Genomic DNA, 57671 nt, shown 5'->3' on the forward strand with positions numbered 1-57671 from the left:
GATGTCCCAGCCAAATAGCTTACCCAGCCCCAGGGCGATCAGCATGGCGCTGCCGACCATCACCAGAGCAAGCATTAGATAATTTTTCCCATCGCGAAAAAAAATCGAAAAAAAGTTGGGACCGGCTTCGACGCCGACACAAAAAATAAACAGCATAAAGCCGAGATTTAATGCATCGGTGTTAATACTAAAGTGCTGTTGACCTAATAATAGGGACACCACTAAAACGCCAATGGAATTACCGAGTTGGACTGAACCCAGACGTAATTTACCCAGACACAGGCCCAGTGCCAGGACCACAAATAATAACAGGATGTAATTCCCATTTAACAAATCTGCGACGTTTATATTCACGGAGACTAACTTCTTGTTTACTAGTAAGCTATTGAAAGAAATGGCAATTTACGCTAATGTTTTTGCCAGAAATTAAGGGGCGACAGCTTCGTACACAGCCCCAAATAATGCAGCATAACAATATATGCGGTTAGTTTAATCTCATTACGTATCAACGGCTATAAGAATCGTGTGAGTGTGTTTTTGGCATGGAATGCCTGGTTACTTTATCTGACTGGACGCCTGCGGGCGAAAAGAGTGTTCGATAGAGAATGTGTCAGGAGGAACAATTGAAACATAAGCAAAGTTGGGCGGGTGCGGTCTGCTGCTTTGTGCTCTTTATTGTGGTGTGTCTTTCATTAACGCTGAACGTGAAAGGGGCATTCAGAGCGGCAGGGCATCCTGAGGTCGGATTGTTGTTTTTTATCCTGCCTGGTGCTGCAGCAAGCTTTTTCTCCCATCGTCGGGAGGTGCTCAAACCCCTTCTTGGTGCCATGTTGGCGGCGCCGTGCTGTCTGTTACTGATGCGGTTCGTTTTTATGCCGACGCGTTCGTTGTGGCAAGAGCTGGCGTGGTTGTTTAGTGCGGTGTTTTGGTGCGCGCTTGGCGCATTGTGTTTTTTGTTTATCAGCAACTTGTTCAATCAGCATCATCGACGGAAAAAGAACTGAAGACGCCCTCCAGCGGAGGGCGTAGAAACGGCGATCAGGCGAACAGATTCATGTTCTCTTTTGCCCACGCTTCAAAATCCGTGCAGCCGCCGATGTGTTTTTGATCAACAAAAATCTGCGGAACGGTTTCAACTGGCTTACCTACCGTCTTTTCCAGATCGGCTTTCGTAATACCTTCGGCATGGATATCAATGTAGCGGAAGTTAAAATCGTCATGCTCATTGCTTAATTTTTCTGCTAATTCTTTTGCGCGCACGCAATACGGGCACCCTGGACGACCAAAAATAACGGCAAACATCTCTCTCTCCTCGAACTTATCAGGCCGGATGGCAATACTTGTTATGATGCCGCGATTTGTGACAGATGAAAAGCAGGTTCAGCCTGTTGCTTTGATATCCTCAAGCTATAACTGTTAAACACGACAAGCCGGAACGTTTTATAATGAAAGCCATTTCGCCGGGAGGCCGCTTATGCGCGCAATTGGTGCATTACCCAAAAGCGTATTGATGCTGGAAATAATCGGGATGGTTTTGTTATCGCTGGCGCTGCTATCGCTTAACGATTACCTCACTTTACCCGCACCGCTTGGCAGTCCGTTAGCCTGCGTGGTGATGATATTTCTGGGTGTGCTGCTGATGCTTCCCGCCGCGGTGGTATTAACGTGGCGTATTGCTCAACTGGTTGCGCCGCAGCTGATGTCACGAACCCCCGGTGATTCTTCACGTTCAGACAGAGAAAAAAGAGATGACGCCAACCATTGATTTACTTCGTAGCCACCGTTCCATTCGCCATTTCACCGATGATGCCATTTCGGATGCGCAGCGGGAGGCGATTATTGCCGCCGCTCAGGGGACCTCAAGCTCCAGTTTTTTACAATGCACAACCATCGTTCGCATAACGGATAACGCCTTGCGTGAATCACTGGCTACTTTATCCGGCGGACAAAAACATGTAGCGCAGGCTGCCGAGTTCTGGGTGTTTTGCGCTGACTTTAATCGCCATTTGCAGATTTGCCCTGACGCGCAACTCGGGCTGGCGGAACAGCTGCTACTGGGCGTTGTTGATACCGCGATGATGGCGCAAAATGCGCTGACGGCGGCAGAGTCTTTGGGACTTGGCGGCGTGTTTATTGGCGGTCTGCGAAATAACATTGAGCCGGTCACTGAACTGCTGAAGCTTCCGCAACATGTTCTGCCGTTGTTTGGGCTATGCCTCGGCTGGCCTGCTGATAACCCGGATATCAAGCCGCGACTGCCAGCGTCGCTTGTGGTGCACGAAAATCAGTATCAGCCACTCAACAAAGACGTTTTGTCGCAATATGATGAGCAGCTCGCGCAGTACTATCTGACCCGCGGGAGCAATACGCGTCGTGACACCTGGAGCGACCATATTCGCCGCACCATCATTAAAGAAAGTCGTCCCTTTATCCTGGAATATTTGCATAAACAGGGATGGGCTACGCGCTAAAGATTTTAACGCAGTGTATGATACGCCAGCTTTTACCAGGTCATTCAGAGAGGTGCAGGGTGAAAATTGCCATTTTGTCCCGGGACGGAACGCTCTATTCTTGTAAGCGCCTGCGTGAAGCGGCGATGCAGCGTGGTCACCTGGTTGAAATTATCGATCCCCTTTCTTGCTATATGAACATCAGCCCGGCGGCGTCCTCTATTCATTACAAGGGCCGCCAGCTTCCTCATTTCGATGCAGTGATCCCAAGGATTGGTTCAGCGATTACCTTTTACGGTACCGCGGCGTTGCGCCAGTTTGAGATGCTGGGTAGCTATCCGCTGAATGAGTCGGTAGCGATTACGCGTGCGCGCGATAAGCTGCGTTCGCTGCAGTTGCTGGCGCGTCAGGGAATCGATTTACCCATCACCGGGATTGCTCACTCTCCGGACGATACCAGCGACATGATTGACATGGTTGGCGGCGCGCCGCTGGTGGTGAAACTGGTTGAAGGTACGCAGGGGATCGGCGTGGTACTGGCGGAAACGCGCCAGGCCGCAGAAAGCGTGGTGGATGCCTTTCGTGGGTTGAATGCCCATATTCTGGTTCAGGAATATATCAAAGAAGCGAAAGGGCGAGATATTCGCTGTTTCGTGGTGGGGGACGAGGTGGTGGCCGCCATTGAGCGCCGGGCCAAAGAAGGTGATTTTCGTTCTAACCTCCATCGCGGTGGGGTTGCCACTATTGCGAATATCACGCCGCGCGAAAGGGAAATTGCGCTCAAAGCCGCTCAGACAATGGGTCTGGACGTTGCTGGCGTTGATATTCTGCGTGCTGAACGTGGGCCGCTGGTCATGGAGGTCAACGCTTCTCCTGGCCTGGAGGGGGTGGAGAAAACCACCGGAATAGACATTGCCGGCAAGATGATCCAGTGGATTGAGCGTCACGCTACGCCTGAATTTTGCCTTAAAATCGGCGGCTAAGCACAATATCGATTGCGATCGTAGTATGACACGCTCTTTTTGCGTAAGCTGTGCCGGTATTTTTTTCATCAATAGAGGTCGCACATTATTATGACATCACTGGTCGTTCCCACTCTGGATACGTTGCGTCAATGGCTCGACGACCTGGGCATGAGTTTTTTTGAATGCGATACCTGTCAGGCGCTGCATTTGCCGCACATGCAGAATTTTGACGGCATCTTTGATGCAAAAGTTGATTTGGTCGATAACGTCATTCTGTTTTCCGCGATGGCAGAAGTCAGACCTTCTGCACTACTGCCGCTGGCCGCCGATCTGTCTGCGATTAACGCCAGTTCACTGACGGTGAAAGCCTTTCTGGATATGCAGGATGATAATCTGCCAAAGCTGGTGGTCTGCCAGTCTTTATCCGTTATCCCGGGCGTGACGTTTGAGCAGTTCGAATATTTTGTTCGCCAGAGTGAAGAGCAAATATCGATGGTGATCCTCGAGGCCGGTGCGCATCAGCTGTTATTTAACGCTGAAGAAGATGCGCAAAACAGCAACGCCGAAGTTCATTTCCTCCATTAATTCTTCCTGAATCTGGACATATATTGCGCAGCCGCTGCCAAAGCGGTTGCGTATTGCCTGTTTTTATTCTGCATTTAACCGTTCATTAAAGAATTATTCACCTCCATTCAGCGCCTTCCACTGTATGTCATAGACAATTCATGCATAAAAAATTGATAAAAGACGTTTTTTAATCTGGGCTATATCCACAAATCCTGGCTAAAGTTATTCTTGCGAAGCTGATCAACGTCATCATTCAAACAGCCCCTTGTGGCCTGACCTGTGGCCACAATGCATATTGAATGCATGGGCGGATAACAGCGCGCAATAGCGGCGTGAGGAGAGTCCTCTCTTTTCATGGGTGCCGCTTGAAAGAATATGCACGTTTCTTGCATATCATTAGAGTGTGACATTTTTGTTCGTTTGTTAACGAACTTTCAGAAGGAAAGAGATTATGACCGCCTTAAATAAACGATGGTTACCAGGCCTGGTTGCGGGTGCTCTGATGGCCATCTCTGCTGGCACGCTCGCTGCTGAACAAAAAACGCTGCATATTTATAACTGGTCTGATTATATTGCCCCGGATACGGTGGCTAATTTTGAAAAAGAGACCGGAATTAAAGTTATCTATGACGTATTTGATTCCAATGAAGTGCTGGAAGGTAAGCTCATGGCTGGCAGTACCGGCTTTGACCTTGTCGTTCCATCCGCCAGTTTCCTTGAGCGTCAACTGACCGCGGGCGTCTTCCAGCCGCTGGATAAGAGCAAATTGCCTGGCTGGAAAAACCTCGATCCTGAATTGCTGAAGCTGGTGGGTAAACACGATCCGGACAACAAGTTTGCGATGCCGTATATGTGGGCAACAACCGGTATTGGCTATAACGTGGATAAAGTGAAAGCGGTACTGGGGCCGGATGCGCCGGTTAATAGCTGGGATCTGATCCTCAAGCCAGAAAATCTGGAAAAACTCAAAAGCTGCGGCGTCTCTTTCCTCGATGCGCCCGAAGAAGTGTTTGCCACCGTGCTGAATTATTTGGGTAAAGATCCAAACAGTACCAAAGCGGATGATTACACCGGACCGGCAACCGATCTGCTGTTGAAACTGCGCCCAAATATTCGCTACTTCCACTCCTCGCAGTACATTAACGACCTGGCAAACGGTGATACCTGCGTGGCGATTGGCTGGGCCGGGGATGTATGGCAGGCGGCAAACCGGGCGAAAGAAGCGAAAAATGGCGTCAATATTTCCTTCTCAATTCCTAAGGAAGGTGCGATGGCCTTCTTTGATGTGTTCGCGATGCCAGCCGATGCGAAAAACAAAGACGAAGCCTATCAGTTCCTCAACTACCTGCTGCGCCCTGATGTAATTGCGCATATTTCTGACCACGTGTTCTATGCCAATGCCAACAAAGAAGCGACAGCACTGGTCAGCCAGGACGTGCGCGACAACCCGGGCATTTACCCGCCTGCCGATGTTCGCGCCAAGCTGTTCACGCTGAAAGTACAGGATCCGAAGATCGACCGTGTACGTACTCGCGCCTGGACGAAGGTAAAAAGCGGGAAATAACCCGATGTACGGGACATGACCCGGCAGGATTTACGCCTGCCGGGCAGTGTTGATCCCGGACACACATAACCCGGCAATACGCACCACCGTGGTGCGTTATTTGCACCGTTTCTTTGTTTTATGCCGGAGAGCGCCTAATTGAATGATGCAACCCCACGCCCACAAGCGAAAATCCGCAAGGCGCTGACCCCGCTGCTTGAAATTCGCAACCTGACCAAGTCCTTTGACGGTCAGCACGCCGTTGATGACGTCAATCTTACTATCTATAAAGGCGAAATATTTGCTCTGCTCGGGGTGTCCGGCTGCGGTAAATCGACCCTGTTGCGGATGCTGGCGGGATTTGAACAGCCAACAACCGGGCAAATTATGCTTGATGGCGTCGATTTAGCGCATGTCCCGCCTTATCTGCGTCCGATTAATATGATGTTTCAGTCCTATGCACTGTTTCCGCACATGACGGTAGAGCAGAACATTGCCTTTGGCCTCAAGCAGGACAAGCTGCCAAAGACTGAAATCGCCAGCCGGGTGAGTGAGATGCTGGGACTCGTGCATATGCAGGAGTTCGCCAAACGTAAGCCGCATCAGCTTTCTGGCGGTCAGCGTCAGCGCGTGGCGTTGGCGCGTAGCCTGGCGAAACGCCCGAAGCTGCTGCTGCTGGATGAGCCGATGGGGGCGCTGGATAAAAAGCTCCGTGACCGCATGCAACTGGAAGTGGTGGATATCCTTGAACGTGTCGGCGTGACCTGCGTGATGGTGACGCACGATCAGGAAGAAGCCATGACGATGGCGGGCCGCATTGCGATCATGAACCGTGGAAAATTTGTCCAGATCGGCGAGCCTGAAGAGATCTACGAGCATCCGACTACGCGTTACAGTGCAGAATTTATCGGTTCGGTTAACGTCTTTGAGGGGCTGCTGAAAGAACGTCAGGAAGATGGTCTGGTTATTGAGTCTCCAGGACTGGTACATCCGCTGAAAGTGGACGCAGACGCTTCCGTTGTCGATAACGTCCCGGTGTATGTTGCGCTGCGCCCGGAAAAAATCATGCTCTGCGAAGCCCCTCCGCCAGAGGGATATAACTTCGCGGCAGGCGAAGTGGTGCACATTGCCTATCTGGGTGATTTGTCGGTGTACCACGTACGCTTGAAAAGTGGCCAGATGCTGAGCGCTCAGTTACAAAATGAACATCGTTATCGCAAGGGATTACCAACCTGGGGTGACGAAGTCCGTTTATGTTGGGATGCGGACAGCTGTGTGGTGTTGACGGTTTAAGGAGCAAAGATGAGTACACTTGAACCTCCGGCGCGCGTGGATAACGTGGGGCGTTTCACGCTGTTTATGTCGCGGCTGCAAATGAAGCACGGGCGCAAGCTGGTCATCGCGCTGCCGTATGTGTGGCTGATGCTCCTGTTTCTGCTGCCGTTTCTGATCGTCTTCAAAATCAGTTTGGCTGAAATGGCGCGGGCTATTCCGCCGTATACCGACCTCATTTCATGGGCTGACGATCAGTTATCCATCACCCTCAATTTAGGCAATTTCCTGCAACTGACGGACGATCCGCTCTATTTTGATGCGTATCTGCAATCTTTGCAGGTAGCGGGGATTTCGACTGTCTGTTGCCTGCTGTTGGGATATCCGCTGGCATGGGCGGTCGCGCACAGCAAACCCTCGACACGCAATATTCTGTTGCTGCTGGTGATCCTGCCGTCCTGGACGTCATTTTTGATTCGCGTATACGCCTGGATGGGGATCCTGAAAAATAACGGTGTCCTGAACAACGTTCTGATGTGGCTGGGCGTTATCGACCAACCGTTGACGATTCTGCACACCAATCTGGCGGTCTATATCGGTATTGTTTACGCCTATTTGCCCTTTATGGTGCTGCCGATTTATACCGCGCTGACGCGTATTGATTACTCGCTGGTGGAAGCTGCACTGGATTTAGGCGCCCGACCATTGAAAACCTTCTTTAGCGTGATCGTGCCGTTGACCAAGGGCGGGATTATTGCCGGGTCAATGCTGGTGTTTATCCCGGCGGTTGGGGAGTTTGTGATCCCGGAACTGCTGGGCGGCCCGGACAGCATCATGATTGGGCGTGTGCTTTGGCAGGAGTTTTTCAATAACCGTGACTGGCCGGTGGCTTCTGCCGTCGCCATTATTATGCTGCTGTTACTGATTGTGCCGATCATGTGGTTCCATAAATATCAGCAAAAAAGCGTGGGGGAACACGGATGAATAACTTACCGGTCGTTCGCTCACCGTGGCGTATTTTTATCCTGGTACTGGGTTTTACCTTCCTGTACGCGCCGATGCTGATGTTGGTTATCTATTCGTTTAACAGCTCCAAGCTGGTGACGGTCTGGGCGGGGTGGTCAACGCGTTGGTATGGTGAGCTTTTCCACGATAGCGCGATGATAAGCGCCGTGGGCATGAGCTTAACGATTGCCGCCTGCGCTGCGACGATGGCGGCAATTCTCGGTACCATCGCCGCCGTGGTGATGGTGCGCTTTGGTCGTTTTCGTGGATCAAATGGTTTCGCCTTTATGATCACCGCACCGCTGGTGATGCCGGATGTCATTACCGGTTTGTCGCTGCTGCTGCTGTTTGTGGCTTTGGCGCACGCCATCGGCTGGCCAGCGGATCGCGGTATGTTGACCATCTGGCTGGCGCACGTCACATTCTGTACAGCGTACGTGGCGGTAGTGATTTCCTCGCGTTTACGCGAACTGGATCACTCCATTGAGGAAGCGGCGATGGATCTTGGTGCCACGCCGCTGAAGGTTTTTTTCGTCATCACGCTGCCGATGATTATGCCGGCGGTGATCTCAGGGTGGTTACTGGCCTTTACGCTGTCGCTCGATGACCTGGTCATTGCCAGTTTTGTCTCTGGTCCTGGTGCCACAACGTTACCCATGCTGGTGTTCTCCAGCGTACGTATGGGGGTCAATCCGGAGATCAACGCGCTGGCGACGTTGATACTTGGCGTGGTAGGAATTATCGGATTTATCGCGTGGTATCTGATGGCGCGAACAGAAAAACAACGGATTCGCGATATCCAACGTGCAAGACGCGGCTGAAAAAACTAAAATCTGCCAACCTGTCTATACGGCGCAGCTGCGGTGGCTGCGCCGTTTTCATGGAAGACGACGCGTTGGGATTTTTTAAGAAATCATCCACATCACATGCCCGTTTAAACGTCCCTACTTTAGTGCAGGTGGCGGCGCTGGCTATTATCATGATCCGCTGTCTCGATCTGTTGATGATTTTTAATACGCTCGGGTTTCGCGGAACCAGCGAGTTTATTCATCGCAGCGTCCAGACCTGGAATTTGACGCTGGTGTTTCTGGGTAGCCTGGTGCTGCTGTTTATCGAAATTTACTGCGCATTTTCGCTGGTTAAAGGTCGGAACTGGGCACGCTGGGTCTATCTACTGACCCAGATTATCGCCAGCGTCTATCTGTGGGCGGCCTCATTGGGCTATGGATATCCGGAACTGTTCAGTATTGCGGGAGAGTCCAGACGTGAAATCCTGCATACGCTGGTGATGCAAAAATTGCCGGATATGCTGGTGTTGCTACTGCTGTTTGTTCCTGCGTCCAGCAGGCGGTTCTTCCGCTTGCAATAACGTGTATAATCTTCGCCCCCTGTTAATTTGTAGGTTTTTGTATGCAGTGCGCACTTTATGAGGCCGAACGCTGCCGCTCTTGTCAGTGGATAACGCAGCCTGTCGCCGATCAACTCTTCGCCAAAACAGCCGATCTGCAGAATCTGCTGGCCGATTATCCGGTCGGAGAATGGTGCGCGCCGGTCAGCGGCCCGGAGAGCGCTTTTCGTAATAAAGCCAAAATGGTGGTCAGCGGCAGCGTGGAAAAACCGCTGCTGGGGATGCTGCATCGTGACGGTACGCCGGAGGATTTGTGCGAGTGTCCGCTCTATCCTGAGTCTTTTGCGCCGGTGTTTGCCGCACTTAAACCGTTTATCGCCCGTGCGGGGTTGACGCCCTATAACGTGGCGCGCAAACGCGGGGAGCTGAAATATCTGCTGTTAACGGAAAGCCGGTTTGATGGCGGTATGATGCTGCGTTTTGTTCTGCGCTCCGATGCGAAACTAGCACAACTGCGTACGGCGCTGCCATGGTTACAGGCCCAGCTTCCGCAGTTAAAAGTGATCACCGCCAATATTCAACCTGTGCATATGGCGATTATGGAAGGGGAGAGCGAAATCTTCCTGACGGAACGACAGGCGCTGGCTGAACGCTTTAACGATGTGCCATTGTGGATACGCCCACAGAGCTTCTTCCAGACCAATCCTGTGGTGGCTGGGCATTTATATGCCACGGCGCGCGACTGGGTGCGACAGCTTCCGGTTAATCACATGTGGGATCTGTTTTGCGGCGTCGGGGGTTTTGGTTTGCACTGCGCCACGCCGCAGATGAAACTGACGGGTATTGAAATTGCGCCAGAGGCCATTACCTGCGCGAAACAGTCGGCGCAGGAGCTTGGGTTGCAGAATCTGCATTTTCAGGCGCTGGATTCAACCCAGTTTGCTACCGCACAGGGAGAAGTGCCGGACCTGGTGCTGGTGAATCCGCCTCGTCGGGGGATTGGGAAGCCGCTGTGCGATTTTCTTTCCCGCATGGCGCCGCGTTTTATCGTTTACTCCAGCTGTAATGCACAAACCATGGCGAAGGATATCCGCGAGTTGCCTGGGTATCGCATTGAACGCGTCCAACTTTTTGATATGTTCCCACATACCGCGCATTACGAAGTGTTAACTCTGCTCAGCCGACAATAACCGACATGCCTGATGGCGCTACGCTTATCAGGCAAATGCAACATGCGAAAAAAAAGCCCGTACTTGCGTACGAGCTCTTTCTCGAATATGGCGGTGAGGGGGGGATTCGAACCCCCGATACGTTGCCGTATACACACTTTCCAGGCGTGCTCCTTCAGCCACTCGGACACCTCACCATATTGTATTGCTGCCTGACCGCTTGGGGGGCAACGGGGCGCTACTATAGGGAGTTGCGCTAAAACGGTCAAGCAGAATTTACGTGTTAACTCTCGTTTGGTTACGCAATGTACATATTCCTCCGCCCGGACAGGCGCGGAGAATATGATTAGCGCTGCGAGTCCAGTTTTTCGCCGTTGGTCACGACTTCCTGGGCCTTGCTATAGCTCTCAATCAGCAACTGATAAGCCGGGAAGATTTTGGTATACACTTCCGCCCATTCAGCGGCGTCTTCACGGTTCCATGTCCCCTGAATTTCAGAAGCGACGGCGGCGGTATCCATCGGTATCACGCCAGCCTGAACAACACGTGCCAGGGTGATTTCCTGCGCCATTTTGCTGTAAGTACCGGAAGCGTCGATCACTGCGAAGACCTTGTAGCCCTCCGCAACCGCGCTGATGGCCGGGAAAGCCATGCACACGCTGGTGATCGTACCGGCAATAATCAGCGTCTTACGACCCGTTGCTTTGACCGCTTTCACGAAGTCTTCGTTATCCCAGGCGTTGATTTCGCCTTTACGTGCTACGTATTGGGCATGTGGCGCATTGGCATGGATCTCTGGGATCAACGGGCCGTTAGGCCCCTGCGGTACCGACGCCGTGGTAATTACCGGCATCTTCGCCAGGGTTGCGATTTTAGCCAGCGCGGCGGCACGCGCACGCAGTTCCGGCATTGGCATATCGCCGACGGTCTGGAACAGCCCACTCTGATGATCGATAAGCAGCATGACGGAATCATTCACATCGATGACCGGACGTGAACCATTAAAGTTTGCAGGACTGGACATATTCTTCTCCTTCGATTCAGATTTGGCCAAAGCGGCCGGAGTTAAAATCGCGGACGGCTTCAGCGATTTCTTGTTTCGTATTCATCACAAACGGACCGTAACCTACAATCGGCTCGTTCAATGGTTCGCCAGACAGCAGCAGCACGCTGGCGTCGCTGGTGGCTTCAATGTGTAGCGTTTTTCCCTGCTGGCTTAGCACTACCAGTTGTGCTTCGCTGGCAGGCGTGGTGCCGTTTACGGTGATATTCCCTTTTAATACCACCAGAGCGGTGCTCCACCCTTCAGACTGGGACAACGTCAGCGGATGATTACGTTGCAGGCGCATATCCCAGACGTTCAGCGGTGAAAAGGTGTGTGCCGGGCCTTTCGTATCCTGATAGCTGCCCGCAATCACGCGAACGCTGCCTGCATCATCGGGCAAGGCGACGGTGGGAATAACATCGCTGCTGATGCCCTGATAACCCGGTACGGCCATTTTGTCTTTTGCCGGCAGATTGACCCACAGTTGCACCATTTCCAGTTCACCACCCTGACGGGTAAATTCCGGGGAGTGAAACTCTTCGTGTAATATTCCTGCACCAGCGGTCATCCACTGCACATCGCCAGGGCCGATAATGCCGCCGCGACCGGTTGAATCACGGTGTTCAACTTCGCCGCTGTAAACGATAGTCACCGTCTCAAAACCGCGGTGAGGGTGTTCACCTACGCCGCGTTTTTCGTTACCCGGCGTGAACGTATGCGGACCCGCGTAATCAAGCAGCAGGAACGGGCTTAATTGCTCAGCATGAGACTGGTAAGAGAACATCGAGCGAACCGGAAATCCATCGCCAACCCAGTGTGGGCGAGGTGCGGTGTAGACGCCTGTTACTTGTTTCATATGTGTCTCCTCAGTGGCGTTGTTTTGATGTGAATAAGCTTATATTCATGACAGCGAGCTGGGTAGTAGCTAAAATAGCTCTCACTGTCTCAAAAATAGGACAATGAAATGACAAGGCCGGATCTCAATGATTTTGCATGGTTTGTGCATGTTGTAGAGGAAGGGGGATTCGCGGCGGCGGGTCGGGCGCTTGATGAACCAAAATCAAAACTGAGCCGACGAATAGCGCAACTCGAAGAGAGGCTGGGGGTACGACTGATTCAGCGAACCACCCGGCAATTTAACGTGACTGAAGTCGGGCAAACCTTTTACGAACACTGTAAGGCGATGCTGGTGGAGGCGCAGGCGGCGCAGGATGCCATTGCCGCGTTACAGGTTGAACCGCGTGGCGTTGTGAAGCTGACTTGTCCTGTTACGTTGCTGCATGTGCATATCGGGCCAATGCTTGCCCGTTTTATGGCACGTTATCCTGACGTATCAGTACAACTGGAGGCCACTAACCGTCGTGTTGACGTCGTTGGAGAAGGTCTGGATGTGGCGATTCGCGTCAGACCTCGGCCATTTGAGGATAGCGACCTGGTGATGCGCGTCCTGGCGGACAGAGGACATCGCTTGTATGCCAGCCCGCAGTTAATTGAGCAGATGGGGGCGCTACACTCTCCGGCAGAGCTGACCCGTTGGCCAGGTTTGAGTCTGGCCTCTGGTAAACATGTGCATCGTTGGGAGTTATTCGGCCCGCAGGGCGCGCGGGCGGAGGTGCATTTCACGCCGCGTATGATCACCACCGATATGCTGGCGTTACGCGAAGCCGCAGTCGCCGGCGTAGGTGTTGTTCAACTTCCACAGTTGATGGTAAAAGATCAATTAGCTGCGGGTGAGTTGGTGGCGTTGCTCGACGGTTGGGAACCTAAGCGAGAAATTATTCACGCAGTCTTTCCATCACGCAGGGGATTATTACCGTCAGTGCGCGCATTAGTGGATTTCTTAACGGAAGAATATGCGCGGATGATTGAGGATTAAATACCAGGCTTCAGCCCACAAAAAAGGCCGGTTAAACCGACCTTTTATTATCTGGACGCCATTCGGGCGTTAAAAACAATCAGCGACTACGGAAGACAATGCGGCCTTTGCTCAGGTCGTACGGGGTCAGCTCAACAGTCACTTTGTCGCCCGTCAGGATGCGGATATAGTTTTTACGCATTTTACCGGAGATGTGTGCAGTAACCACGTGACCGTTTTCTAACTCTACGCGGAACATGGTATTAGGTAACGTATCGAGAACGGTACCCTGCATTTCAATATTGTCTTCTTTGGCCATCTAATCCTCTGGGGTATCACTACCGTAATTTGAACCGGCAAGATAATGCCGAAGTTCTTTTAATAAGTAAAGATTTGTGCGTTTAAAACACAGCAAATCGGGTTTGGCGCATTACTCTATCCACACACGGCAAAGCCGCACTTAAAGCGCAACGTGTAAGGGAACGAGGAGATAAACGATAGGCGTTGCCTGACGCGAACTGTTCCTTAACGGCGGCGGGGTAATGGGCTAAACCAACTCTGCGCGACAATTATAACACCCCGACAAAAAATGTGCCGAAAACATTCACTCCTGAGGTGAAAATAACATCCTGGGAATCCAGAAATGGCTCGGTAGCCGCTGCTGGCGCAGTCTGCTCAGGTGCTCAAGGTACTCCCGACGCGGTGTTTCGACGGCGCCCAGCGAGGCTGTGTGGCTATTTAATACCTGGCAGTCGATTAATTTTCCGCCCTGACGGATAAATTCAGCGCAAAAAACAAGCAGTGCGGTTTTCGACGCATTTTCCTGACGGCTGAACATCGATTCGCCACAAAACAGCGTACCTTGCGCCACGCCATACATACCGCCCACTAATTCATTTTGTCGCCACACCTCAATTGAGTGGGCATGCCCCAGTTCGTGCAGGCGATGGTAAGCATCCACCACATCATGCGTTATCCAGGTGCCTTCTTCCCGGTCATTCGCGCAGCCTTCAATCACCTGACCAAACGCGTAATTGAGCGTCACGCGATAAGGCGAATTTTTATGAAAGCGTTTCATGCTGCGGCTGAGGTGAAATTTCTCGGGCCAAAGAATGGCGCGCGGATCGGGCGACCACCAAAGGATGGGGTCGCCAGGTGAAAACCATGGGAAAATACCGCGCTGATAGGCCATCAGCAGGCGGGCAGGGCTGAGATCGCCGCCAAGCGCCAATAAACCGTTAGGCTCGCGTAAAGCGCCTTCCGGTGACGGGAAGGCTATGGAATGGCGGGACAGTTGCACCAGGCGCATGACAGCGAAACTCCACTACGCGAGTTTGATCGTTCAATAATAGCTTACAGACGTTGCTTAAACTGGTAATAACGCCCCTGCCTGGCTAACAGATCTGCGTGATTACCTTGCTCAATAATTTGTCCGTTGTCCATTACTATTATTTGATCAAAACGTGACAGCCCACGCAGACGATGTGTAACCATTAATACGGTTTTGTTGCGCATGACATCGCTAATTAATTCAAGCATTTGACTTTCCGTTGTGGCATCCAACCCTTCGGTGGGTTCATCCAGCAGCATCAGCGGAGCATCGTGCAATAAGGCGCGGGCGATAGCCAGACGACGGAGCTCGCCGCCAGAAAGCTGACGACCGCCTTCGCCAAGCCAGGCGTTGAGTCCATCATCCTCAAGCAGTTTGTCCAGACCGACGCGGCACAACATCGCGGTTAAGGCGTCATCGCCGGCGTGCGGTGCCGCCAGCAACAGGTTATCGCGAAGCGTAGCGCTGAACAGATGCACGCGCTGTGGCACGACGCTGATACTCTGGCGCAATGTGGCTTCACTAAGGGTCGCAATCGGCTGTTCGTTAATCAGGAGCTCGCCACTCTGCGGATCCCATGCGCGGGTTAGCAATTGCAATAATGTTGACTTACCACAGCCGGTGCGACCGAGAATCGCAATGTGTTCACCGGGGTTGGCCTGCAGGGAAAGTGTATCGAGCGCCTTTTGCGCCTGTCCTGGATAGCTGAATGATACATCGCGTAGCGTAAGGGTTACCTGCTCTGAAACCGAGGAACCCGCATCCGGGAAGGTCACTTCTGGCTGCTGTTCGGTCAGTTCGGTGATGCGCAGCGCAGAGGCAATAACCTGGCCGAGATGTTGAAATGCGCCGGTGACAGGCGCTAACGCTTCGAACGCGGCTAGTGCACAGAAGACAAACAGCGCGATCAGTGCGCCTGGCTGGGTGTTACCGCCCACGCCGCCTGAGGCCATCCATAGCATCATAATCACTGCCAGCGCGCCGACTAACAGCATGACCGCCTGCGACAACGCCGTTAATTCAGACTGGCGTCTCTGGGCTTCGTGCCACTGCAGCTCGGTGGCTTCCATTTGAGCGCGGTAGCGTTCACTGGCGCCAAAAATGGTCAATTCAGCCTGGCCCTGTAGCCAGGAGGTTAACTGCTGACGATATTGCCCACGCAGATGCGTCAGACTTTGTCCGGTGCTTTTGCCTGCCTGATAAAAGAGTGGGGGCAGAATAAATAAGGTCAGCAGCATAATACCGCCGAGGGTGATAGCCAGCGTGAAATCGAGAACGCTTAGCCCCAGCGTGACCACCATGATGACGACAAAAGCCCCCACCAGCGGGGAGATCACGCGCAAGTACAGATGATCGAGCGTGTCGACATCAGCCACCACGCGGTTAAGTAATTCACCCTGTCCATAACGGGACAGGCCCGCAGGAGAGAGCGGCAGTAGTTTGCTGAAGGTATAAATACGCAAATGCTGCAGCACACGGAACGTTGCGTCATGGCTGACCAGTCGTTCGAAATAACGCCCCGCGGTGCGGGTGATCGCTGCGCCGCGTACGCCTGCGGCAGGGAGCATATAGTTAAAGCTGTAAATCCCGGTGACGCCAACCACCGCAGAAGCCGACAGGAACCCCCCTGAAAGCGTCAGCAAACCAATACTTGCCAGCAGCGTGACGATCGCCAGAACGATCCCCAGCGTTAACATCCATTTGTGACGTTTATACAGCGTCAGATAAGGTAGCAAAGCGCGCATTTAGATGTCCTCCTGACGATGAGCCAGTAATGTCGCAAAAGCCCCGTTGGCTGAGCTAAGTTCGGTCCAGGTACCTTGTTCAACGATCTGTCCGTCCTGCATCACCCAGATAGCGTCCCAGTCGGCAAGATCTTCTAACTGGTGCGTCACCATCAGCGTGGTCTGGCGGCGAGATGCCGCGTTCAACGCCTGCATCACGCGTTGTTCGCTGTGCGCATCAAGGCTGGCGGCGGGTTCGTCCAGCAGCAGTAACTGACAGGGATTGAGTAAGGCGCGAGCGACGGCAACGCGCTGCGCTTGCCCGACGGAAAGTCGGGCCGCCTGATCGCCGACTGGCGTATCCACGCCCTGCGGCAGCAGCGGTAAAAACTCGCTGACCCAGGCGCTGTCGAGTGCGGCTTGTAGCTGTTCTTCGCTGGCATCGGGGCGAGCCAGCAGAACGTTTTCGCGTAACGTGGCGGCAGGAAGCTGCGGATTTTGCCCGACCCATGACAGCTGTTTACGCCAGGAATCAGGTGACAGGTCGCGAAGTTCAAAGCCGTTAATGCGCAGCGATCCCCGATAAGAGAGGAAACCGGACAGGACATTAAGCAGCGAACTTTTACCGGAACCGCTACGTCCAACCAGCACCGCGCGTTGACCGGCTGCCAGGGTAAAGTTGAGCGGGCCGGCCAGCACTTTACCTTCCGGCGAAGTGATAATCAGATCGTGTGCCTCAAGTGAAACGGCGTCTTTCGTCGCCAGCTCAATGTCGCCACGCTCTGGATGAGCCAGCGGGGTTTCCATGAAGTTTTTCAGACTATCAGCTGCACCCACGGCTTGCGCTTTGGCGTGATAAAACGTGCCCAGATCGCGCAGGGGCTGGAAAAACTCCGGCGCCAGAATGAGCGCGAGGAAGCCTGCTGCCAGCGTGACGCCTGTCCCGTAGTGGCCGAAATCGAGTTCTCCGAGGTAGGAAAAACCGAAGTAAACCGCCACCAGCGCAATAGACAGAGAGGTAAAGAACTCAAGGACACCGGATGACAGGAACGCCAGGCGCAGGACTTCCATGGTGCGCTGGCGGAAATCTTGCGACGCAGCGCGGATGCTTTCCGTTTCGGCTTCACCGCGACCAAATATTCTTAGCGTTTCCATGCCCCGCAGACGATCGAGGAAATGACCGCTGAGGCGGGCAAGAGCCTGAAAATTGCGGCGGTTAGCATCGGCAGCGCCCATACCGACCATTGCCATAAATAACGGGATCAGCGGGGCTGTTCCGAGCAGAATAAGGGCGGCTACCCAGTTTGACGGGAATACCGCCGCCACAATCAATAATGGGACGCATACGGCCAGCGCCATTTGCGGCAGATAACGTGCATAGTAATCATGCATATCGTCAATCTGTTCCAGGATCAGCGTGGCCCAGCTCCCGGCCGGTTTGCCCTGTATCCAGGCCGGACCAGCCTGTTGCAGACGGTCAAGCACCTGGCGGCGAATTTCGAAGCGAATATGTTGCCCTGCGTGAAACCCGACCCGTTCGCGTAACCAGACGACCCATGCCCGCAGGATGAAAATCAATACCAGCACGATGAACGGAAGCAGCAGCGCCTCTCGGGGAATATTGGCCATGATCATATGGTCCAGAATGCGGGCCATGAGCCAGGCCTGAGCGACGATTAACAGACCACTCACGAACCCCAACAGGCGTGAAATGTTCAGCCATCGTTGGGAAATTACACTTTGCTGTTTTAACCAGCGGGTCAGCTCTTTTTGACGGGTTTTATTCATTGCACGCTTAGCAGGTGAGTTATTGGAATTTTTGGGCAGGGCAATGTTACAACGAGGCAAAAATAAAGGCGACTTATAGTCGCCTTTTTTACTTTTGTTACTGATTTGTAAAACTTATTTGCAAGCGTCCGCCAGACCGTCGAGATAACGTTCTGCATCGAGTGCGGCCATACAGCCCGTGCCCGCAGAGGTGATCGCCTGGCGATAAATATGATCCATCACGTCACCGGCTGCGAAGACCCCCGGAATGCTGGTTTGTGTGGCATTACCGTGAATACCGGACTGAACTTTGATGTAGCCGTTTTCCAGTTCAAGCTGACCGTCGAAAATGGCGGTATTCGGGCTGTGACCGATAGCGACAAACAATCCGGCAACGTCAAGTGACTCCACATTGTCAGTGTTTTGCGTATCGCGCAGGCGCAGCCCGGTTACGCCCATTTGATCGCCGGTTACTTCTTCCAGCGTGCGGTGGGTGTGCAGCACGATGTTGCCGTTTTCAACTTTATCCATCAAACGCTTGATGAGAATTTTCTCAGCGCGGAAACTGTCGCGACGGTGAATCAAATGCACTTCAGATGCGATATTCGCCAGATACAGCGCTTCTTCAACCGCAGTGTTGCCACCGCCAATCACCGCAACTTTTTGGTTACGGTAGAAGAAACCGTCGCAGGTTGCGCAGGCGGAAACGCCGCGACCTTTGAATGCTTCTTCTGAAGGCAGGCCCAGGTAACGTGCTGATGCGCCGGTAGCGATGATCAGTGCGTCACAGGTGTACTCTCCGCTATCGCCGGTCAGACGGAAAGGGCGGTTTTGCAGATCAACTTTGCTGATGTGATCAAAAATGATTTCTGTATCAAATTTGGTCGCATGTTCGTGCATACGCTCCATCAGCAGCGGGCCAGTGAGATCGTGCGGATCGCCAGGCCAGTTTTCCACTTCTGTTGTTGTGGTCAGTTGACCACCTTTTTCCATACCGGTAATCAGTACTGGTTGCAGGTTAGCGCGTGCAGCGTAGACCGCAGCGGTATATCCCGCAGGGCCTGAGCCCAGAATAAGAAGTTTACTGTGTTTGGTTGCGCCCATGAGATCCCCATAGTTGTTGGCAGGCAATGAGCAGGATTGTAGGGAATTTACAGGCGTAAAAAAAGAGTATGGCGATTTTGTTAACAATATGTGTAATAGCAGAAACCGATGAGCGGGGGAATAAGTCGTAATACTATAACGATTTCTACTAAAAATCGGTCAGTTATAAGGTGATAAAATGACGATTTTCCATCACTGCGAATGAATAACTGGCATGTTGTACTAAAAATCGATGTTTTGCTTTGACAATCACCTGCTGTTTTGCGAAAACAGTCAAGGAAGAAAAAAAATGTGTCATGTATGTGCTGCATAATCATGCATGTAGATACCATGTTTACCGTGTTAGCGAAATCTACGCATGGTGTGGACAGATGCCATTCGTGATGTCGATAGCCGCCGACAGGCAACGGTCTTCTCACCATAAGCCCAGGCATTACAAACCGAAAATCCCTCTGGGTTGCGGTTTATTTTGATGGGTAGCGACTCTGAACAGTGATGTTGGTAGAGTCAGGCAGGAGTAGGGAAGGAATACAGAGAGACAATAATAATGGTAGATAGTAAGAAGCGCCCTGGCAAAGATCTCGACCGTATCGATCGTAACATTCTTAATGAGCTGCAAAAGGATGGGCGTATTTCTAACGTCGAGCTTTCTAAACGTGTGGGACTTTCACCAGCGCCCTGCCTTGAGCGTGTGCGTCGGTTGGAAAGACAGGGTTTTATTCAGGGCTATACAGCGCTGTTAAACCCGCATTATCTGGATGCATCACTTCTGGTTTTTGTTGAGATTACTCTGAATCGTGGCGCCCCGGATGTGTTTGAGCAATTTAACTCTGCAGTACAAAAACTTGAAGAAATTCAAGAGTGTCATTTGGTTTCCGGTGATTTCGACTATTTGTTGAAAACACGCGTACCGGATATGTCGGCGTACCGTAAGCTGTTGGGGGAAACCCTGCTGCGTCTGCCTGGCGTGAATGACACACGTACTTATGTCGTAATGGAAGAAGTCAAACAGAGCAATCGTCTGGTAATTAAGACGCGCTAACACGGAACAGGTGCAAAATCGACGCAGTTTGATTACACTCCTGTTAATCCATACAGCAACAGTGCCGGGGCAACCCGGTGCTGTTGTCCGTTTTAGCATCGGGCAGGAAAAGCCTGAAACCTGGAGAGCCGTTTTTGAGCCAGGAATACACTGAAGACAAAGACGTCACATTGACGAAGTTAAGCAGCGGGCGCCGACTCCTGGAAGCGCTACTGATCCTTATTGCCCTTTTTGCCGTCTGGTTGATGGCTGCCTTACTCAGCTTTAACCCTTCGGATCCCAGTTGGTCGCAAACCGCGTGGCACGAACCTATCCATAATCTGGGGGGAATACCCGGAGCATGGCTGGCAGACACACTGTTCTTTATTTTTGGCGTCATGGCCTACACCATTCCCGTCATCATTGTCGGCGGCTGCTGGTTTGCATGGCGACACCAGGCCAGCGACGAATACGTCGATTATTTTGCCGTTTCGCTGCGTATTATTGGCGTTCTGGCGCTGATCCTTACCTCCTGCGGGCTTGCCGCAATCAATGCCGATGACATTTGGTATTTCGCCTCTGGCGGCGTGATCGGCAGCCTGCTCAGCACCACGTTGCAACCATTACTGCACAGTAGCGGCGGTACGCTGACGCTATTGTGCATTTGGGCTGCGGGATTAACGCTGTTTACCGGCTGGTCATGGGTGAGCATTGCGGAAAAACTGGGTGGCTGGTTACTCAATATCCTGACGTTTGCCAGCAACCGTACCCGCCGCGACGATACCTGGGTCGATGACGAAGAATATGAAGATGAAGATGAGTCTTTCGACGCCGCTGATGGCAAACCTGATGAATCGCGTCGGGCGCGTATTCTGCGCGGTGCGTTAGCACGCCGTAAGCGTCTGGCGGAGAAATTTACCAACCCGCTTGGCCGTCATACTGATGCCGCGCTATTTTCCGGCAAACGCATGGATGATGAAGACGAAATTGAATACAGCGCTCGTGGCGTGGTTGCCGATCCTAACGATGTGCTGTTCTCCGGTAATCGTGCGACGCTGCCTGAATATGATGAACTTGACCCACTGCTGAATGGCCATTCGGTGACAGAGCCAGTTGCCGTCGCAGCGGCAGCGACAACGGCAGCTCAGGCCTGGAGCGCACCGGTTGATCCGCTGCTGCAAACATCGCCAGTGACCAATACGGTTATGGAACAACCGGCCCCAGCCGTAGCCTGGCAAGCCGTGCCTGGTCCGCAAACCGGTGATGCGGTGATTGCGCCAGCGCCTGAGGGTTATCCTCAGCCAGCTCACTACGCACAGCCACCGGTGCAGCAGCAGTATGAACCATGGCAGCAGCCGGTTGTGGAAGAAAGCCCGCAGCCGCAGGAATTTACCGCGGAGCACAACTGGCAGCCGGAACCTGCATATCAGCCGGATCCCGTGCAGCCGCCTGTTTATCAGCCGGAATCAACCTTTCAACAAAACGCCGCGTTCCAGCAGCCTGCGGTTGAACAACCGCCTGTAGTGGAACCTGAGCCGGTAGTTGAAGAGGTTAAACCGACTCGTCCGCCACTCTACTATTTTGAAGAAGTTGAAGAGAAACGTGCACGTGAGCGCGAGCAACTGGCTGCCTGGTATCAGCCGATTCCAGAGCCTGCTCAGGAGCCTGAACGTGTTAAGCCGTCTATGCCGACGGCAGCATCCATACCGCCCGTTGAGTCAGTAGCTGCCGTTGCGCCGCTGGCCGCCGGGGTGAAAAACGCCGCTTTAGGGGCGGGTGCGGCTGCCGCAGCACCTGTCTTTAGTCTTGCGGGTAGCGGTGCGCCGCGTCCACAGGTGAAAGAGGGGATTGGTCCGCAGTTACCGCGTCCGAATCGTGTGCGCGTGCCTACTCGTCGGGAGCTGGCGTCGTATGGCATAAAACTGCCGTCACAACGTATGGCTGAAGAGAAAGCGCGCGAAGAGCATCTTGATACAGATGCGTACAGTGACGAAGAAATTGACGCAATGCAGCAAGATGAGCTGGCGCGTCAGTTCGCCCAGTCGCAGCAGCACCGCTATGGCGACGAGTATCAGGATGATGCCAGTCAGACTGATGATGATTCAGCCGCAGAAGCGGAACTGGCTCGCCAGTTTGCCTCTTCCCAGCAGCAGCGCTATTCCGGTGAACAGCCTGCCGGGGCGAATCCGTTCTCGCTTGATGACTTTGAATTTTCGCCAATGAAAACGCTGGTGGATGATGGTCCGCATGAGCCGCTATTTACTCCAGGCGTAATGCCGGAGTCTGCACCGCAGTACCAGCAGCCTGTCGCACCGCAGCAGCATTACCAGCAGCCAGCGCAGCCAGTCGCACCTCAGCAGCATTACCAGCAGCCAGCGCAGCCTGTCGCACCACAACAGCATTACCAGCAACCGGCGCAGCCTGTCGCACCACAGCAGCATTATCAGCAGCCAGCGCAGCCAGTCGCACCGCAGCAGCATTATCAGCAGCCGGCGCAGCCTGTTACAGCGCCGCCGCAGGATAGCCTGATCCATCCGCTCCTGATGCGTAATGGCGACAGTCGTCCGGCGCACCGTCCAAGTACGCCGCTGCCATCGTTGGATCTGCTCACGCCGCCGCCGAGTGAGGTTGAGCCGATAGATACTTTCGCTCTGGAGCAAATGGCTCGTCTGGTGGAGGCTCGTCTGGCGGACTTCCGCATTAAAGCCGATGTGGTGAACTACTCACCTGGTCCGGTTATTACCCGCTTTGAGCTTAATCTTGCTCCTGGAGTTAAAGCGGCGCGTATTTCCAACCTGTCGCGAGATCTGGCGCGTTCATTGTCGACCGCAGCGGTACGCGTGGTCGAGGTAATTCCGGGCAAACCGTATGTCGGGCTGGAGTTACCCAACAAAAAACGTCAAACCGTTTATCTGCGCGAAGTGTTGGATAACGCCAAATTCCGTGATAACTCATCTCCGCTGACCGTGGTACTGGGTAAAGATATTGCGGGCGAACCGGTGGTTGCCGATCTGGCGAAAATGCCGCACCTGCTGGTGGCAGGGACAACCGGTTCCGGTAAGTCGGTTGGGGTGAACGCCATGATCCTCAGCATGTTATACAAGGCGCAGCCGGAAGACGTTCGCTTTATCATGATTGACCCGAAAATGCTGGAACTGTCGGTTTATGAAGGCATTCCGCATTTGCTGACTGAAGTTGTGACCGACATGAAAGATGCTGCCAACGCCCTGCGCTGGAGCGTCAATGAAATGGAACGTCGCTACAAGCTGATGTCGGCGCTTGGCGTGCGTAACCTTGCCGGTTATAACGAAAAAATTGCTGAAGCCGCCCGTATGGGACGTCCGATTCCGGACCCGTACTGGAAGCCGGGCGACAGTATGGATGTTCAGCATCCGGTGCTGGAAAAACTGCCGTATATTGTTGTGCTGGTGGATGAATTCGCCGACCTGATGATGACCGTGGGTAAAAAGGTGGAAGAACTGATTGCTCGTCTGGCGCAAAAAGCGCGTGCGGCGGGGATCCACCTGGTGCTGGCGACCCAGCGACCGTCGGTTGACGTTATCACTGGTCTGATTAAAGCGAACATCCCAACGCGTATCGCCTTTACCGTGTCCAGTAAAATTGACTCGCGTACCATCCTTGACCAGGGCGGAGCGGAATCGCTGTTGGGTATGGGTGACATGCTTTATTCCGCACCAAACTCAACGATCCCTGTGCGTGTACACGGCGCCTTTGTACGTGATGAAGAAGTTCACGCTGTGGTTCAGGACTGGAAAGCGCGCGGTCGTCCACAATACGTTGACGGCATAACGTCTGACAGCGAAAGCGAAGGCGGCGGTGGCGGCTTTGATGGTGGCGAAGAGTTGGATCCGCTGTTCGATCAGGCGGTAAACTTTGTTACCCAGAAACGCAAAGCCTCAATCTCTGGCGTCCAGCGTCAGTTCTGTATCGGTTACAACCGAGCGGCGCGCATCATCGAACAGATGGAAGCGCAGGGAATTGTCAGCGAGCAAGGGCATAATGGTAATCGTGAAGTGCTGGCTCCACCGCCCTTCGAATGATTGCAAAGTTAAGTAATTCAGTATTTTCTACTTTCCTCATGCTGATTTTTGGCCTGAAATGGATAGCAGAGGGATCTCCCCGTTGGGAGTGACGTATTTTGAGGAATAACAATGAAAAGAATCGCAATCACCTGTGCATTATTGTCGAGCTTTGTGGTGAGCAGCGTCTGGGCAGATGCTGCCAGCGACCTGAAAAGCCGCCTGGATAAAGTCAGTAGCTTCCATGCCAGCTTTACTCAGAAGGTCACGGACGGTAGCGGTGCGGCGGTGCAGGAAGGTCAGGGTGACTTATGGGTTAAACGTCCCAATCTGTTTAACTGGCATATGACGCAGCCTGACGAGAGCATCCTGGTTTCCGATGGTAAAACGCTGTGGTTCTTTAACCCGTTTGTTGAGCAGGCGACTGCGACATGGCTGAAAGATGCCACGGGCAACACACCGTTCATGCTGATTGCGCGTAACCAGGCCAGCGACTGGCAGCAGTACAATATTAAGCAAAATGGCGATGATTTCGTGCTGACGCCAAAAACCAGCAGCGGTAACCTTAAGCAGTTTACTATCAATGTTGGGCGTGACGGGACGATCCACCAGTTCAGCGCCATTGAACAAGACGATCAGCGCAGCAGCTATCAGCTGAAATCTCAGCAGAATGGTGCGATTGAACCCTCTAAATTCACCTTTACCCCGCCGCAAGGTGTAACGGTTGACGATCAACGTAAGTAGAGGCGTGTGAGTGAGCAATATGTCGCTCGACTTTTCTGATAATACTTTTCAGCCGCTGGCCGCGCGTATGCGGCCAGAAAATTTAGCGCAGTATATCGGCCAGCAGCATCTGCTGGCTGCGGGCAAACCCTTGCCGCGCGCCATTGAGGCCGGGCATCTGCACTCCATGATTTTATGGGGACCGCCGGGGACCGGGAAAACGACGCTTGCCGAAGTTATTGCCCGTTACGCCAACGCCGATGTCGAACGAATTTCGGCAGTTACGTCTGGCGTGAAAGAAATTCGTGAAGCGATTGAGCGTGCGCGTCAGAACCGTAACGCGGGGCGACGCACGATCCTGTTCGTGGACGAAGTTCACCGTTTTAATAAAAGCCAACAGGATGCGTTTTTACCGCATATTGAAGACGGTACCATAACGTTTATTGGTGCTACCACTGAAAACCCCTCGTTTGAGCTCAATTCGGCGCTGTTGTCGCGTGCGCGCGTTTATCTACTGAAATCGTTAACTTCCGACGACATTGAACAGGTGCTGGACCAGGCGATGTCAGACAAAGTGCGTGGTTATGGCGGCCAGGATATTGTTCTGCCGCCAGAAACGCGTCGGGCTATTGCCGAACTGGTTAATGGTGACGCGCGGCGGGCGCTGAATACGCTGGAAATGATGGCCGATATGGCCGAAGTTGATGATTCCGGCAAGCGCGTATTGAAACCAGAATTGCTCACCGAAATTGCCGGTGAACGTAGTGCGCGTTTCGATAATAAAGGCGATCGTTTTTACGATCTCATCTCCGCATTACACAAGTCGGTACGTGGAAGCGCCCCAGATGCGGCGCTTTATTGGTATGCGCGAATTATTACCGCTGGTGGCGATCCGCTGTATGTTGCCCGTCGCTGTCTGGCGATTGCCTCAGAAGATGTCGGCAATGCCGATCCCCGCGCCATGCAGGTGGCGATTTCCGCATGGGACTGTTTTACCCGCGTGGGACCCGCGGAAGGCGAACGCGCGATTGCTCAGGCGATTGTTTATCTGGCCTGTGCGCCGAAGAGTAATGCGGTTTACACCGCCTTCAAAGCCGCGTTGTCTGATGCCCGCGAACGTCCTGATTACGACGTGCCGGTTCACCTGCGCAATGCGCCGACTAAGCTGATGAAAGAGATGGGCTACGGTCAGGAGTATCGTTATGCCCATGATGAGCCTAATGCCTATGCCGCCGGAGAAGAGTACTTCCCGCAGGAAATGGCACAAACGCGCTATTATCGCCCCACAAACAGAGGTCTTGAAGGCAAGATTGGCGAAAAGCTCGCCTGGCTCGCCGGACAGGATCAAAATAGCCCTATAAAACGCTACCGTTAGTGTTATCGTTGCGGTAATGTTGTCTCTGTATCCCTGTGACCGCAGGCTGTGGTCACTTTCTCCTATTTTAATTCGATAAGCACAGGATAAGCATGCTCGATCCCAATCTGCTGCGTAATGAGCCAGACGCAGTCGCAGAAAAACTGGCAAGCCGGGGCTTTAAGCTGGATGTAGATAAGCTGCGCGCTCTTGAAGAGCGTCGTAAAGTTCTGCAGGTACAAACTGAAAACCTGCAGGCAGAGCGTAACTCGCGATCGAAATCCATCGGCCAGGCAAAAGCGCGCGGGGAAGATATCGAGTCTTTACGTCTGGAAGTGAACAAACTGGGCGAAGAGCTGGATGCCGCGAAAGCTGAACTTGATACCTTACAGGCCGAGATCCGCGACATTGCGCTGACTATTCCTAACTTGCCAGCGGACGACGTTCCGGTGGGTAAAGATGAAAATGACAACGTCGAAGTCAGCCGCTGGGGTACTCCGCGTGAGTTTGATTTCGAAGTGCGCGATCACGTTACCTTGGGTGAAATGCACACGGGTCTTGATTTCGCCGCTGCGGTTAAGCTGACCGGCTCTCGTTTCGTGGTCATGAAAGGGCAGATTGCGCGTATGCACCGTGCGCTGTCTCAGTTCATGCTGGATCTGCATACTGAACAGCATGGCTATAGCGAAAACTACGTCCCGTATCTGGTTAACCATGACACGCTGTACGGTACAGGCCAACTGCCGAAATTCGCTGGCGATCTGTTCCATACCCGTCCGCTGGATGAAGAAGCTGACAGCAGCAACTATGCGCTGATCCCAACGGCAGAAGTTCCGCTGACCAACCTGGTGCGCGACGAGATCATCGATGAAGATGCGCTGCCGATCAAAATGACTGCGCATACGCCGTGCTTCCGTTCTGAAGCAGGTTCTTACGGTCGTGACACGCGTGGTCTGATCCGTATGCACCAGTTCGATAAAGTTGAGATGGTGCAGATTGTTCGCCCGGAAGATTCGATGGACGCGCTGGAAGAGATGACCGGCCATGCCGAGAAGGTCCTGCAACTACTGGGGCTGCCGTATCGCAAAATCATCCTGTGCACTGGCGACATGGGCTTCGGCGCATGCAAAACTTACGATCTGGAAGTGTGGATCCCGGCGCAGAACACCTATCGCGAAATCTCCTCTTGCTCCAACGTGTGGGATTTCCAGGCTCGTCGTATGCAGGCGCGTTGCCGCAGCAAATCCGACAAAAAGACTCGTTTAGTGCATACTCTGAACGGTTCCGGTCTGGCGGTTGGGCGTACGCTGGTTGCGGTAATGGAAAACTATCAGCAGGCTGATGGCCGCATTCAGGTTCCGGAAGTATTACGTCCGTACATGAATGGCCTGGAATTCATCGGTTAAGCTACCTTTCTCTGCTAAAAAAGCGCCTCAGGGCGCTTTTTTTATGCCCGCTTGACGTCGGACAATAACGACTACTCCCATAGGGGTAATACTGACTTCGAATGAAAGTCAGTATTTTTCTCTGTCTTTTAGCAAATTCAGTTTCTACCAGCCTGTATATCGATATTAACGTTATATAAAAAACTATACATCGAATATTTGTATTTTGTTTATTGTGAGCAGCAGAGTGAGCCACTATGAAAACTAAGATCCCCGATGCCGTGCTGGCAGCTGAGGTTACTCGCCGCGGTTTGGTGAAAACGACGGCGATAGGCGGACTGGCGGTGGCCAGTAGCGCGTTTACCCTGCCATTTACCCGTATTGCAAATGCTGCAGAAGCCCTTAATCCGACACCGATTAATGAGAAAGTGATCTGGAGCGCGTGTACGGTAAACTGCGGCAGCGCTGCCCGCTGCGTATGCATGTGGTCGACGGTGAAATAAAGTATGTCGAAACCGACAACACCGGCGATGACAACTATGACGGTCTGCACCAGGTACGCGCCTGTCTGCGTGGTCGATCCATGCGTCGCCGAGTCTATAATCCCGATCGTCTGAAATACCCGATGAAACGCGTTGGTAAGCGTGGCGAAGGACAATTTGAGCGCATCAGTTGGGATGAAGCCTACGACATCATTGCCAGCAATATGCAGCGTCTTATCAAAGACTACGGCAATGAGTCTATCTACCTGAACTACGGTACCGGTACGCTGGGTGGCACTATGACGCGCTCGTGGCCGCCAGGTAAAACGCTGGTGGCACGGTTGATGAACTGCTGCGGCGGCTATCTTAATCACTACGGTGACTACTCTTCAGCGCAAATCGCTGCCGGGTTGAACTATACCTACGGCGGCTGGGCTGACGGTAACAGCCCGTCCGACATTGAAAACAGCAAGCTGGTGGTTCTGTTCGGTAATAACCCTGGTGAAACCCGTATGAGCGGGGGTGGGGTAACCTATTACCTTGAACAGGCGCGACAGAAATCCAATGCTCGCATGATCATTATCGATCCCCGTTATACGGATACCGGTGCGGGGCGTGAAGATGAATGGATCCCGATCCGTCCTGGTACTGATGCGGCGCTGGTCAATGGTCTGGCGTATGTCCTGATCACCGAAAACATGGTTGACCAACCGTTCCTCGACAAATATTGCGTGGGTTACGACGAGAAAACCTTACCGGCCGACGCGCCGAAGAACGGTCACTATAAGGCGTATATTCTTGGGCAGGGTAAGGACGGCATTGCCAAGACCCCGGAGTGGGCGGCGCAGATTACCGGTATTCCCGCTGAACGTATCGTCAAACTGGCGCGTGAAATAGGTAGCGCTAAACCGGCATACATCAGCCAGGGGTGGGGGCCGCAGCGTCATGCTAACGGTGAAATAGCGACCCGCGCCATTTCTATGCTCGCTATTCTGACCGGTAACGTTGGGATCAACGGTGGCAACAGCGGGGCGCGTGAGGGCTCATACAGTTTGCCGTTTGAGCGTATGCCAACGCTGGAAAACCCTGTTGAAACCAGCATCTCGATGTTCATGTGGACGGACGCGATTGAGCGAGGCCCGGAGATGACGGCCCTGCGTGACGGCGTACGCGGCAAAGACAAGCTCGATGTTCCTATTAAGATGATCTGGAACTATGCCGGTAACTGTCTGATTAACCAACACTCTGATATTAACCGCACGCATGAAATCCTCCAGGACGAGAAGAAGTGCGAGATGATTGTCGTCATCGACTGTCATATGACTTCCTCGGCGAAATACGCAGACATTTTGCTGCCGGACTGCACCGCCTCCGAACAGATGGATTTTGCGCTGGATGCCTCATGCGGGAACATGTCCTATGTGATTTTCACCGATCAGGCGATCAAACCACGCTTCGAATGCAAGACTATCTACCAGATGACCAGCGAACTGGCGAAGCGCCTTGGCGTCGAGCAGCAGTTTACAGAAGGTCGTACTCAGGAAGAGTGGATGCGCCATCTGTATGAGCAGTCGCGCAAAGCGATTCCTGAACTGCCTACGTTTGAAGAATTCCGTCAGCAAGGGATCTTTAAACAGCGCGATCCGCAAGGACATCATGTGGCGTACAAGGCATTCCGTGAGGATCCTAAAGCCAATCCGCTGACCACGCCGTCAGGTAAGATCGAAATTTATTCGCAGCAGCTTGCCGAGATCGCGGCAACCTGGGAACTGCCGGAAGGTGATGTAATCGATCCGCTACCGATTTATACCCCAGGCTTTGAAAGCTTAAACGATCCGCTGGTGGAGAAATTCCCTTTGCAGCTGACCGGCTTCCACTATAAGTCTCGCGTTCACTCGACCTATGGCAACGTCGATGTCCTGAAAGCATCCTGCCGCCAGGAAATGTGGATCAACCCGATGGATGCGCAGCGACGCGGTATTAACAACGGCGACAAGGTACGTATTTTTAACGATCGTGGTGAAGTGCATATCGAGGCGAAAGTGACGCCACGTATGATGCCCGGCGTGGTGGCATTGGGCGAAGGGGCCTGGTATGACCCGGATGCAAAACGCGTGGATCAGGGCGGTTGTATTAACGTCCTGACGACCCAGCGTCCGTCTCCTCTCGCAAAGGGGAATCCGTCACACACGAACCTTGTTCAGGTTGAAAAAGCGTAAGGAGTAACCGATGACAACCCAGTATGGATTTTTTATTGATTCCAGCCGTTGCACCGGTTGCAAAACCTGCGAACTGGCCTGCAAAGATTTCAAAAATTTAACCCCGGAAGTCAGCTTCCGCCGCATTTATGAATACGCAGGCGGCGACTGGCAGGAGGGCAACGGCGTCTGGCATCAGAACGTCTTTGCTTATTACCTCTCCATTGCGTGTAACCACTGTGAAGATCCGGCCTGTACCAAGGTTTGTCCGAGCGGTGCGATGCACAAACGTGAAGATGGTTTTGTCGTTGTCGACGAAGATGTGTGCATTGGCTGCCGGTATTGCCACATGGCATGTCCTTACGGCGCGCCACAGTACAATGCTGAAAAAGGGCATATGACTAAATGTGATGGCTGCCATGAGCGCGTCGCTGAAGGCAAGAAACCTATCTGCGTGGAGTCCTGCCCACTGCGTGCGCTGGATTTTGGTCCGATTGAAGAGTTGCGCAAAAAACACGGTACTTTGGCTGCGGTAGCGCCACTGCCGGGCGCGCACTTTACCAAACCAAGTATTGTCATCAAACCTAACGCCAATAGCCGCCCGACCGGGGATACTACAGGTTATCTGGCCAATCCGAAGGAGGTGTAAGATGGGAAGTGGATGGCATGAATGGCCGCTGATGATCTTCACTGTCTTCGGACAGTGTGTAGTTGGTGGCTTTATCGTTCTGGCGCTGGCGTTGATGAAAGGGGACTTACGCCCTGAATCGCAGCAGCGCGTGATTGCCTGCATGTTCGGGCTGTGGGTATTAATGGGCATTGGCTTTATTGCTTCCATGCTCCACCTGGGCTCACCGATGCGCGCCTTTAACTCACTCAATCGTGTAGGATCTTCTGCGTTGAGTAATGAAATTGCCAGCGGCTCAATCTTCTTTGCCGTTGGCGGCATCGGCTGGCTGCTGGCAACGTTGAAAAAAATGTCGCCCGTATTACGCAATCTGTGGTTAGTTGTCACCATGGTACTGGGCGTGGTTTTTGTCTGGATGATGGTGCGCGTGTATAACACCATCGATACCGTACCGACCTGGTACAGCATCTGGACGCCGCTGGGCTTCTTCCTGACGATGTTTATGGGCGGTCCGCTGCTGGGATATCTGTTGCTGAGAATTGCTGGCGTGGACGGTTGGGCGATGCGCCTGTTGCCGGCTATTTCAGTGCTTGCTCTGGTCGTCAGCGCCATCATGTCTGTAATGCAGGGGGCTGAACTGGCGACGATCCACAGTTCCATTCAACAGGCGTCTGCGCTGGTTCCAGATTACGGCTCGCTGATGGCGTGGCGGATTGTCGCTCTGGCATTAGCGCTGTGCTGTTGGATTGTACCGCAAGTGAAAGGCTACCAGCCTGCAGTTCCGCTGCTTTCCGTCGCGTTTATTCTGCTGTTAGTCGGCGAGTTGATTGGTCGTGGCGTGTTCTACGGGCTGCATATGACCGTCGGTATGGCGGTTGCCAGCTAAATGACAAACCGGGGCATAGCCCCGGTTTTTTTACTTCTGAGCACGTTGTTTTTAAATTTATCGGGATCGATATCCCGAACCAGAGAGAGCAGGCCAGCCTGATGGTCGACCAGCAGTACTGCCGCATTATCTTTATCAAGTCTTACGTAAGGTTTAGTCATGATATTTCTCCTGTTCAGCATCAGTGGGGGAAATTTGATGAGTTTAAGTCTACAGAAAGAACGATATATGGATTAGATACCTAAATAAGAACTCACTGTTCTATTTTGAAGACAATGCAGATCTGCATCCCGCATAGAGTTTAGTAAGAAATAAAAGTAAGGGGAGTCCATGAAATTTTTCGACTGAACGCAACGCGAGATTTTTGTTTTAGATCAATAAAAACAAGCAGATGTGTTTTTGTGTTTTTTATCTATTCATATTAAGAATCAGTAATGCAAATCGATCGTCCGGAAAGCGCCTCAGCCCTTTGATTGCGCCGATTGACAATGTTTTTGGCAGTGGCATGATGCGCATGAAATTTGAACTTCCTCACGGTTTTTATTCATGTCCATCTATACCCGTCCCGTCATGCTGTTGCTGTGCGGGCTGCTTCTGCTGACCCTGGCGATCGCCGTGTTAAACACGCTCGTCCCGCTTTGGCTCGCCCATGAAAATTTGCCCACCTGGCAGGTAGGTGTGGTGAGTTCTTCCTACTTTACCGGCAATCTGGTAGGGACGTTGCTGACCGGGTATTTAATAAAACACCTTGGTTTTAATCGCAGCTATTACATTGCCTCGCTTATTTTTGCCGCGGGCTGTATCGGCCTTGGGGTTATGGTGGGATTCTGGAGCTGGATGACCTGGCGTTTTATCGCCGGTGTTGGCTGCGCCATGATTTGGGTGGTAGTTGAAAGTGCGCTGATGTGCAGCGGGAATTCGCGTAATCGCGGACGCTTGCTTGCCGCCTATATGATGATCTATTACGTGGGGACGTTTTTAGGCCAGCTACTGGTTAGTAAAGTATCAACAGAATTGATGAACGTCCTGCCGTGGGTGACGGGTACGATCCTGGCTGGTGTTTTGCCATTGCTCTTTACGCGCATTGCCAATCAGCAGGGTGATGAACAGCAGTCTACTCCTATTACCTCCATGCTGAAGCTGCGGCAGGCGCGTCTGGGCGTTAACGGCTGTATTATTTCCGGGATTGTGCTGGGGTCTTTGTATGGCCTGATGCCGCTTTATCTCAACCATCAAGGGGTGAGCAACGCCAGCATTGGTTTCTGGATGGCGGTTCTGGTTAGCGCCGGTATTCTGGGGCAATGGCCGATTGGCCGCCTGGCAGACAAGCTGGGGCGCCTGCTGGTTTTACGCGTCCAGGTCTTCGTGGTTATCGTCGGAAGTATCGCCATGCTGAATCAGGCGGCGATGGCGCCTGCGTTGTTTATGTTGGGTGTGGCAGGTTTTACCCTCTATCCGGTGGCGATGGCCTGGGCCTGTGAAAAGGTTGAACATCATCAGCTGGTCGCCATGAATCAGGCATTGTTATTAAGCTATACCGTTGGCAGCCTGCTTGGTCCTTCATTCACCGCAATGCTGATGCAGAATTATTCCGATAATCTGTTATTCATTATGATTGCCAGCGTATCGTTTATTTATCTGCTGATGTTGTTGCGTAGCGCCAGACATACACCGACTCCGGTGGCTCACGTATAAAGCGCGCCAGACGGTATGCAAGGCAAAATGTTTGCATACCGTGACTCATTTTCCCATTGCGGGTATGCCGGAAGTTGCGAGGTATTCGCATGCTTTCAGCGTGCAGTGAAGTTGCGCCTGACTGGTCATACTCGTCAGCTGTTGTAAATGCTCCCCTTCATCCAGCCAGCAAACCAGTTTTTGAATCATTTCAATATGTCGGGTGCTGCTGGCAGCCGCCAGGACAATAATTAACCGCACATCTGGATGCCCAGGAAAAGGCACCGCCTCTTTCAGACACAAGAGCGACAAATGTGTCTCACTGCTTATCACTCCTTCTTCCGGACGAGCGTGCGGCAGGGCAAACTCAGGGCTTAAGATGTACCACGGACCCAGTTGTTCTGTTTCACGGATGATTGCCTGTGCGTAGGCGGACGTAATCGCGCCCAGTTCTTCCAGAGGCTGGCAAGCCAGCGTCACGGCCTCCTGCCAGGATCGGCATTGTTCACGAAACTGACAGGCAGAAAATAGCGCAGATGTCATTGTGTTCTCCTTATTTCAGAGCAGCAGACCGCATTGCGGTCTGCCAACCCGAACTATCTGAGGGCTTCAAAGAGTGCGGTCGCCGAAATACCGTATTTCTCTTTCAACTGGCGGCTATTGCCTGATTCCGTAAACGTATCTTGTGTCCCCAGTCGGATTAATCTCGTGGTTAATCCTTCCTCCGCCAATACTTCAGCAACCTGTCCGCCAAGCCCACCGGTGATCGTGTGATTTTCAATTGTTGCGATCTGCGGGCAGTTGGCAATCAGTTGCAGAAAGCGCTGGCGGTTAAACGGTTTTAGCATAGCGACGTGAATCAGCTTGCCACGTTTTCCCTGGGCGCACAGCTGCACATAACCTGCGCTTGCCTGCTCCAGAACGGTCCCTTCATAGAGAATGGCGAAGTCATTGCCTGAGTCCTCCACGGCGGCGATATCGGTCACTCGCGGAACGGCAGATTTATCGCGCACGGGCATCGGTTCTCGGGCTACGCGAATATAGACCGGACCGGGAATGTTTACTGCCTGTTCAAATGCGGACTCAACTTCTTCAGCGTCGGCAGGCGTTAGAATTGTGAGCCCCGGCAGTACGCGCGTCAGGGCCAGATCTTCCAGCGCATGATGCGATGCGCCGTCAGGTCCATCATCCATTCCTGGGTGGCTACCAACTAATTTAATGTTAGCTTTGGCGTAGCACGCCTGGCGCAGTTGAGTCCAGGCGGTGCCTGTCACAAACATCGCAAAGTTAACGTAGAACGGAATATTTCCTTCCAACGCCTGGCCAGTGGCAAAGCTCATTGCCGATCCTTCCGCAATACCCATTTCAAAGAAAGCGTCTGGATAGACGGCCTGGAACTGGTCAGTGCGGGTGGAGCTGGCTAAATCACTATCAATGGCGACAATGGGATAGCCCTTTTTTTTCAGGGCAATGAGTGCGTTACCAATTTCATCACGTGGGGCTTTCATCACTGCAACTCCTCCATAGCCTGCTGATATTGTTCGGTGGTTGGGGTTTTTGAATGCCAGTCACCGTTATTTTCCATATAGCTAACGCCACTGCCTTTGGTGGTATGCGCAATAATGGCGACAGGTTTTCCTTTCAGATGGCGTGAAAGCATCAGCGTGTCGGCAACCTGATGCATATCGTTACCGTTATGGAGTTCGAGTACGTGCCAGCCGAAAAGACGCACTTTGTCGGCCAGAGGTTCCAGATTCACCACCTGATTAACGGGGTCGTGGGAGGAAAAACCGTTGTAGTCAATAATCGCCACCAGGTTATCCATCTTCATATGGCCTGCCTGCTGTAGCGTTTCCCAGATTTGCCCTTCGTGCATTTCGCCATCGCCAATGATGGCGAAAACGCGCTGTGATTCCCCCCGCTGTTTTTTGGCCGCCGACATACCAAAGGCAATGGATAATCCCTGGCCCAGCAGGCCGGTTGTTGCATCGACTTCGGGCAGAGATTTGATGCTAGGGTGCCCCTGTAAACGTGAGTTAATTTGTCGAAAAGTATTAAATTCGCTGCGCTCAATTTTGCCTTTTTGATGCAGCATGGCGTACTGAGCAGCAACCGCATGACCTTTGCTCATGACCACGCGAGCGCGAGGGGCGCAGGAGAAGTCCACCTCTTGATCGTAAATCCAGGTCAGAATGTCGATGATGGACAATGCACCGCCAGGATGGCCAATGCCTGATTCATAAATCATGGTGACAATATCCCGGCGAGCAGCCAGCGCATGGGATTTCAATTCGTCAATATTCATGTTCATTCCTTATCAGGGCAACATTTTGCCAATGTAATAAACCACTAAGCCGAGGGCGACAAAATCTGTCTCCGGGAAGCTAGTACCGGACAATCCCACCGATTCCATGATGGGATAGATGAGTGCCGGGCCAATACCAATTAATATGCCAGTGACAAAGCTACCGGCGATGGCCCCTTTCCAGCCTCCTGACGCATTACCGAAGACGGCGGCGGTAGCACCAATGAAGAAGTAGGGGATGGCGACGGGGATAATGACCGTTTGCCCAATTAATGCGAGTACCCCCATAACCACCAATCCACCCACAAAGGAAGAGATGAAACCTAAAACGGTGGCGGTTGGGGCATACGGAAAGACGACTGGGCAATCCAGTGCGGGTTTGGCGTTCGGGATAAATTTTTCAGAGATGCCCAGAAATGCCGGGACTATTTCTGACAACAGCAAGCGAACGCCGGTGATGATGATATAAAGCGATGCGGTAAACGTGAGTGACTGGAATAGCGGATAAACCAGCCAATGCATTCCACCGGCGGCGGCCGTTACCGCTTCTTCGCCTGCGGCAAGCGCCGCGATGTAATAGAAAATACTGACAGAGATGGACACGGAGACGATGTAGTCTTTAAAAATCCCCAACCATCCGGGAAGATTTAGCTTTTCTGTTGACTGCTTAGGATCGCCCACTTTCGAACCGATCCATCCCGATAGCGCGTAGGCCAGAGTAACGTAATGACCCATCGCGATTTCATCATTACCGGTAATCTTACGCATCCACGGCTGAGCGATAGCTGGATAGACACAGGCTGCAAGCCCCAGCAGTATGGAGCCGACGATAATTGTTGTTACATCGCTGTAGCCAAGCGCCTTAAGCGTAACGGTTAAGAGGGCAGACAGATACAGATTATGTTGGCCCGTCAGGAAGATGTATTTGAACGGCGTTACGCGGGCAAAAAACAAGTTCCAGCCGAAACCAACGACCATGATGAGTGAAACGCACATGGCAAACTTGGTTTGTGCCAGCCCAGTTAACGCTTCGGCTAACGGCATCACACCTTTCAGACCGAATCCATCGCTGAATAAGGTCTGAAAATTACCTAAGGATGTCACCGCAATCCCTGCTCCGCCGGCAAATACCAGAAATCCGACGATGGTTTTAAAGGTACCTGAAAGCACTTTTTCGATGGGTTTACGCTGGATAAGCAAACCAATTAGCGCAATAAAGCCAACTAAAAGTGGGGTTACACCCAAAATGTCGAATACAATGAACTTTAGGAGATCCATATTTCCCCCGGAGAGGTTAGTTGTTTTGAACAACGCTGGTGAGCGCAGATTCCATTTCTTCGCTGTTCATCAGATCGGTGATACCGATTGCTCTGAACCCGGCGGCTTCTACCTCATCGGTCAGGTCGCTCATGGTGATCACGAAGTCGATGTTTTGCCAGGTTCGTAGCCCTGACAGGACATCGTGTTCAAGATCGATATCCCAGCCATGTTTATCGATGACTTTTTGGGCTTTGATTTTCAGCATTAGTGAACTGCCCATACCGGTACGACAGACGATCAGACCTTTCATTAGACGTTCTCCTGTTTGTAAAAATAATTATTTTTAATTATCATTGGTGCGATAAAAATTATTATCGCAAAGCCGGGCAAAGTATGTGACAGCATTTGCATTTTGTGCAAAAAGGCGAAAAATGAGTCAAATAGATACTAATTTATTGATTAACATAAGAAATGGGGCTTCAGAGCTGAGTCCGATCCTGGAAAAGGTAGGGCGTTTTATCACTGAAAATCCTGATTTTGTGATGCGGCATACGATAACCGAGCTGGCCGATTCTATTGATACCAGTGAGGGGAGTATCACTCGTTTTTGCCGTGCCTTTGGTTTTAAGGGGTTTTCTGATTTCAGAACGGCTCTTGCACTGGAGCAAGGAGCTGCACGGCCGAATGATGGAGGAAGTGAGGAGACGGCGGCGGTACTGGCAAGCGTTTGTGACAGCAATGCCATCATTGACAGCAAAGAGTTGCAGGCGGTTGCGACCTGGTTAAATCAGCTCAGTAATATTGCAATTTATGCGGTAGGTACTGCGGTGCCGGTGGCGTTATTCCTGCAAATCAATCTGGTGCAGATGGGGAAAATAGCCAGTTATATCGACCGGTTTTATCCGGCGGCTATCTCTCCGTTGGCGGACAGCCAAAAAACAGGGATTATCGTTATTCATACAGAACAAGTCTCTACCGATATGATGCAGTCGCTGACGCTAGCGAAGGAACAAGGCATAAAAATTCTCTCGTTAACTCGCGGATCGTTTGCGCCATTAAATCGGCTTTCTGACTGGAATTTGCAGGCGGCGGTTGCGTTACAGGGGGAAGGTGAGTCTGGTTTTGCTGAAATTGCTGGTGCGATGATGGTGGCGGATCGCATACTCAGTGCTCTGGAAGAGCAGGATGAGCGTTACGTGCAGTGTCGTAAAGCACACCAGAAACGTATTTTCTCTATTGAAAGCGTGACCAATAAACTTTCAGAATATTTTATGTCGTAGGCATCGAACGTTGGCGTCGCGCTACTCAAGCAGAGCGCTGCGACGCCGTGGTCGTCATACCTTAGTACATTACTTTATGACCATACTGCTCAAGAATGCCTTTCACGCGCTCCATGGTCTCTTTCTTCGGTGGCTTAACACCGTCAAGTTTGTACTCTTCACCCATTGCCACCCATTTGTGTTTGCCCAGCTCATGGTATGGCAGCAGTTCGATTTTCTCTACGTTGCCCATATCGCGGGTAAACTCGCCCAGGCGGTGCGCGGAGTCGTCATCGTCAGACCAGCCAGGCACAACGACGTAGCGGATCCACACCTTGATGTCTTTATTGGACAGGTAACGTGCGAACTCAAGCGTACGATGGTTAGATACGCCCACCAGATTCTGATGGATTTCATCATTCATCTGTTTGAGATCGAGCATCACCAGGTCAGTGACTTCCAGCAATTCATCAATCACCGGATCGTAGCGGCGAACAAAACCGTTGGTATCCAGACAGGTATGAATACCTTCTTTTTTACAGGCACGAAACCAGTCGCGTACAAATTCAGCTTGCAGGATAGCTTCGCCACCGGACGCTGTCACACCGCCACCGGAGGCGTTCATAAAGTGGCGGTAGGTCACGACCTCTTTCATTAACTCGTCGACGGTGACTTCTTTGCCGCCGTGCGTATCCCATGTGTCACGGTTATGACAATACAGGCAGCGCATCAGGCAGCCCTGGAAGAAGGTAATAAAACGGATGCCCGGGCCATCAACAGTGCCACAGGATTCAAAGGAGTGAATGCGACCAATAACTGACATTGCGGTGTTTCTCCAGGTGTGGCCCATCCGGGGCCAGTGTTAGTGCACAGTTATTAACTGTGTCGAGTCTGTTTTGGCTGCTATCCATAAGTATAGATAGCTGACAAAGCAGGCTATTAAAAAGGCCCCACTTACGTGGAGCCTTTATTGTACGCTTTTTAAAGTACGATTTCAGTCAAAACCAATTACATGGTCTGAGTGAAGGTACGAGTAATAACGTCCTGCTGCTGTTCTTTAGTCAGGGAGTTAAAACGTACTGCGTAGCCAGAAACACGGATGGTCAGCTGCGGATATTTTTCCGGATGTTCCATCGCATCCAGCAGCATTTCACGGTTCATGACGTTCACGTTCAGGTGCTGACCACCTTCGATGGACGCTTCGTGGTGGAAGTAACCATCCATCAGACCAGCCAGGTTGGTCTTACGAACTTCGTCGTCTTTACCCAGTGCGTTCGGAACGATAGAGAAGGTGTAAGAGATACCATCTTTAGCGTAAGCAAACGGCAGTTTAGCAACGGAGGTCAGAGAGGCAACAGCACCTTTCTGGTCACGACCGTGCATTGGGTTAGCACCCGGTCCGAACGGCGCGCCAGCACGACGACCATCTGGGGTGTTACCGGTTTTCTTACCATAAACCACGTTAGAGGTGATGGTCAGAACAGACTGAGTCGGGATAGCGTTACGATAAGTAGTCAGTTTCTGAATTTTCTTCATGAAACGTTCTACCAGGTCAACCGCCATGTCATCAACGCGAGAGTCGTTGTTACCAAACTGCGGGTATTCGCCTTCGATTTCGAAGTCGACAGCCAGACCGTCTTCGTCACGAATCGGTTTAACTTTCGCATATTTGATTGCAGACAGGGAGTCAGCAGCAACGGACAGACCAGCGATACCACACGCCATGGTGCGGATAACGTCACGGTCGTGCAGCGCCATCAGAGAGGCTTCGTAGCTGTACTTGTCGTGCATGTAGTGGATAACGTTCAGTGCAGTGACGTACTGTTTAGCCAGCCAGTCCATGAAGTGATCCATGCGCTCCATAACTTCGTCGAAGTTCAGAACGTCGCCTTTGATCGGTTCAGATTTAGGACCAACCTGCATTTTCAGTTTTTCATCAACGCCGCCGTTGATTGCGTACAGCATGGTTTTCGCCAGGTTTGCACGCGCACCGAAGAACTGCATTTGTTTACCAACAACCATCGGGCTTACGCAGCAAGCGATAGCGTAGTCGTCGTTGTTGAAGTCCGGACGCATCAGGTCATCGTTCTCGTACTGCAGAGAAGAGGTGTCGATGGACACTTTAGCGGCGAATTTCTTGAAGTTCAGAGGCAGTTTTTCAGACCACAGAACGGTGATGTTCGGCTCCGGAGAAGGACCCATAGTGTACAGGGTATTCAGGAAGCGGAAGCTGTTTTTGGTAACCAGAGTACGGCCATCAACGCCCATACCACCGATAGATTCAGTTGCCCAAATCGGGTCACCGGAGAACAGTTCATCATATTCAGGGGTACGCAGGAAACGAACCATACGCAGTTTCATGACCAGGTGGTCAATCATTTCCTGAGCGTCTTGCTCGGTGATTTTGCCTGCTTTGATATCACGTTCGATGTAGGCATCCAGGAAGGTGGATACGCGACCGAAGGACATTGCTGCGCCGTTCTGAGATTTAACCGCGGCCAGGTAGCCGAAGTAAGTCCACTGGATAGCTTCCTGAGCGTTGGTTGCCGGACCAGAGATATCGCAGCCATATTTAGCAGCCATTTCTTTGATCTGACCCAGTGCGCGGTGCTGTTCAGCAATTTCTTCACGCAGACGGATAGTGGCTTCCAGGTTTACGCCGTTTTCCAGATCAGACTGCAGAGAGACGAACTGAGCGTATTTGTCTTTCATCAGGTAGTCGATACCGTACAGCGCAACGCGACGGTAGTCACCGATGATACGGCCACGGCCATAGGCATCTGGCAGACCAGTCAGAACACCGGATTTACGGCAGTTCAGAATGTCTTTGGTGTAAACATCGAATACGCCCTGGTTGTGGGTTTTGCGGTATTCGGTGAAGATTTTTTTCAGCATCGGGTCCAGTTCGCGATTGTACGCTTTGCAGGAACCTTCAACCATTTTGATGCCGCCAAACGGAATGATCGCACGTTTCAGCGGAGCTTCAGTCTGCAGACCAACAATTTTCTCGAGCGCTTTGTTGATGTAGCCAGCGTCGTGAGAAGTGATGGTAGAAGCAACGGAGGTGTCAAAGTCAACAGGCGCGTGAGTGCGGTTTTCCTGTTTAACGCCTTCCATCACGCTGTCCCACAGTGCAGTGGTCGCATCAGTTGCGCCAGCCAGGAAGGACTCGTCACCCTCATACGGAGTGTAGTTTTTCTGAATGAAGTCACGGACGTTTACTTCATTCTGCCAATCACCTTTGGTAAAACCTTCCCAGGCTGTGGCTAACTTTTCATTAAGCTCGGACATGTAACACCTACCTTCTTAAGTGGATTTTTTATTTACTGCGTGTAATGGGCATCATCAGATTAATGATGATCGTTACCACGCAGATAAATGACCCAGTATGTCAACCCGACCAACAAACCGCCGCCGATAATGTTGCCGATCGTAACCGGAATCAGGTTATCGGTGATGAAATTCATCACGGTCAGGTGAGAAAAATTCTCCGGAGAAGACCCAACAGCGGTCCAGAATTCCGGGGTGGCGAAATCGCGAATTACAATACCCATAGGGATCATAAACATGTTTGCGATACTGTGCTCAAAACCGCTGGCAACAAACATTGCGACCGGTAATACCATGATAAACGCTTTGTCCATCAGGCTGCGACCCGAATAGCTCATCCATACTGCCAGACACACCATCAGGTTCGCCAGGATGCCAAGACTTACCGCCTCAACAAAAGTATGGTGCACTTTGTGGTCGGCTGTTTGCAGGACGTTGAGACCCCACGCGCCGTTAGCGGTCATATACTCGCCAGAAAGCCACATGAGTAACACGAAGATCAGGGCGCCAATCAGGTTGCCGACATAAACGTTAAGCCAGTTTTTAGCCAATTGGCCCCAGGTGATGCGACCACTGGCTTTCGCTACGACAATCAGTACGGTTGAGGTGAAGAGGTCTGCACCGCAGACAACGCAGAGAATCAGCCCCAGGGAAAAGCAGATACCACCTACTAGCTTCGCCATGCCGAAAGGCATTGTGCCGGTACCGGTTGTGGCGGTGATATAGAAAACAAAGGCAATTGAAATGAATACACCGGCAGTAATTGCCAGATAGAACGTCTTAAGCGGATGTTTCGTTGCTTTATAGACGCCTGCTTCTTCGGCAACTTTGGCCATTGCAGCAGGAAGAATAAAATCAAAAGGGTTGTCAGCTTTCACACTAACTCTCTCTTTATTAAGTCGGCGACGAGATACTAACAAAGCATTATAGATGAGAATTTGATATAGATCATATCTCGCCTGGCTTATAGGCCCGTAAGGCGCATGGTTTTTATGCGATTACGGTGTAACTTGTTGATTATCCAAATAAAAATAAATTTTAAAAATTATAAAGTGAGTTGAATTTTTTCTTTCTGTCTCCTCTGGGACGGTTAATTAAAATGGAGTAATTGAGATAAAAAACCACATTAATAAGCTAATTTCCTTAATATCAACTACTAATATTTAACCTTGTTTTTACATTTATTTTTTGATTTGACCAAAATAAAAAACAGGGCGCATTAAGCGCCCCGTAATATAGCCCAGACAATACCTTTAGCCTACTCAGCGCAGGCTGATTGTCACTATTTTGACCAATGTGCTGCTTTCGCGCGCTGCAGTTTTTCGTAGGCTTTCAGCAGAGACTGATGTGCCGGGAAAGCCTGCAGATCGCTATCAACAGTTTGAAGCCCGTAGAACGGCGCTTCGCCACTTAATGCTGCACTTGCGGCTTCAACCGCCTCGGCACCGTACATGCGCACAAACGCGTTCAGATATTGTAGCGGCTGACGATCTTCTTCCTGAGATAGCAGCAGCAGCGTCTGCAGACAGCGGTAGTAGTTGGCACGTTCAGCGCTAAAGACAGAGGCGTTGAATTCCATCGTCCATTCTGTCCAGACCAGCGCCTGCTCCAGGTCGCCGCCGGCCAGCGCCAGCATCACTTTAAGCTCGCCAATGCGCAGGGTGTACCAACCGTTATCCGCACCGGTTGCCAGACCGAGCAGCTCGCGTACGCGGGTGAAGTCGTCAAAGCCTTCTTCATCCAGTTGTTCGATCAGATTGAGATAGTCTTCTTTATCCCATTCACTGCCCGGAAGCGAGAGAATAGTGTCACGCAGATGGGCGCCCATGGCGTTGTTGGCTAACCACAGATCTTCAGCCGGATAGATGTCAGACATTCCCGGAACAATAATGCGGCACGCGTAAACGCTCAGGTGCTCGTAGTCGGCGATATACACTTCTTTATCTTCAGCATTGAAGATGGCCAACAGGGTGGCGAACTCTTCTTCGGTGGTACCGGAGAAATTCCAGTCAACGAACGGATAGTCAGCATCCTGCTTGAACAGATCCCAGGAGATCAGGCCGCTGGAATCGATGAAGTGGGTTTCAAGGTTAGTGTGTTCAGCCACTTCTTCGTCGTCAAAGGTTGGTGGGGTGAAGACATCAAGATCTTTCAGACCACGACCCTGCAGCAGTTCAGTGACAGTACGCTCCAGCGCAACGCCGAAATCCGGGTGCGCACCGAAGGAGGCAAAGCAGGTACCATTGGCCGGGTTGAACAGGACAACGCAAATTACCGGATACTTGCCGCCCAGCGAGCCATCGTAGGCGAAAATTGGGAAACCTTCCGCTTCCAGTTTGGCGATGGACTCCGCCACTGCCGGGTAGCGCGCCCTGACTTCGGCCGGGATTTCCGGCAGGCTGATGCTTTCCGCAATAATACGGTTCTTAACATGACGCTCAAAGACTTCAGACAGGCCCTGAACGCGCGCTTCGTTTCGGGTGTTACCCGCAGACATGCCGTTAGAAACGTACAGGTTGCCAATAATGTTCATCGGAATATAGACGGTCTGGTTATCCGACTGACGGGTAAACGGCAGGCCGCAGACCCCACGTTCTTCATTACCGGATTGCAGATCGATAAGCATGCTGCCAGTCAGTTCGTTGTCTGGATCGTAAAACGCACGCAGACGAGCATCCAGTAGACCTTCAGGTACGTCGTCTTCTTCAGTCAACGGGAACCATTTTTCGTTCGGATAATGCACGAATGGACCGTTGGCGATGGTTTCACCCAGCCAGAAATCCGCAAAGAAATAGTTAGTCGACAGACGCTCAAAATATTCGCCCAGCGCGGAAGCCAGCGCCGCTTTTTTCGTCGCGCCTTTACCGTTGGTGAAGCACAGCGCGCATTCTTTGTCGCGAATATGTACAGACCAGACGTTAGGGACGGGATTCAACCACGAGGCTTCTTCAATTTGAAAACCAAGGTCGAGCAATTTTTGCTGGAAGCGAGCGATGGAGTCTTCCAGAGCGGCATCTTTGCCGGGGATAAATGTTTGCGTCATGAAAATCACTTTTGTCGTACGGAAAGCGCGCAATGATACGGGTTTTAAATGAATGGCGCTATCGTCGCCGGAGTTCAGACGTAAATAAAAGTATTAGCTATGCTTTCCTACAGCCAACCACGTTTAGAGCATAATAATGAAAGCTTTCGATTTACACCGAATGGTACTGGATAAGGTGCCCATGGATTTTCTGGGAGAAGTTGCTCTGCGCAGCCTCTATACCTTTATATTGGTTTTTCTGTTTTTAAAAATCACCGGACGTCGCGGCGTACGCCAGATGTCGCTTTTTGAAGTGCTGATCATCCTTACGCTGGGGTCCGCGGCGGGAGACGTGGCATTTTATGATGATGTCCCGATGCTGCCGGTGCTGGTGGTCTTTATTACGCTTGCCGTGCTGTATCGGCTGGTTATGTGGCTGATGGCGCATAGCGAGAAAATGGAGGATTTGCTGGAGGGCAAGCCCGTTGTGATCATTGAGGACGGCGAGTTGGCATGGTCGAAGCTCAATAGCGCCAATATGACGGAATTCGAATTCTTTATGGAATTGCGTTTGAACGGCGTGGAGCAATTGGGACAGGTGAGACTGGCCATACTGGAGACAAATGGGCAAATCAGCGTCTATTTCTTTGCCGATGAAGACGTAAAGCCGGGGCTCAGTATTTTGCCTAAACGCTGTACACAGCGATTTAAAGTGATACCTGAAGCTGGGGACTATGCCTGTATACGGTGTAGTGAAGTGGTGCAAATGAACGCCGGAGATCATCAATTATGTCCACGCTGTGCAAATCCAGAATGGTCGAAGGTCAGTCGAGCAAAACGGGTCACCTGACAGCGAAAATCTCGGTTTTTACCCGTCAATCCGATAGATTCTGTTGTGTGACCAATGACACATTTTTACCCTGGCCAGTTTTACCCATTGCGGCGCGTGTCACTGAATGATAAAACCGATATCCACAGGAATAACTTATACCAATGTCTGTCACCGGATTATCGCCAATGACAGGATGTTGATTGGACAACAACACAACGTGGTGAGGGGAAATGGCTCAGGTCTTCAATTTTAGTTCAGGTCCGGCAATGTTACCGGCAGAAGTACTTAAACTGGCTCAACAGGATCTTCGCGACTGGAACGGTCTTGGCACGTCGGTGATGGAAATTAGCCACCGTGGCAAAGAATTCATCCAGGTCGCAGAGGAAGCGGAGCAGGATTTTCGCGATCTTCTCAGCATCCCCTCCAACTATAAAGTGTTGTTCTGCCATGGCGGTGGGCGCGGGCAGTTTGCGGGTATCCCGTTAAATATTCTGGGTGACAAAACCACGGCGGATTACGTTGATGCCGGTTATTGGGCCGCCAGCGCAATTAAAGAAGCGAAAAAATACTGTACGCCAAACGTTATCGACGCCAAAGTCACCGTTGACGGACTGCGTGCTGTTAAGCCAATGAGCGAATGGCAGCTTTCTGACAACGCGGCGTATTTGCACTATTGCCCGAATGAAACCATTGATGGCATTGCGATCGATGAAACGCCGAATTTTGCCAGCAATGTGGTGGTTACGGCGGATCTGTCCTCTACCATTCTTTCCGCACCGCTTGACGTGAGCCGTTATGGCGTAATTTATGCCGGGGCGCAGAAAAACATCGGCCCGGCCGGGCTGACCATTGTCATCGTACGTGAAGATTTGCTGGGTAAGGCTCATGTGTCATGCCCGTCAATCCTCGACTATACCGTGCTGAATGACAACGACTCCATGTTCAACACGCCGCCAACCTTTGCCTGGTATCTGTCTGGCCTGGTCTTTAAATGGCTGAAAGAGCAGGGCGGTGTTAACGCGATGGATAAAATTAACCAGCAAAAAGCGGAACTGCTGTACGGCGTAATCGATAACAGCGATTTCTACCGTAACGACGTGGCAAAATCGAACCGTTCACGCATGAACGTACCGTTCCAGCTTGCTGACAGCGCACTGGATAAACTCTTCCTGGAAGAGTCTTTCGCTGCGGGTCTGCACGCGTTGAAAGGGCACCGTGTGGTCGGTGGTATGCGCGCGTCCATCTACAATGCAATGCCGCTAGAAGGTGTAAAAGCGCTGACCGATTTCATGGTCGATTTCGAGCGCCGCCGCGGTTAATCTGCTGTATTTTCATCCCCACAGCCAGTCTGTGGGGTTTTTATGTCTGTTTTTGAGAGTCGAGTTTCATGGAATCCCTGACGTTACAACCCATTGCGCGGGTGGATGGCACCATCAATCTGCCTGGATCCAAAAGTGTTTCTAACCGCGCTTTGCTGCTGGCTGCATTAGCAAATGGCACCACTGTCCTGACCAACCTGCTGGACAGCGATGATGTCCGCCATATGCTTAATGCTCTGAATGCGTTAGGAATTAGCTATACCCTTTCTGCCGACCGTACGCGTTGCGAGATTATCGGCAATGGCGGCGCGCTGCATGCCGAAGGCGCAGTAGAACTGTTCCTTGGCAATGCCGGAACCGCAATGCGCCCGCTGGCCGCTGCGCTGTGTCTGGGCAGCAATGACATCGTGTTGACGGGCGAGCCGCGCATGAAAGAGCGCCCGATTGGCCATCTGGTTGATGCGTTACGCCAGGGCGGAGCCAACATTGAATACCTGGAGCAGGAAAACTATCCGCCTTTACGTCTGCGCGGTGGCTTTACCGGGGGACAGGTTGAGGTAGACGGCAGCGTATCCAGCCAGTTCCTGACTGCGCTGCTGATGACTGCGCCACTGGCGCCGCAGGATACGACGATCGCCATTAAAGGCGAGCTGGTATCCAAACCTTACATTGATATCACACTGAACCTGATGAAAACGTTTGGTGTTGAAATTGAGAATCAGAACTACCAGCGCTTTGTTGTGCAGGGTCAGCAGCAGTATCAGTCACCGGGTGCATATCTGGTTGAAGGCGATGCTTCTTCCGCTTCCTATTTTCTCGCAGCAGGAGCCATTAAAGGCGGTACGGTAAAAGTCAGCGGGATTGGCCGCAACAGTATGCAGGGTGATATCCGCTTCGCTGATGTGCTGGAAAAAATGGGCGCGACCATTACCTGGGGCGATGACTTTATTGCCTGTACTCACGGTGAGCTGAACGCGGTAGACATGGATATGAACCATATTCCCGATGCGGCGATGACTATCGCCACGGCAGCGCTGTTCGCTAAAGGCACCACGACCTTACGTAACATCTACAACTGGCGCGTCAAAGAGACCGACCGCCTGTTCGCGATGGCGACCGAGCTGCGTAAAGTGGGCGCGATCGTTGAAGAGGGCGAAGACTATATTCGCGTTACACCACCGGCAACGTTACAGTTTGCGGAGATCGCGACCTACAACGATCACCGCATGGCGATGTGTTTCTCGCTGGTGGCGTTGTCTGACACGCCGGTGACCATTCTGGACCCTAAATGTACCACCAAAACCTTCCCGGATTATTTCGAACAGCTGGCGCGTATTAGTACACCTGCCTGATCCTCACATCTGACGATCGCGCTCCGCATATTCGTGAGCGCATCGCTGCAGATAAAAAGTAAATCAGTGTCATCTTCCGGGCTGGTTTCTCGCCAGCCCGCTATAATTGCGCAATTCTTCCTCATATCGTTACAGACTAATCGGGTTTTTACACTCTGTGTTAACGATTATTAGCGTTGGCGCGTATAATGCGCGGCGTTCACGTTAACGTATGCCCGTTTAAGGAGAAAAAGATGACGGCAATTGCCCCGGTTATTACCATTGATGGCCCAAGTGGTGCAGGAAAAGGCACCTTGTGCAAGGCAATGGCGGAAGCATTGCAATGGCATCTGTTAGATTCAGGCGCGATCTACCGCGTACTGGCGCTCGCAGCGTTGCATCACCATGTTGATGTCACATCTGAAGATGCTCTGGTACCGCTTGCCTCACACCTGGATGTGCGTTTTATCTCAACGGACGGCAACCTGGAAGTCATTCTGGAAGGTGAAGATGTCAGCGGCGAAATCCGCACCCAGGAAGTAGCGAATGCCGCATCTCAGGTCGCTGCGTTTCCTCGCGTACGCGAAGCGCTGTTACGCCGCCAACGCGCGTTTCGTGAAGCGCCCGGCCTGATTGCCGACGGACGAGACATGGGGACCGTGGTGTTCCCGGATGCACCAGTGAAAATTTTCCTGGACGCCTCCTCGCAAGAACGTGCGCATAGACGTATGCTACAGTTGCAGGAAAAGGGCTTTAGTGTTAACTTTGAACGCCTTTTGGCCGAGATCGAAGAACGCGATTTCCGCGATCGTAACCGTGCTGTAGCGCCGCTGGTTCCCGCTGCTGATGCTTTAGTTTTGGATTCAACCCGATTAAGCATTGAGCAAGTGATTGAAAAAGCGTTACAATACGCGCGCCAAAAACTGGCACTCGCTTAAGTGCGACCGAATTTGCAGTACCCCCGTTGCAATGGATTGACAGCGGGTATGTTAAACAACCCCATCCGGCATGGAGCCAGGTGGACGTTAAATATGAAACCTGAAGATTAAACATGACTGAATCTTTTGCTCAACTGTTTGAAGAATCCTTAAAAGAAATCGAAACCCGTCCGGGTTCCATCGTTCGTGGTGTTGTTGTTGCTATCGACAAAGACGTAGTACTGGTTGACGCTGGTCTGAAATCTGAGTCCGCCATTCCGGCTGAGCAGTTCAAAAACGCCCAGGGCGAGTTGGAAATCCAGGTTGGTGACGAAGTTGACGTTGCTCTGGATGCAGTAGAAGACGGCTTCGGTGAAACCCTGCTGTCCCGTGAAAAAGCTAAACGTCACGAAGCTTGGATCACGCTGGAAAAAGCTTACGAAGAAGCTGCAACCGTTACTGGTGTTATCAATGGCAAAGTCAAGGGTGGCTTCACTGTTGAGCTGAATGGTATTCGCGCGTTCCTGCCGGGTTCCCTGGTAGACGTTCGTCCGGTCCGCGACACGCTGCACCTGGAAGGCAAAGAGCTTGAATTCAAAGTAATCAAGCTGGATCAGAAGCGTAACAACGTTGTTGTTTCCCGTCGTGCCGTTATCGAATCCGAAAACAGCGCAGAACGCGATCAGCTGCTGGAAAACCTGCAGGAAGGCATGGAAGTTAAAGGTATCGTTAAGAACCTCACTGACTACGGTGCATTCGTTGATCTGGGTGGCGTTGACGGCCTGCTGCACATCACCGACATGGCATGGAAACGCGTTAAGCATCCGAGCGAAATCGTAAACGTTGGCGACGAAATCACTGTTAAAGTGCTGAAGTTCGACCGCGAGCGTACTCGTGTATCTCTGGGCCTGAAACAGCTGGGCGAAGATCCATGGGTAGCTATCGCTAAGCGTTATCCGGAAGGTACCAAACTGACTGGTCGCGTGACCAACCTGACCGACTACGGCTGCTTCGTTGAAATCGAAGAAGGCGTTGAAGGCCTGGTTCACGTTTCCGAAATGGATTGGACCAACAAAAACATCCACCCGTCCAAAGTTGTTAACGTTGGCGATGTAGTGGAAGTTATGGTTCTGGATATCGACGAAGAACGTCGTCGTATCTCCCTGGGTCTGAAGCAGTGCAAAAACAACCCATGGCAGCAGTTCGCGGAAACCCACAACAAGGGCGACCGTGTTGAAGGTAAAATCAAGTCTATCACTGACTTCGGTATCTTCATCGGCCTGGACGGCGGCATCGACGGCCTGGTTCACCTGTCTGACATCTCCTGGAACGTTGCAGGCGAAGAAGCAGTTCGTGAATACAAAAAAGGCGACGAAATCGCAGCTGTTGTTCTGCAGGTTGACGCAGAGCGTGAGCGTATCTCTCTGGGCGTTAAACAACTCGCAGAAGATCCGTTCAACAACTGGGTTGCACTGAACAAGAAAGGCGCAATCGTAAACGGTAAAGTCACTGCAGTTGATGCTAAAGGCGCAACCGTAGAACTGGCTGACGGCGTTGAAGGTTACCTGCGCGCTTCTGAAGCTTCCCGCGACCGCGTTGAAGATGCAACTCTGGTTCTGAGCGTAGGCGACGACGTTGAAGCTAAATTCACCGGCGTTGATCGTAAGAACCGCGCAATCAGCCTGTCTGTTCGTGCTAAAGACGAAGCTGATGAGAAAGATGCAATCGCAACTGTTAACAAACAGGAAGATGCTAACTTCTCTAACAACGCAATGGCTGAAGCTTTCAAAGCAGCTAAAGGCGAGTAATATCGAGTGCTCCTAAATCCTTTGTGCTGTTAACAGCACAAAGGGCGACGAGTAGCTTGACAGATTACAGGATTCGTCCTGTAATCAATGACAAAGGGCGGCTAAGGCCGCCCTTAATCAATGCAGCAGCTAATTATGCCTTTAAGGAACCGGAGGAATCATGACCAAGTCAGAATTGATTGAAAGACTTGCAACCCAGCAACCTCATATTCCCGCGAAAGCGGTTGAAGATGCAGTTAAAGAGATGCTGGAACATATGGCCTCGACTCTTGCGCAGGGCGAGCGTATTGAAATCCGCGGTTTCGGCAGTTTCTCTTTGCATTACCGCGCACCGCGCACCGGACGTAATCCGAAGACCGGCGATAAAGTGGACCTGGAAGGAAAATACGTTCCGCACTTTAAACCAGGTAAAGAACTGCGCGATCGCGCCAATATTTACGGTTAAGTTTTTAGCGAGACTTAACGCCGAGAAAAGCACCCGCATGGGTGCTTTTTTCATTTCTGCCAACCCATCCTGGAGTCTCCATCCCAGTTAATTTGCACGTTACAAGCGCCGCTAAATGTTAGCGGAATGCATACCGTATAACGCTAAATTGGCACCAGACAACCGTCGAACATTACTGCACACTTCCTGCTACAGGGAGGTGACTGATGAAAATAACAACGGTTAGTGCGAGTGCATTATTCGGCATTCTCCCGCTTATGCTATTACCTGCGTTACCTGACATGCTGTGCATCGGCGTTATATTTGGTCTGGCAATTCTGCTCTGCCTTATTTCTCACAGCCCTGTACGTTTCGCCGGATTAACCCTGCTATTTTTTCTTTGGGGAGTTCTGGCTGCGAAAGATGCGCTGTGGGCCGGTAATACGCTGCCTGCAAAAAGCCAGCAGGCCATCGTGCGGATAACCGGAACCGATAATATGACAACGCACTACGGCCAGATCACGCATCTGCAGGGGAAGCGGGTATTTCCTGACATCGGAATTACTCTGTATGGGCAGTACCTACCCGGCAACGTTTGTGCGGGCCAGACATGGGCGATGACGTTGAAGGTTCGTGCTATACACGGTCAATTGAACGAGGGCGGGTTTGATAGCCAGCGTTACGCATTGGCGCAGCACCAGCTGCTGACGGGAAGATTTTTGCAGGCTTCGGTTATCACACAACAATGCAATTTACGTTCGCGGTATCTCTCCTCGTTGAAAAGCGCGCTCGCTGACTATCCCTGGCAGCAGGTTATACTGGGCCTGGGAATGGGGGAGCGCTTGTCCGTGTCACAAGCGGTGAAAACCATTATGCGTGATACCGGTACGGCCCATTTGATGGCTATCTCCGGGCTGCATATTGCATTTGCCGCACTTCTGGCTGCAGGATTAATTCGCGCGGGGCAATTTTTTATGCCAACCAGATGGATTTGCTGGCAGGTTCCGTTAGTTGGCGGGATCGTCTGCGCAACATTCTATGCCTGGTTAACGGGGCTACAGCCCCCGGCATTACGTACGGTTGTTGCGCTACTGGTCTGGGGAGGGCTAAAACTCAGCGGCAGGCAGTGGAGTGGATGGTCGGTGTGGATCTGCTGTCTGGCAGCCATTCTGGTGGTGGATCCTGTCGCCGTTCTTTCACAAAGTCTGTGGTTGTCTGCTTTTGCCGTTGCGGCGCTGCTGTTCTGGTATCAATGGGTTCCGATGCCGGATTGGCCGCTGTCGCGCGTTGGACGCCAATTTCTGGCGCTTGCTCATTTGCAATTGGGAATTACGCTCCTGCTTCTGCCTGTGCAAATCGCGATGTTTCACGGTTTTAGCCTGACCTCATTTCTGGCGAATTTGTTTGCTGTACCGCTGGTTACGTTTATTTCCGTACCATTGATATTAGCAGGCATGATCGTGCATTTAACCGGGCTGGCGATGGTTGAGTCGAACCTATGGTATTTAGCGGATCGCTCCCTCGCGCTATTATTTTGGGGGCTCAGGAGCCTGCCTGAAGGGTGGATCAATATTGATGCACGTTGGCAATGGCTTGCATTTGTACCCGGACTCCTGCTCATCGCATATCGGCTGAACGCGTGGCGAACTATACCGGTAGTTTGCGTCACTGTGCTCCTTTTACTGAGCGCCCCGTTCTGGCGAACGCCACGTACTGATGTCTGGCAAGTGCATATGCTGGACGTCGGGCAGGGGCTGGCGATGGTCATTTCGCGCAATGGGAAAGCGATTCTTTACGATACCGGTCTGGCATGGCCTGAAGGCGATAGCGCGCAACAGCTGATTATTCCCTGGCTACGCTGGCACAACCTGGAGCCAGAAGGCGTTATTTTAAGCCATGAGCATATGGATCACCGGGGCGGGTTGCGTTCGCTGCAGCAAGCCTGGCCGTCGCTATGGATAAGAAGCCCATTAGGTTGGGAAGGGCATCTCCCGTGTTTACGCGGGGAGCGCTGGCAATGGCAAGGGTTAACCTTTAGTGCGCATTGGCCCGTGCGTGGAATTAAAGATCTGGGGAATAACCACTCCTGCGTGGTTAAGGTCGATGACGGGCATCAGAGTATTCTGCTGACCGGAGATATTGAGTCTCCCGCTGAACAAAAAATGCTCAGTCACTACTGGCAGCATCTGCAGTCTACGGTGATACAGGTTCCACATCATGGTAGCAATACCTCATCATCGCAGGCGCTGATTCAGCGGGTCGGCGGGCAGGCCGCGTTAGCCTCCGCATCCCGTTACAATGCCTGGCGTCTCCCGTCCAGGAAAGTGAAGCAACGTTATCGGCAACAAAATTATCAATGGCTGGATACACCCCACCAGGGGCAGATTACGCTGGATTTTTATCAAAAAAACTGGCGAATAAACAGCTTGCGGGATCAGATTTTACCTCGTTGGTATCATCAGTGGTTTGGCGTGTCGGAGGATAACGGGTAGAATATGCGGCTATTCTAACAAATGCTGGTTTTTTGAATGCATAACGATAAAGATCTCTCTACGTGGCAGACGTTTCGCCGACTATGGCCAACCATAGCGCCTTTTAAATCGGGTCTGATCGTGGCGGGTATAGCGTTAATCCTGAACGCGGCCAGCGATACCTTCATGCTATCGCTCCTTAAGCCATTACTGGATGATGGTTTTGGTAAAACGGATCGCTCGGTGCTGCTGTGGATGCCGCTGGTGGTCATTGGACTAATGGTTCTTCGCGGATTCACCAGCTATGTCTCCAGCTACTGCATCTCATGGGTATCAGGCAAAGTGGTCATGACCATGCGTCGCCGCCTGTTTGGCCATATGATGGGCATGCCGGTGTCCTTTTTTGATAAACAGTCTACAGGTACGCTGTTGTCACGTATTACCTATGATTCAGAGCAGGTCGCATCATCGTCCTCCGGCGCGCTGATCACCGTGGTACGTGAAGGGGCTTCAATTATTGGCCTGTTTATCATGATGTTCTATTACAGCTGGCAGCTGTCATTGATCCTGATTGTACTGGCGCCAATTGTTTCAGTGGCGATTCGTATAGTTTCCAAGCGTTTTCGTAGCATCAGTAAAAATATGCAAAACACCATGGGGCAGGTTACGACCAGTGCAGAGCAGATGCTGAAAGGCCACAAAGAAGTTCTGATTTTTGGTGGTCAGGAAGTCGAAACTAAGCGCTTTGATAAAGTCAGCAATAAGATGCGTTTGCAGGGCATGAAGATGGTTTCCGCCTCTTCTATCTCCGATCCTATCATCCAGCTGATTGCGTCTCTGGCTCTGGCCTTCGTGTTGTATGCAGCCAGCTTCCCAAGCGTAATGGAAAACCTGACTGCAGGGACAATTACGGTTGTCTTCTCCTCAATGATCGCGCTGATGCGTCCGTTGAAATCGCTGACCAACGTCAACGCGCAGTTCCAGCGCGGTATGGCGGCCTGCCAGACCTTATTTACGATTCTGGATAGCGAGCAGGAAAAAGATGAAGGTACACGCGAAATCGAACGTGCTACCGGCAATCTCGAGTTCCGCAACGTGACATTCACCTATCCGGGACGTGAAGTACCTGCGCTGCGCAACATCAACCTGAATATTCCAGCGGGGAAAACTGTTGCCCTGGTTGGCCGTTCGGGTTCAGGGAAATCCACCATCGCCAGCTTGATCACGCGCTTCTATGATATTGATGAAGGGCAGATTCTGATGGACGGACACGATCTACGTGAATATACCCTGGCATCCCTGCGCGATCAGGTCGCGTTGGTTTCGCAGAATGTGCACCTGTTTAACGATACGGTTGCCAACAACATCGCCTACGCGCGTACCGATTTGTACAGCCGTGAGCAGATCGAAAAAGCGGCGAAAATGGCTTACGCCATGGATTTCATCAATAAGATGGACAATGGCCTGGATACGGTGATTGGCGAAAACGGCGTCCTGCTATCTGGTGGTCAGCGCCAGCGTATCGCTATTGCCCGCGCCTTGTTGCGTGACAGTCCGATTCTGATCCTTGATGAAGCAACGTCGGCACTCGATACCGAGTCTGAACGCGCGATTCAGGCTGCTCTGGATGAGCTTCAGAAAAACCGTACCTCCCTGGTGATTGCTCACCGCCTTTCTACCATTGAACAGGCGGATGAAATCATCGTGGTGGAAGACGGTATTATTGTTGAGCGTGGAACCCATAGCGAGCTGATTGAGCAGCGTGGGGTATATGCACAATTACATAAAATGCAATTCGGTCAATGATCGCTCGAATCTGGTCTGGTGAGTCGCCGCTGTGGCGACTGTTACTCCCGCTCTCCTGGCTGTATGGCCTGGTGAGTGGGGGGATCCGCTTATGTTACAAGCTTGGGATTAAACGCGCGTGGCGTGCACCAGTCCCGGTTGTGGTGGTCGGAAACCTGACCGCGGGCGGCAATGGCAAAACACCAGTGGTGATTTGGCTGGTTGAACAACTGCGTCAACGTGGGATTCGCGTGGGTGTGGTGTCGCGTGGTTATGGCGGGAAAGCGGCTGCTTACCCGCTGTTACTGACCGCAGATACCACTACGGCAGAAGCGGGTGATGAACCTGTACTGATCGCCCAACGTACCGGTGTGCCCGTAGCGGTATCCCCGGTAAGATCGGATGCAGTCAAAGCCATTTTGGCCCAACACGATGTGCAGATGATTGTGACGGACGATGGGCTACAGCACTACCGTCTGGCGCGAGATGTTGAAATCGTGGTTATTGACGGAGAACGTCGGTTTGGCAATGGCTGGTGGCTTCCCGCGGGTCCCATGCGGGAACGCGCAGGTCGGCTTAAATCGGTGGATGCGACTATCGTTAACGGTGGCGTTGCGCAGCCAGGGGAAATCCCTATGCGACTTGAACCGGGGCTGGCCGTTAATTTACGTACGGGTGAACGCCGCGATGTGTCGCAGCTGTCCAATATTGTCGCCATGGCGGGCATTGGCCATCCACCGCGTTTTTTTGCCACGCTGGAAGCATGCGGTGCCAGCGTGCAAAAAAGTATTGCGCTGGCAGACCATCAGTCTCTGGCCTACAGTGACGTCAGTGCGTTTGCAGACGCCGGGCAAACGCTGGTGATGACGGAAAAAGATGCGGTTAAGTGCCGTGCATTTGCCGATGAAAACTGGTGGTATTTACCTGTTGACGCTCATTTGTCAGGCGATCGGCCTGATATGTTGCTGGATAGCTTAATCTCGCTGACTCGCTAACTGATTCACGCTGCGGCAGCGAATCATTTATGAGGCCATAAATGTCGTTGCCGCGTCTTTCTTTGACGGATGCCCGTCATCTTCACCTTGCCGCTCAAGGGCTGCTGAAAAAAACACGCCGTCGGGCAACCCCAGCAGATATTCTTGCTACCATTTCGCGCATGTCGTTATTGCAAATCGATACCATCAATATTGTGTCGCGCAGCCCTTACCTGGTGCTGTTTAGTCGGTTGGGTGATTATTCGCCCCAGTGGCTGGATGACGCATTGCAGCGGGGCGAACTGATGGAATACTGGGCGCACGAGGCCTGCTTTTTGCCGCGTAGCGACTTTATGCTGATACGTCACCGCATGCTGGCCCCGGAGAAAATGGGCTGGAAATATAAAGCGGAGTGGATGAAAGAACATGCGCATGAGATTGAGCAACTGCTCCAGCACATCCAGCATAACGGACCAGTACGCTCTGCCGATTTTGAGCATCTGCGCAAGGGGGCCAGCGGTTGGTGGGCATGGAAACCGCATAAGCGTCATCTTGAAGGCCTGTTCACCGCCGGGAAAGTGATGGTGGTGGAACGGCGTAATTTCCAGCGAGTGTATGATTTAACCCATCGCGTCATGCCGCACTGGGATGATGAACGCGACCGGCTTTCACAGGAAGAAGCAGAAAGCCTCATGCTGGATAACAGTGCCCGCAGTCTGGGGATTTTTCGCGAACAATGGCTGGCAGACTACTATCGCCTGAAGCGTCCGGCGCTAAAAAACTGGTGCAACGTACGTGCACAGCAGCAACAGATTATTCCTGTCGATGTCGAAGGGTTAGGAACCCTGTGGCTGCATAGCCACCTTCAGCCGCTGCTGGAGCAGGCATTGACGGGTAAATTAACGGCGACGCATAGCGCAGTATTATCACCCTTTGATCCGGTGGTCTGGGATCGTAAACGGGCAGAGCAGCTATTCGATTTTAGCTATCGCCTCGAATGCTACACGCCAGCACCGAAACGTCAGTATGGTTATTTTGTCCTGCCGCTGCTGCATCGCGGGCAGTTAGTTGGGCGGATGGATGCCAAAATGCACCGCAA

General features: G+C 52.1%; 49 protein-coding genes, 1 tRNA gene and 2 pseudogenes (2 of these 52 only partly in view). 32 read left to right on the plus strand and 20 right to left on the minus strand.

What is annotated here, in order from left to right; translation table 11 throughout:
- On the minus strand, positions 1–354 hold the 5' portion of the coding sequence (locus OGV38_RS14060; protein WP_016152406.1) for an aspartate:alanine antiporter. 1332 nt of this gene lie to the left of the window's left edge; the window shows 354 of its 1686 coding nt (coding positions 1–354); its start codon is at positions 352–354; its stop codon lies off the left edge, out of view.
- 269 nt (positions 355–623) lie between these two features.
- Here OGV38_RS14060 and OGV38_RS14065 point away from each other — a divergent pair, with 269 nt between their 5' ends.
- Entirely contained in the window at positions 624–1004 is a 381-nt protein-coding gene (locus tag OGV38_RS14065; RefSeq protein WP_016152407.1) for an inner membrane protein YbjM, read from the plus strand.
- A gap of 34 nt (positions 1005–1038) precedes the next feature.
- Here the strand turns inward: OGV38_RS14065 and OGV38_RS14070 are convergent, their stop codons facing one another.
- Positions 1039–1302 carry a GrxA family glutaredoxin gene (locus OGV38_RS14070; RefSeq protein WP_016152408.1) on the minus strand — a complete coding sequence of 88 codons (264 nt, stop codon included), beginning with the start codon at positions 1300–1302 and terminating at the stop codon, positions 1039–1041.
- A 172-nt stretch (positions 1303–1474) separates the two neighbouring features.
- Between OGV38_RS14070 and OGV38_RS14075 the strand changes: the two genes are divergently transcribed.
- From OGV38_RS14075 to rlmC, 10 genes are all read left to right on the plus strand, one after another.
- The gene (locus OGV38_RS14075; protein ID WP_019076379.1) at positions 1475–1765 is read left to right on the plus strand and encodes a YbjC family protein; all 291 of its coding nucleotides are present in this window, start codon (positions 1475–1477) and stop codon (positions 1763–1765) included.
- Complete coding sequence (nfsA, locus tag OGV38_RS14080) at positions 1749–2471, plus strand: nitroreductase NfsA (protein WP_016156098.1); 723 nt, start codon at positions 1749–1751, stop codon at positions 2469–2471. The genes OGV38_RS14075 and nfsA overlap by 17 nt, the downstream gene beginning before the upstream one ends.
- Positions 2472–2530: 59 nt before the next feature.
- Positions 2531–3433 carry a 30S ribosomal protein S6--L-glutamate ligase gene (gene rimK, locus OGV38_RS14085; protein WP_016152412.1) on the plus strand — a complete coding sequence of 301 codons (903 nt, stop codon included), beginning with the start codon at positions 2531–2533 and terminating at the stop codon, positions 3431–3433.
- Positions 3434–3523: 90 nt separating this feature from the next.
- Positions 3524–4000 (plus strand): type III secretion system chaperone family protein, encoded by a 477-nt coding sequence (locus OGV38_RS14090; protein ID WP_016152413.1) that lies wholly within the window; start codon positions 3524–3526, stop codon positions 3998–4000.
- Between the two features lie 433 nt (positions 4001–4433).
- Complete coding sequence (gene potF, locus OGV38_RS14095) at positions 4434–5546, plus strand: spermidine/putrescine ABC transporter substrate-binding protein PotF (protein ID WP_016152414.1); 1113 nt, start codon at positions 4434–4436, stop codon at positions 5544–5546.
- A 138-nt stretch (positions 5547–5684) separates the two neighbouring features.
- Positions 5685–6818: a putrescine ABC transporter ATP-binding subunit PotG gene (potG, locus tag OGV38_RS14100; protein ID WP_286473605.1), complete on the plus strand. Its 1134-nt coding sequence runs from the start codon at positions 5685–5687 to the stop codon at positions 6816–6818.
- A 9-nt stretch (positions 6819–6827) separates the two neighbouring features.
- Complete coding sequence (potH, locus tag OGV38_RS14105) at positions 6828–7781, plus strand: putrescine ABC transporter permease PotH (RefSeq protein ID WP_016152416.1); 954 nt, start codon at positions 6828–6830, stop codon at positions 7779–7781.
- The gene (gene potI, locus OGV38_RS14110; protein WP_016152417.1) at positions 7778–8623 is read left to right on the plus strand and encodes a putrescine ABC transporter permease PotI; all 846 of its coding nucleotides are present in this window, start codon (positions 7778–7780) and stop codon (positions 8621–8623) included. The genes potH and potI overlap by 4 nt, the downstream gene beginning before the upstream one ends.
- Positions 8624–8682: 59 nt before the next feature.
- Positions 8683–9171 (plus strand): YbjO family protein, encoded by a 489-nt coding sequence (locus OGV38_RS14115; protein ID WP_016152418.1) that lies wholly within the window; start codon positions 8683–8685, stop codon positions 9169–9171.
- 41 nt (positions 9172–9212) lie between these two features.
- Complete coding sequence (gene rlmC / locus OGV38_RS14120) at positions 9213–10340, plus strand: 23S rRNA (uracil(747)-C(5))-methyltransferase RlmC (protein WP_202195225.1); 1128 nt, start codon at positions 9213–9215, stop codon at positions 10338–10340.
- 88 nt (positions 10341–10428) lie between these two features.
- On the opposite strand, the gene OGV38_RS14125 is transcribed toward rlmC, so the two are convergent.
- The 3 genes from OGV38_RS14125 to OGV38_RS14135 form a co-directional block, all read right to left on the minus strand.
- A tRNA-Ser gene (locus tag OGV38_RS14125) sits at positions 10429–10516 on the minus strand.
- A gap of 149 nt (positions 10517–10665) precedes the next feature.
- On the minus strand, positions 10666–11343 hold the full coding sequence (locus tag OGV38_RS14130) for an isochorismatase family protein (protein WP_016156101.1): 678 nt from the start codon (positions 11341–11343) through the stop codon (positions 10666–10668).
- A gap of 16 nt (positions 11344–11359) precedes the next feature.
- On the minus strand, positions 11360–12220 hold the full coding sequence (locus OGV38_RS14135) for a pirin family protein (protein WP_016156102.1): 861 nt from the start codon (positions 12218–12220) through the stop codon (positions 11360–11362).
- A 108-nt stretch (positions 12221–12328) separates the two neighbouring features.
- Here OGV38_RS14135 and OGV38_RS14140 point away from each other — a divergent pair, with 108 nt between their 5' ends.
- Positions 12329–13240 carry a LysR family transcriptional regulator gene (locus tag OGV38_RS14140; protein ID WP_016152423.1) on the plus strand — a complete coding sequence of 304 codons (912 nt, stop codon included), beginning with the start codon at positions 12329–12331 and terminating at the stop codon, positions 13238–13240.
- 79 nt (positions 13241–13319) lie between these two features.
- On the opposite strand, the gene infA is transcribed toward OGV38_RS14140, so the two are convergent.
- The 5 genes from infA to trxB form a co-directional block, all read right to left on the minus strand.
- Positions 13320–13538, minus strand: coding sequence for a translation initiation factor IF-1 (infA, locus tag OGV38_RS14145; protein WP_002211347.1), 219 nt, complete (start codon positions 13536–13538; stop codon positions 13320–13322).
- 285 nt (positions 13539–13823) lie between these two features.
- Positions 13824–14528: a leucyl/phenylalanyl-tRNA--protein transferase gene (gene aat, locus OGV38_RS14155; RefSeq protein WP_046274664.1), complete on the minus strand. Its 705-nt coding sequence runs from the start codon at positions 14526–14528 to the stop codon at positions 13824–13826.
- A 44-nt stretch (positions 14529–14572) separates the two neighbouring features.
- Positions 14573–16294: a heme ABC transporter ATP-binding protein/permease CydC gene (gene cydC, locus OGV38_RS14160; protein ID WP_286473609.1), complete on the minus strand. Its 1722-nt coding sequence runs from the start codon at positions 16292–16294 to the stop codon at positions 14573–14575.
- The gene (gene cydD / locus OGV38_RS14165; RefSeq protein WP_104651575.1) at positions 16295–18061 is read right to left on the minus strand and encodes a heme ABC transporter permease/ATP-binding protein CydD; all 1767 of its coding nucleotides are present in this window, start codon (positions 18059–18061) and stop codon (positions 16295–16297) included.
- Positions 18062–18175: 114 nt separating this feature from the next.
- Positions 18176–19144 (minus strand): thioredoxin-disulfide reductase, encoded by a 969-nt coding sequence (trxB, locus tag OGV38_RS14170; protein WP_016152427.1) that lies wholly within the window; start codon positions 19142–19144, stop codon positions 18176–18178.
- Between the two features lie 547 nt (positions 19145–19691).
- Here trxB and lrp point away from each other — a divergent pair.
- The 8 genes and pseudogenes from lrp (at position 19692) to OGV38_RS14210 (ending at position 31861) form a co-directional block, all read left to right on the plus strand.
- The gene (lrp, locus tag OGV38_RS14175) at positions 19692–20186 is read left to right on the plus strand and encodes a leucine-responsive transcriptional regulator Lrp (RefSeq protein ID WP_286473612.1); all 495 of its coding nucleotides are present in this window, start codon (positions 19692–19694) and stop codon (positions 20184–20186) included.
- A 134-nt stretch (positions 20187–20320) separates the two neighbouring features.
- A complete protein-coding gene (ftsK, locus tag OGV38_RS14180; protein ID WP_286473615.1) occupies positions 20321–24226 on the plus strand; it encodes a DNA translocase FtsK in 3906 nt (1301 codons plus the stop codon).
- A gap of 111 nt (positions 24227–24337) precedes the next feature.
- Positions 24338–24949 carry an outer membrane lipoprotein periplasmic chaperone LolA gene (gene lolA, locus OGV38_RS14185; RefSeq protein WP_213239216.1) on the plus strand — a complete coding sequence of 204 codons (612 nt, stop codon included), beginning with the start codon at positions 24338–24340 and terminating at the stop codon, positions 24947–24949.
- 10 nt (positions 24950–24959) lie between these two features.
- Positions 24960–26303 (plus strand): replication-associated recombination protein RarA, encoded by a 1344-nt coding sequence (rarA, locus tag OGV38_RS14190; RefSeq protein ID WP_286473618.1) that lies wholly within the window; start codon positions 24960–24962, stop codon positions 26301–26303.
- Between the two features lie 92 nt (positions 26304–26395).
- Positions 26396–27688, plus strand: a complete 1293-nt coding sequence (serS, locus tag OGV38_RS14195; protein WP_003831902.1) for a serine--tRNA ligase — start codon at positions 26396–26398, stop codon at positions 27686–27688.
- A 236-nt stretch (positions 27689–27924) separates the two neighbouring features.
- Positions 27925–30368 (plus strand): annotated as a pseudogene (gene dmsA / locus OGV38_RS14200) (dimethylsulfoxide reductase subunit A).
- Positions 30369–30378: 10 nt separating this feature from the next.
- Positions 30379–30996 carry a DMSO/selenate family reductase complex B subunit gene (locus OGV38_RS14205; RefSeq protein ID WP_071685359.1) on the plus strand — a complete coding sequence of 206 codons (618 nt, stop codon included), beginning with the start codon at positions 30379–30381 and terminating at the stop codon, positions 30994–30996.
- 1 nt (position 30997) lies between these two features.
- On the plus strand, positions 30998–31861 hold the full coding sequence (locus OGV38_RS14210; RefSeq protein ID WP_016152432.1) for a dimethyl sulfoxide reductase anchor subunit family protein: 864 nt from the start codon (positions 30998–31000) through the stop codon (positions 31859–31861).
- A gap of 38 nt (positions 31862–31899) precedes the next feature.
- On the opposite strand, the pseudogene OGV38_RS14215 reads toward OGV38_RS14210, so the two are convergent.
- Positions 31900–32022 (minus strand): annotated as a pseudogene (locus tag OGV38_RS14215) (hydrolase); the annotation flags it as partial.
- 385 nt (positions 32023–32407) lie between these two features.
- Here OGV38_RS14215 and OGV38_RS14220 point away from each other — a divergent pair.
- Entirely contained in the window at positions 32408–33556 is a 1149-nt protein-coding gene (locus OGV38_RS14220; RefSeq protein WP_269517508.1) for an MFS transporter, read from the plus strand.
- Between the two features lie 45 nt (positions 33557–33601).
- Here OGV38_RS14220 and OGV38_RS14225 read toward each other — a convergent pair whose 3' ends face one another.
- From OGV38_RS14225 to OGV38_RS14245, 5 genes are read right to left on the minus strand one after another with little or no spacing between them, the layout of a single operon-like run.
- Positions 33602–34078, minus strand: coding sequence for a PTS sugar transporter subunit IIA (locus tag OGV38_RS14225; protein ID WP_046274696.1), 477 nt, complete (start codon positions 34076–34078; stop codon positions 33602–33604).
- 53 nt (positions 34079–34131) lie between these two features.
- Complete coding sequence (locus tag OGV38_RS14230) at positions 34132–35043, minus strand: transketolase family protein (protein ID WP_080858503.1); 912 nt, start codon at positions 35041–35043, stop codon at positions 34132–34134.
- Positions 35043–35840, minus strand: a complete 798-nt coding sequence (locus OGV38_RS14235) for a transketolase (protein WP_047414121.1) — start codon at positions 35838–35840, stop codon at positions 35043–35045. Before OGV38_RS14235 ends, OGV38_RS14230 begins: the two co-directional genes overlap by 1 nt.
- A 12-nt stretch (positions 35841–35852) precedes the next feature.
- Complete coding sequence (gene ulaA, locus OGV38_RS14240; RefSeq protein ID WP_046274698.1) at positions 35853–37118, minus strand: PTS ascorbate transporter subunit IIC; 1266 nt, start codon at positions 37116–37118, stop codon at positions 35853–35855.
- A 16-nt stretch (positions 37119–37134) separates the two neighbouring features.
- Entirely contained in the window at positions 37135–37410 is a 276-nt protein-coding gene (locus tag OGV38_RS14245; RefSeq protein WP_016152439.1) for a PTS sugar transporter subunit IIB, read from the minus strand.
- Positions 37411–37531: 121 nt separating this feature from the next.
- Here OGV38_RS14245 and OGV38_RS14250 point away from each other — a divergent pair, with 121 nt between their 5' ends.
- Positions 37532–38380 (plus strand): MurR/RpiR family transcriptional regulator, encoded by an 849-nt coding sequence (locus tag OGV38_RS14250; RefSeq protein ID WP_016156113.1) that lies wholly within the window; start codon positions 37532–37534, stop codon positions 38378–38380.
- Positions 38381–38441: 61 nt separating this feature from the next.
- Here OGV38_RS14250 and pflA read toward each other — a convergent pair whose 3' ends face one another.
- The 4 genes from pflA to ycaO form a co-directional block, all read right to left on the minus strand.
- On the minus strand, positions 38442–39182 hold the full coding sequence (gene pflA, locus OGV38_RS14255; protein ID WP_003035751.1) for a pyruvate formate lyase 1-activating protein: 741 nt from the start codon (positions 39180–39182) through the stop codon (positions 38442–38444).
- A gap of 185 nt (positions 39183–39367) precedes the next feature.
- Positions 39368–41650, minus strand: coding sequence for a formate C-acetyltransferase (gene pflB / locus OGV38_RS14260; RefSeq protein ID WP_016152441.1), 2283 nt, complete (start codon positions 41648–41650; stop codon positions 39368–39370).
- A 59-nt stretch (positions 41651–41709) separates the two neighbouring features.
- Positions 41710–42567 (minus strand): formate transporter FocA, encoded by an 858-nt coding sequence (gene focA / locus OGV38_RS14265; protein ID WP_286473628.1) that lies wholly within the window; start codon positions 42565–42567, stop codon positions 41710–41712.
- A 404-nt stretch (positions 42568–42971) separates the two neighbouring features.
- A complete protein-coding gene (gene ycaO, locus OGV38_RS14270; RefSeq protein ID WP_286473631.1) occupies positions 42972–44732 on the minus strand; it encodes a 30S ribosomal protein S12 methylthiotransferase accessory factor YcaO in 1761 nt (586 codons plus the stop codon).
- 136 nt (positions 44733–44868) lie between these two features.
- On the opposite strand from ycaO, the gene OGV38_RS14275 reads away from it, so the two are divergent.
- The 10 genes from OGV38_RS14275 to OGV38_RS14320 all read left to right on the plus strand — a co-directional run.
- A complete protein-coding gene (locus OGV38_RS14275) occupies positions 44869–45561 on the plus strand; it encodes a DUF421 domain-containing protein (RefSeq protein ID WP_286473634.1) in 693 nt (230 codons plus the stop codon).
- Positions 45562–45773: 212 nt separating this feature from the next.
- Positions 45774–46862 carry a 3-phosphoserine/phosphohydroxythreonine transaminase gene (gene serC, locus OGV38_RS14280; protein ID WP_016152445.1) on the plus strand — a complete coding sequence of 363 codons (1089 nt, stop codon included), beginning with the start codon at positions 45774–45776 and terminating at the stop codon, positions 46860–46862.
- A 68-nt stretch (positions 46863–46930) separates the two neighbouring features.
- Positions 46931–48214 carry a 3-phosphoshikimate 1-carboxyvinyltransferase gene (gene aroA, locus OGV38_RS14285; RefSeq protein WP_269517500.1) on the plus strand — a complete coding sequence of 428 codons (1284 nt, stop codon included), beginning with the start codon at positions 46931–46933 and terminating at the stop codon, positions 48212–48214.
- Between the two features lie 233 nt (positions 48215–48447).
- Positions 48448–49131: a (d)CMP kinase gene (gene cmk / locus OGV38_RS14290; protein ID WP_016152447.1), complete on the plus strand. Its 684-nt coding sequence runs from the start codon at positions 48448–48450 to the stop codon at positions 49129–49131.
- Positions 49132–49244: 113 nt separating this feature from the next.
- Complete coding sequence (rpsA, locus tag OGV38_RS14295; RefSeq protein WP_003035776.1) at positions 49245–50918, plus strand: 30S ribosomal protein S1; 1674 nt, start codon at positions 49245–49247, stop codon at positions 50916–50918.
- 160 nt (positions 50919–51078) lie between these two features.
- A complete protein-coding gene (gene ihfB / locus OGV38_RS14300) occupies positions 51079–51363 on the plus strand; it encodes an integration host factor subunit beta (RefSeq protein WP_003035780.1) in 285 nt (94 codons plus the stop codon).
- Positions 51364–51569: 206 nt separating this feature from the next.
- Positions 51570–53834, plus strand: coding sequence for a ComEC family protein (locus OGV38_RS14305; RefSeq protein WP_137352025.1), 2265 nt, complete (start codon positions 51570–51572; stop codon positions 53832–53834).
- Positions 53835–53870: 36 nt separating this feature from the next.
- Positions 53871–55619 carry a lipid A ABC transporter ATP-binding protein/permease MsbA gene (gene msbA / locus OGV38_RS14310; protein ID WP_016156118.1) on the plus strand — a complete coding sequence of 583 codons (1749 nt, stop codon included), beginning with the start codon at positions 53871–53873 and terminating at the stop codon, positions 55617–55619.
- A complete protein-coding gene (gene lpxK / locus OGV38_RS14315; RefSeq protein WP_279268105.1) occupies positions 55616–56593 on the plus strand; it encodes a tetraacyldisaccharide 4'-kinase in 978 nt (325 codons plus the stop codon). The genes msbA and lpxK overlap by 4 nt, the downstream gene beginning before the upstream one ends.
- Before the next feature lie 41 nt (positions 56594–56634).
- Positions 56635–57671, plus strand: the 5' portion of a protein-coding gene (locus OGV38_RS14320; protein WP_016152451.1) for a winged helix-turn-helix domain-containing protein. The gene runs 196 nt beyond the window's last position; the window shows 1037 of its 1233 coding nt (coding positions 1–1037); its start codon is at positions 56635–56637; the stop codon falls past the right edge of the window.

The organism is Citrobacter sp. Cb080 (assembly GCF_030334745.1).
Taxonomy (GTDB): Bacteria; Pseudomonadota; Gammaproteobacteria; order Enterobacterales; family Enterobacteriaceae; genus Citrobacter; species Citrobacter braakii.

Coding starts and splice junctions, on each gene's coding strand:
- OGV38_RS14070 (WP_016152408.1), bottom strand. CDS start 1,302: ATGTTTGCCGTTATTTTTGGTCGTCCAGGGTGCCCGTATTGCGTGCGC.
- OGV38_RS14075 (WP_019076379.1), top strand. CDS start 1,475: ATGCGCGCAATTGGTGCATTACCCAAAAGCGTATTGATGCTGGAAATA.
- nfsA (WP_016156098.1), top strand. CDS start 1,749: ATGACGCCAACCATTGATTTACTTCGTAGCCACCGTTCCATTCGCCAT.
- OGV38_RS14090 (WP_016152413.1), top strand. CDS start 3,524: ATGACATCACTGGTCGTTCCCACTCTGGATACGTTGCGTCAATGGCTC.
- potF (WP_016152414.1), top strand. CDS start 4,434: ATGACCGCCTTAAATAAACGATGGTTACCAGGCCTGGTTGCGGGTGCT.
- potH (WP_016152416.1), top strand. CDS start 6,828: ATGAGTACACTTGAACCTCCGGCGCGCGTGGATAACGTGGGGCGTTTC.
- potI (WP_016152417.1), top strand. CDS start 7,778: ATGAATAACTTACCGGTCGTTCGCTCACCGTGGCGTATTTTTATCCTG.
- OGV38_RS14115 (WP_016152418.1), top strand. CDS start 8,683: ATGGAAGACGACGCGTTGGGATTTTTTAAGAAATCATCCACATCACAT.
- rlmC (WP_202195225.1), top strand. CDS start 9,213: ATGCAGTGCGCACTTTATGAGGCCGAACGCTGCCGCTCTTGTCAGTGG.
- OGV38_RS14130 (WP_016156101.1), bottom strand. CDS start 11,343: ATGTCCAGTCCTGCAAACTTTAATGGTTCACGTCCGGTCATCGATGTG.
- OGV38_RS14135 (WP_016156102.1), bottom strand. CDS start 12,220: ATGAAACAAGTAACAGGCGTCTACACCGCACCTCGCCCACACTGGGTT.
- OGV38_RS14140 (WP_016152423.1), top strand. CDS start 12,329: ATGACAAGGCCGGATCTCAATGATTTTGCATGGTTTGTGCATGTTGTA.
- infA (WP_002211347.1), bottom strand. CDS start 13,538: ATGGCCAAAGAAGACAATATTGAAATGCAGGGTACCGTTCTCGATACG.
- aat (WP_046274664.1), bottom strand. CDS start 14,528: ATGCGCCTGGTGCAACTGTCCCGCCATTCCATAGCCTTCCCGTCACCG.
- cydC (WP_286473609.1), bottom strand. CDS start 16,294: ATGCGCGCTTTGCTACCTTATCTGACGCTGTATAAACGTCACAAATGG.
- cydD (WP_104651575.1), bottom strand. CDS start 18,061: ATGAATAAAACCCGTCAAAAAGAGCTGACCCGCTGGTTAAAACAGCAA.
- trxB (WP_016152427.1), bottom strand. CDS start 19,144: ATGGGCGCAACCAAACACAGTAAACTTCTTATTCTGGGCTCAGGCCCT.
- lrp (WP_286473612.1), top strand. CDS start 19,692: ATGGTAGATAGTAAGAAGCGCCCTGGCAAAGATCTCGACCGTATCGAT.
- lolA (WP_213239216.1), top strand. CDS start 24,338: ATGAAAAGAATCGCAATCACCTGTGCATTATTGTCGAGCTTTGTGGTG.
- serS (WP_003831902.1), top strand. CDS start 26,396: ATGCTCGATCCCAATCTGCTGCGTAATGAGCCAGACGCAGTCGCAGAA.
- OGV38_RS14205 (WP_071685359.1), top strand. CDS start 30,379: ATGACAACCCAGTATGGATTTTTTATTGATTCCAGCCGTTGCACCGGT.
- OGV38_RS14210 (WP_016152432.1), top strand. CDS start 30,998: ATGGGAAGTGGATGGCATGAATGGCCGCTGATGATCTTCACTGTCTTC.
- OGV38_RS14220 (WP_269517508.1), top strand. CDS start 32,408: ATGTCCATCTATACCCGTCCCGTCATGCTGTTGCTGTGCGGGCTGCTT.
- OGV38_RS14225 (WP_046274696.1), bottom strand. CDS start 34,078: ATGACATCTGCGCTATTTTCTGCCTGTCAGTTTCGTGAACAATGCCGA.
- OGV38_RS14230 (WP_080858503.1), bottom strand. CDS start 35,043: ATGAAAGCCCCACGTGATGAAATTGGTAACGCACTCATTGCCCTGAAA.
- OGV38_RS14235 (WP_047414121.1), bottom strand. CDS start 35,840: ATGAATATTGACGAATTGAAATCCCATGCGCTGGCTGCTCGCCGGGAT.
- ulaA (WP_046274698.1), bottom strand. CDS start 37,118: ATGGATCTCCTAAAGTTCATTGTATTCGACATTTTGGGTGTAACCCCA.
- OGV38_RS14245 (WP_016152439.1), bottom strand. CDS start 37,410: ATGAAAGGTCTGATCGTCTGTCGTACCGGTATGGGCAGTTCACTAATG.
- OGV38_RS14250 (WP_016156113.1), top strand. CDS start 37,532: ATGAGTCAAATAGATACTAATTTATTGATTAACATAAGAAATGGGGCT.
- pflA (WP_003035751.1), bottom strand. CDS start 39,182: ATGTCAGTTATTGGTCGCATTCACTCCTTTGAATCCTGTGGCACTGTT.
- pflB (WP_016152441.1), bottom strand. CDS start 41,650: ATGTCCGAGCTTAATGAAAAGTTAGCCACAGCCTGGGAAGGTTTTACC.
- ycaO (WP_286473631.1), bottom strand. CDS start 44,732: ATGACGCAAACATTTATCCCCGGCAAAGATGCCGCTCTGGAAGACTCC.
- OGV38_RS14275 (WP_286473634.1), top strand. CDS start 44,869: ATGAAAGCTTTCGATTTACACCGAATGGTACTGGATAAGGTGCCCATG.
- serC (WP_016152445.1), top strand. CDS start 45,774: ATGGCTCAGGTCTTCAATTTTAGTTCAGGTCCGGCAATGTTACCGGCA.
- aroA (WP_269517500.1), top strand. CDS start 46,931: ATGGAATCCCTGACGTTACAACCCATTGCGCGGGTGGATGGCACCATC.
- cmk (WP_016152447.1), top strand. CDS start 48,448: ATGACGGCAATTGCCCCGGTTATTACCATTGATGGCCCAAGTGGTGCA.
- rpsA (WP_003035776.1), top strand. CDS start 49,245: ATGACTGAATCTTTTGCTCAACTGTTTGAAGAATCCTTAAAAGAAATC.
- ihfB (WP_003035780.1), top strand. CDS start 51,079: ATGACCAAGTCAGAATTGATTGAAAGACTTGCAACCCAGCAACCTCAT.
- OGV38_RS14305 (WP_137352025.1), top strand. CDS start 51,570: ATGAAAATAACAACGGTTAGTGCGAGTGCATTATTCGGCATTCTCCCG.
- msbA (WP_016156118.1), top strand. CDS start 53,871: ATGCATAACGATAAAGATCTCTCTACGTGGCAGACGTTTCGCCGACTA.
- lpxK (WP_279268105.1), top strand. CDS start 55,616: ATGATCGCTCGAATCTGGTCTGGTGAGTCGCCGCTGTGGCGACTGTTA.